At 62.9% G+C, this 40,889-nt stretch carries 41 protein-coding genes and 1 tRNA gene (1 of these 42 only partly in view); 22 read left to right on the top strand and 20 right to left on the bottom strand.

Translation table 11 applies throughout. The features are described from left to right. Positions 1-249 precede the first annotated feature (249 nt). On the bottom strand, positions 250-531 hold the full coding sequence (locus EPJ54_RS20400) for a helix-turn-helix domain-containing protein (protein WP_135211137.1): 282 nt from the start codon (positions 529-531) through the stop codon (positions 250-252). Between the two features lie 122 nt (positions 532-653). Between EPJ54_RS20400 and EPJ54_RS08120 the strand changes: the two genes are divergently transcribed. Next, positions 654-1,001 carry a helix-turn-helix transcriptional regulator gene (locus tag EPJ54_RS08120; RefSeq protein WP_135211136.1) on the top strand — a complete coding sequence of 116 codons (348 nt, stop codon included), beginning with the start codon at positions 654-656 and terminating at the stop codon, positions 999-1,001. Positions 1,002-1,281: 280 nt separating this feature from the next. After that, positions 1,282-1,482, top strand: a complete 201-nt coding sequence (locus EPJ54_RS08115) for a helix-turn-helix transcriptional regulator (RefSeq protein WP_135211135.1) — start codon at positions 1,282-1,284, stop codon at positions 1,480-1,482. Between the two features lie 116 nt (positions 1,483-1,598). Here EPJ54_RS08115 and EPJ54_RS08110 read toward each other — a convergent pair. From EPJ54_RS08110 to EPJ54_RS08100, 3 genes are all read right to left on the bottom strand, one after another. Then, a tRNA-Gly gene (locus EPJ54_RS08110) sits at positions 1,599-1,673 on the bottom strand. 74 nt (positions 1,674-1,747) lie between these two features. Next, on the bottom strand, positions 1,748-3,613 hold the full coding sequence (gene mdoH, locus EPJ54_RS08105; protein WP_135211134.1) for a glucans biosynthesis glucosyltransferase MdoH: 1,866 nt from the start codon (positions 3,611-3,613) through the stop codon (positions 1,748-1,750). 134 nt (positions 3,614-3,747) lie between these two features. Then, the gene (locus EPJ54_RS08100) at positions 3,748-5,247 is read right to left on the bottom strand and encodes an acetyl-CoA acetyltransferase (RefSeq protein ID WP_135211133.1); all 1,500 of its coding nucleotides are present in this window, start codon (positions 5,245-5,247) and stop codon (positions 3,748-3,750) included. A 140-nt stretch (positions 5,248-5,387) separates the two neighbouring features. On the opposite strand from EPJ54_RS08100, the gene EPJ54_RS08095 reads away from it, so the two are divergent. Beyond that, a complete protein-coding gene (locus EPJ54_RS08095; protein ID WP_420823036.1) occupies positions 5,388-6,800 on the top strand; it encodes a M20/M25/M40 family metallo-hydrolase in 1,413 nt (470 codons plus the stop codon). Here the strand turns inward: EPJ54_RS08095 and EPJ54_RS08090 are convergent, their stop codons facing one another. Further along, positions 6,801-9,128, bottom strand: a complete 2,328-nt coding sequence (locus EPJ54_RS08090) for an ATP-binding response regulator (RefSeq protein ID WP_135211131.1) — start codon at positions 9,126-9,128, stop codon at positions 6,801-6,803. It abuts the gene before it with no gap. Between the two features lie 159 nt (positions 9,129-9,287). On the opposite strand from EPJ54_RS08090, the gene EPJ54_RS08085 reads away from it, so the two are divergent. Beyond that, a complete protein-coding gene (locus EPJ54_RS08085) occupies positions 9,288-10,292 on the top strand; it encodes a threonine aldolase family protein (RefSeq protein WP_135211130.1) in 1,005 nt (334 codons plus the stop codon). Here the strand turns inward: EPJ54_RS08085 and EPJ54_RS08080 are convergent. After that, positions 10,289-10,456 carry a hypothetical protein gene (locus tag EPJ54_RS08080; RefSeq protein WP_167755494.1) on the bottom strand — a complete coding sequence of 56 codons (168 nt, stop codon included), beginning with the start codon at positions 10,454-10,456 and terminating at the stop codon, positions 10,289-10,291. The two genes, EPJ54_RS08085 and EPJ54_RS08080, sit on opposite strands and share 4 nt — an antisense overlap. Before the next feature lie 139 nt (positions 10,457-10,595). Next, a complete protein-coding gene (locus tag EPJ54_RS08075; RefSeq protein WP_135211128.1) occupies positions 10,596-11,819 on the bottom strand; it encodes a cation:proton antiporter domain-containing protein in 1,224 nt (407 codons plus the stop codon). A gap of 176 nt (positions 11,820-11,995) precedes the next feature. Here EPJ54_RS08075 and EPJ54_RS08070 point away from each other — a divergent pair, with 176 nt between their 5' ends. Continuing rightward, positions 11,996-13,405, top strand: a complete 1,410-nt coding sequence (locus EPJ54_RS08070) for a pyridoxal phosphate-dependent decarboxylase family protein (protein WP_239590803.1) — start codon at positions 11,996-11,998, stop codon at positions 13,403-13,405. A gap of 180 nt (positions 13,406-13,585) precedes the next feature. On the opposite strand, the gene EPJ54_RS08065 is transcribed toward EPJ54_RS08070, so the two are convergent. From EPJ54_RS08065 to EPJ54_RS08050, 4 genes are all read right to left on the bottom strand, one after another. After that, complete coding sequence (locus EPJ54_RS08065; RefSeq protein ID WP_135211126.1) at positions 13,586-14,116, bottom strand: hypothetical protein; 531 nt, start codon at positions 14,114-14,116, stop codon at positions 13,586-13,588. Positions 14,117-14,300: 184 nt separating this feature from the next. Then, complete coding sequence (locus EPJ54_RS08060) at positions 14,301-14,690, bottom strand: GreA/GreB family elongation factor (protein ID WP_135211125.1); 390 nt, start codon at positions 14,688-14,690, stop codon at positions 14,301-14,303. A gap of 216 nt (positions 14,691-14,906) precedes the next feature. Beyond that, positions 14,907-15,452 carry a hypothetical protein gene (locus EPJ54_RS08055; protein ID WP_135211124.1) on the bottom strand — a complete coding sequence of 182 codons (546 nt, stop codon included), beginning with the start codon at positions 15,450-15,452 and terminating at the stop codon, positions 14,907-14,909. An 11-nt stretch (positions 15,453-15,463) separates the two neighbouring features. Continuing rightward, entirely contained in the window at positions 15,464-15,937 is a 474-nt protein-coding gene (locus EPJ54_RS08050) for a DUF1579 domain-containing protein (protein WP_135211123.1), read from the bottom strand. A gap of 140 nt (positions 15,938-16,077) precedes the next feature. Between EPJ54_RS08050 and EPJ54_RS08045 the strand changes: the two genes are divergently transcribed. Continuing rightward, positions 16,078-17,040 (top strand): helix-turn-helix transcriptional regulator, encoded by a 963-nt coding sequence (locus EPJ54_RS08045; protein WP_135211122.1) that lies wholly within the window; start codon positions 16,078-16,080, stop codon positions 17,038-17,040. On the opposite strand, the gene EPJ54_RS08040 is transcribed toward EPJ54_RS08045, so the two are convergent. Next, positions 17,037-18,626, bottom strand: a complete 1,590-nt coding sequence (locus EPJ54_RS08040; RefSeq protein ID WP_239590802.1) for a lysine--tRNA ligase — start codon at positions 18,624-18,626, stop codon at positions 17,037-17,039. The genes EPJ54_RS08045 and EPJ54_RS08040 overlap by 4 nt on opposite strands. A gap of 63 nt (positions 18,627-18,689) precedes the next feature. Continuing rightward, complete coding sequence (locus tag EPJ54_RS08035; RefSeq protein WP_167755628.1) at positions 18,690-18,932, bottom strand: hypothetical protein; 243 nt, start codon at positions 18,930-18,932, stop codon at positions 18,690-18,692. 88 nt (positions 18,933-19,020) lie between these two features. On the opposite strand from EPJ54_RS08035, the gene EPJ54_RS08030 reads away from it, so the two are divergent. Further along, positions 19,021-19,530 carry a SixA phosphatase family protein gene (locus tag EPJ54_RS08030; protein WP_167755627.1) on the top strand — a complete coding sequence of 170 codons (510 nt, stop codon included), beginning with the start codon at positions 19,021-19,023 and terminating at the stop codon, positions 19,528-19,530. Here EPJ54_RS08030 and EPJ54_RS08025 read toward each other — a convergent pair. Beyond that, on the bottom strand, positions 19,527-20,069 hold the full coding sequence (locus tag EPJ54_RS08025; RefSeq protein WP_135211118.1) for a DcrB/PsbP domain-containing protein: 543 nt from the start codon (positions 20,067-20,069) through the stop codon (positions 19,527-19,529). The two genes, EPJ54_RS08030 and EPJ54_RS08025, sit on opposite strands and share 4 nt — an antisense overlap. 61 nt (positions 20,070-20,130) lie before the next feature. Then, a complete protein-coding gene (locus EPJ54_RS08020) occupies positions 20,131-20,754 on the bottom strand; it encodes a S24 family peptidase (protein ID WP_135211117.1) in 624 nt (207 codons plus the stop codon). Between the two features lie 104 nt (positions 20,755-20,858). Here EPJ54_RS08020 and EPJ54_RS08015 point away from each other — a divergent pair, with 104 nt between their 5' ends. After that, complete coding sequence (locus tag EPJ54_RS08015) at positions 20,859-21,896, top strand: IS1595 family transposase (protein ID WP_135211116.1); 1,038 nt, start codon at positions 20,859-20,861, stop codon at positions 21,894-21,896. Positions 21,897-22,158: 262 nt separating this feature from the next. Here EPJ54_RS08015 and EPJ54_RS19795 read toward each other — a convergent pair whose 3' ends face one another. Further along, positions 22,159-22,302 (bottom strand): hypothetical protein, encoded by a 144-nt coding sequence (locus EPJ54_RS19795; RefSeq protein WP_167755626.1) that lies wholly within the window; start codon positions 22,300-22,302, stop codon positions 22,159-22,161. A 329-nt stretch (positions 22,303-22,631) separates the two neighbouring features. Between EPJ54_RS19795 and EPJ54_RS08010 the strand changes: the two genes are divergently transcribed. Together EPJ54_RS08010 and EPJ54_RS08005 are read left to right on the top strand one after the other, a co-directional pair. After that, on the top strand, positions 22,632-23,435 hold the full coding sequence (locus EPJ54_RS08010; RefSeq protein ID WP_135211115.1) for a hypothetical protein: 804 nt from the start codon (positions 22,632-22,634) through the stop codon (positions 23,433-23,435). A gap of 413 nt (positions 23,436-23,848) precedes the next feature. Continuing rightward, a complete protein-coding gene (locus tag EPJ54_RS08005; RefSeq protein ID WP_135211114.1) occupies positions 23,849-24,913 on the top strand; it encodes a quinone-dependent dihydroorotate dehydrogenase in 1,065 nt (354 codons plus the stop codon). A gap of 4 nt (positions 24,914-24,917) precedes the next feature. Here EPJ54_RS08005 and EPJ54_RS08000 read toward each other — a convergent pair whose 3' ends face one another. Both EPJ54_RS08000 and EPJ54_RS07995 read right to left on the bottom strand, forming a co-directional pair. Next, positions 24,918-25,586: an MlaC/ttg2D family ABC transporter substrate-binding protein gene (locus EPJ54_RS08000; protein ID WP_135211113.1), complete on the bottom strand. Its 669-nt coding sequence runs from the start codon at positions 25,584-25,586 to the stop codon at positions 24,918-24,920. Continuing rightward, the gene (locus tag EPJ54_RS07995; protein ID WP_239590801.1) at positions 25,583-26,515 is read right to left on the bottom strand and encodes an MlaA family lipoprotein; all 933 of its coding nucleotides are present in this window, start codon (positions 26,513-26,515) and stop codon (positions 25,583-25,585) included. Before EPJ54_RS07995 ends, EPJ54_RS08000 begins: the two co-directional genes overlap by 4 nt. A gap of 259 nt (positions 26,516-26,774) precedes the next feature. Here EPJ54_RS07995 and EPJ54_RS07990 point away from each other — a divergent pair, with 259 nt between their 5' ends. The 10 genes from EPJ54_RS07990 (at position 26,775) to EPJ54_RS07945 (ending at position 38,625) form a co-directional block, all read left to right on the top strand. Continuing rightward, positions 26,775-27,752 (top strand): ArsR/SmtB family transcription factor, encoded by a 978-nt coding sequence (locus EPJ54_RS07990; RefSeq protein WP_135211112.1) that lies wholly within the window; start codon positions 26,775-26,777, stop codon positions 27,750-27,752. Continuing rightward, on the top strand, positions 27,749-28,657 hold the full coding sequence (gene metF / locus EPJ54_RS07985) for a methylenetetrahydrofolate reductase [NAD(P)H] (protein WP_135211111.1): 909 nt from the start codon (positions 27,749-27,751) through the stop codon (positions 28,655-28,657). Before EPJ54_RS07990 ends, metF begins: the two co-directional genes overlap by 4 nt. Next, entirely contained in the window at positions 28,654-29,715 is a 1,062-nt protein-coding gene (locus EPJ54_RS07980) for a homocysteine S-methyltransferase family protein (protein WP_135211110.1), read from the top strand. The genes metF and EPJ54_RS07980 overlap by 4 nt, the downstream gene beginning before the upstream one ends. Then, entirely contained in the window at positions 29,715-30,395 is a 681-nt protein-coding gene (locus tag EPJ54_RS07975; RefSeq protein WP_135211109.1) for a class I SAM-dependent methyltransferase, read from the top strand. Before EPJ54_RS07980 ends, EPJ54_RS07975 begins: the two co-directional genes overlap by 1 nt. Further along, positions 30,392-33,043 (top strand): methionine synthase, encoded by a 2,652-nt coding sequence (gene metH, locus EPJ54_RS07970; protein ID WP_135211108.1) that lies wholly within the window; start codon positions 30,392-30,394, stop codon positions 33,041-33,043. Before EPJ54_RS07975 ends, metH begins: the two co-directional genes overlap by 4 nt. Then, positions 33,043-33,900 (top strand): class I SAM-dependent methyltransferase, encoded by an 858-nt coding sequence (locus EPJ54_RS07965; RefSeq protein ID WP_135211107.1) that lies wholly within the window; start codon positions 33,043-33,045, stop codon positions 33,898-33,900. Before metH ends, EPJ54_RS07965 begins: the two co-directional genes overlap by 1 nt. A gap of 99 nt (positions 33,901-33,999) precedes the next feature. After that, entirely contained in the window at positions 34,000-36,828 is a 2,829-nt protein-coding gene (locus tag EPJ54_RS07960; protein WP_135211106.1) for a M16 family metallopeptidase, read from the top strand. Positions 36,829-36,880: 52 nt separating this feature from the next. Next, the gene (locus EPJ54_RS07955; RefSeq protein ID WP_135211105.1) at positions 36,881-37,333 is read left to right on the top strand and encodes a GNAT family N-acetyltransferase; all 453 of its coding nucleotides are present in this window, start codon (positions 36,881-36,883) and stop codon (positions 37,331-37,333) included. Positions 37,334-37,376: 43 nt separating this feature from the next. Further along, positions 37,377-37,760, top strand: coding sequence for a hypothetical protein (locus EPJ54_RS07950; RefSeq protein ID WP_135211104.1), 384 nt, complete (start codon positions 37,377-37,379; stop codon positions 37,758-37,760). 145 nt (positions 37,761-37,905) lie between these two features. Then, on the top strand, positions 37,906-38,625 hold the full coding sequence (locus tag EPJ54_RS07945) for a DUF4908 domain-containing protein (RefSeq protein ID WP_167755625.1): 720 nt from the start codon (positions 37,906-37,908) through the stop codon (positions 38,623-38,625). 3 nt (positions 38,626-38,628) lie between these two features. On the opposite strand, the gene EPJ54_RS07940 is transcribed toward EPJ54_RS07945, so the two are convergent. After that, positions 38,629-39,051 carry a cupin domain-containing protein gene (locus tag EPJ54_RS07940; protein WP_135211102.1) on the bottom strand — a complete coding sequence of 141 codons (423 nt, stop codon included), beginning with the start codon at positions 39,049-39,051 and terminating at the stop codon, positions 38,629-38,631. Beyond that, positions 39,048-39,812: a hydroxyacylglutathione hydrolase gene (gloB, locus tag EPJ54_RS07935; protein ID WP_135211101.1), complete on the bottom strand. Its 765-nt coding sequence runs from the start codon at positions 39,810-39,812 to the stop codon at positions 39,048-39,050. Before gloB ends, EPJ54_RS07940 begins: the two co-directional genes overlap by 4 nt. 24 nt (positions 39,813-39,836) lie before the next feature. Here gloB and EPJ54_RS07930 point away from each other — a divergent pair, with 24 nt between their 5' ends. Both EPJ54_RS07930 and EPJ54_RS07925 read left to right on the top strand, forming a co-directional pair. Next, positions 39,837-40,598: a class I SAM-dependent methyltransferase gene (locus EPJ54_RS07930; RefSeq protein ID WP_135211100.1), complete on the top strand. Its 762-nt coding sequence runs from the start codon at positions 39,837-39,839 to the stop codon at positions 40,596-40,598. Next, a protein-coding gene (locus EPJ54_RS07925) for a P-II family nitrogen regulator (RefSeq protein ID WP_135211099.1) crosses the window boundary here: on the top strand, positions 40,595-40,889 show its 5' portion. Its footprint extends 50 nt past the window's final position; 295 of the gene's 345 nt are visible here — the first part of the coding sequence; its start codon is at positions 40,595-40,597; its stop codon lies off the right edge, out of view. The genes EPJ54_RS07930 and EPJ54_RS07925 overlap by 4 nt, the downstream gene beginning before the upstream one ends.

Below are 40,889 nucleotides of genomic sequence, written 5' to 3'. Positions count from 1 at the left end.
CATGTCCGGTTCGATGAGAGGGATGTGGAAACGGAGTATGGTCAGGCTCCTCAGGCACCGCCAAACGAAAGAGGCGGCAACAGCTACGCCCGGCCTAACACCACCGCGCCACATCCCGACTCTACGATTTCGTGCCCCCTTACCGGGGCCTTACCAACGTCTTCCACCCGCGCCAGACTTGCCGGTGATTGCCAACGAAGTTGGCGATCGTGAGAGATCTTGAATCGCTATTTCTTCCTGAGCCGAACACTAGGCCCGCCGTCCTTGTTCTCGCCCGAGGCCAAGAAGATCACGCTTTTTTTCGAGCGCGCGTTGCACGCGTTCGAGTGTGTGCGGAAAAATCTCGCCACGGCTCGTTTCAAACCGGCGAATAGTTGCTTCGCCTACGCCTGAAGCCTCTGCGAGGTCGGCCGCACTCCAGCCAATGGCTACGCGCGCCATTCGAACTTGTGCTCCGGTGATCGTCACGCGGCCACCTTCTCCGCCTATCGCGACCTCTTGCGGCTCACTGGGCTCAACGCCCTGGAGCATCCCCACGACCGTGCGACGCTTGCGCGGATGAGGAAGTTTTGGATTCTATCGTGAGTTGCAATGCGTGGACGCGCGCTCGCGGGATGGTTTGATGGCGGGCCCCGTCTTGAGGAGCCGCTCGCATGGCCTCACGCAAGCGCGGGTCGCGCACCCGCAAGCGTCGCAGCGATCCGGGCCAATTGAACCTGTTCGACACGCCAGGCGAGAAGGCGCCGGTGCGGGCCAAGTCTGCAGCGCCGCTGCGCGTGAAGACAAAGCGACTTACGGCGGCCGCTAGAGAGCAGTCGGTGATTTTATCGCCACGAGAGGCGGCGGCTTATCTTCGGGTCGCCGTGAGCACCCTCAAGAGTTGGCGCGCCAAGAAGATCGGGCCGAAATGGATGCGCCGTGGCGCGCGCTTGGTGTGCTACTTTCCAGAGGACCTCGACGCGTTTTTGCGGCGCGGCGCACGCGATCCCGACAAACCCTGACAATTTGCGCGTCACGCATGACGACGAATTTAGTCGCGTAACATGCGAACTATGGCGGTGGGACATTAAGGGCGATCAAGAGCTATCGTTGATCATTGAGAGTCGCGAGAGGTAAGTCTCGGAAACGCGCGGAAACCAATTGAGACGCAGCGCCCTTTTCGACTTCGATTTGTGTTTTCATCGCATTGCAGAATGGATTTGTTCGTTGTGGATAAGCGGACCTTTCATCGAGGCGCCGCGAGGGAGTTTATCGCTCGCAGCGCGCTGAAAGGAACGAACCATGTCGACCGAAATCCTGCTGACCGTTGAAGACGCCGCCGCGCGTTTGAAGATTTCCAAACACACGCTCAATCGTTGGCGTGTGACCGGTGAGGGCCCGCCCTTCATCAAGTACGGACCACGCCTTGTGCGCTACCGGGAGGAAGTGCTGGAGGCGTGGGCAGACGCCCGTACGCGCGGGTCAACCTCGCCCACGAGATAACAGGGGAACTCACAATGCTAGGCGTTACGGTGCCGACCAGGTGCCGACCAGCAATTTCCGTGTTCACTTTTGTTCGAACGGCGCTTCGAGAAGGTGTTGATGCAACGCGTGATTTTTGGAGCGGGCGGGGGGAATCGAACCCCCGACATTCAGCTTGGGAAGCTGACGTTCTACCTCTGAACTACGCCCGCGAACGCGCTGCGACCGATAGCGGGTTTTGGGTGCGCGGTGCAAGCGAGCCGCTGAGAGCGGCTCGCTCCAAGGCTCAAGCGTAAGACGCGGCCTGCTCTGGCGTGAGCGCAGGGCCCACGCGGCCGGCGTCGGCGGCGAGCACGGCGGCTGGGGCCACTTCTTCCGGCGTCAGGAAGACGCCCGCGCGTGCGGCCATGAAGCCCGCCTGCGCGCTCGACGTGAACACAGTGAGCGGCACGCTGAAGACGAGGCCGAACAGGATCGGCGCCGTCCAGATCACGAGATCCGAATAGGGCGCGGCGAGCGCCAGCACGAACACGCCGATGGCTGTGTGCCACCAGCATGAGCGCCACGCTTCCGTCCACGGTGCGGCTTCGGCGGAGCGGCGTTGCGAATTCCAGCCGCTGTCGAAGCCGAGCAGTGTCTCGGCCACGGCGCGGCAGGTGAACAACATGCGCATCGGCGCAAGCACGGCCGACATGACGAGTTCGCCGAACAGGCCCGCGATCACCGCATACCCGCCGCCAAAGGCGCGGCGTTCTTCCGGGCGCGTGAGGATCAAGAGTGCGCCCATCACTTTCGGGCCGAAGAGCATCACCACCGTGAGCACGATGCTCCAATGCAGTTCGAGCAATTGCTCGGCGCGGCCGGAGAACCAGGGCTCACCCGGCTCAGGCGCGCCTTGTTCGAGGCGCAACGCAATGCCGGCGCTCAAGAACGCCAGCCAGAGCGGCGCCGCGAAATAGACCATCGCCGCCATCGCGATTTGCACTTTGGCGAGCCAGCCGAGGCCCTCGGCGCGCATCAGGCCGAGGTGCTGGAGGTTGCCTTGGCACCAGCGGCGGTCGCGCACGGCTTCATCGACCAAGGTCGGCGGGCATTGTTCGAACGAGCCGTCGAGCAGCGGCGCCATTTCCACGCCCCAACCGGCGCGGCGCATGAACATGCTTTCGATGACGTCGTGGCTGAGGATTTCACCGCCAAACGGCGGAGCGCCTTGCAGGCGTGGCAGGCCGGCCGTTTCGGCAAACGCGCGCGTGCGCAGGATGGCGTTGTGGCCCCAATAGAGGCCTTCCGCGCCCGTCCACCAGGCAACGCCTGCGCTGGCGACGCGGCCATAGAGGCGGATGCCGAATTGCATGTGACGCGCAAACAGCGTGTCGCCGCCAAAGCCCATTGGGATGGTTTGCAGCACGCCGAGGTCTTGGCGCGAGTCCATGTAGGTCGGCAGCGCTTGCAGCAGCTCGGCGCTCATCAGCGAGTCGGCGTCGAGCACGATCATGTACTCGTACGCGCCGCCGAAATTGCGGACCCAATCGGCGACGTTGCCCGACTTGCGCCCGATATTGGCGCTGCGGCGGCGATAATAGAAGGCGCTGTGGCTCGTGGCTGCTGCGTTGACGGCGGCGAGGCCTTCTTGGGCGGCGACCAATTCCTTGTTGGTGTCGCTCAGTACGAAGAAGTCGAACTGGCTAGAGAGGCCTTTACGGGCGAGTGCGTTGTCCATCGCGCGCAGGCGCGCATAGACGGCAGCCACATCCTCATTGCGGACGACGGCGAGCAGGGCGGTGCGTTGGTTGGAGACGCCGACGATGTCTTCAACTTTGAAGAAGTCGCCACGGCGCGTGCCGAGCAGGAAGAAGCCTGCGAGCGCGCTGCAGAACCAGCACGAGATGCCGATGAAGAGCGGGCCGAATAGAACGAGTGCGACCACTTCGATCCAGGTGAAGCCTTCACCGGCGAAGAGATCGAACGGCGCCATGAAGGCGGCGATGGTTAGAGCGAAGGTCGCCGTGAACAGCGCGGTGCGGCGCATCCACATCGGCGTGTACTCAAACCAGCGCGGCTCTTGCGCTGGCTGAGAAGCGCGCTGGGTAGGCATCGCCAAACTTGCCGTGGGCGGCAGAATTTGCGGCGTCGTCGCGTGATCGTAAGGCAATGAATCCCCCGGAGCGCGATCAAGCGCCAACCAGCTTAAACACGTAAGTACGACAACAGATGCATCGTGTGAATGCCGATGCGCCGCCCATCGCTTGGGCGGGCCCTCGCGACGACGCTAAAGAATGTGGCGCCTTAAAAGCGCCAATGCGTCTCGTTGCCGCTGGCGAAGGCGGTTCCCGAGGCGCCGACAGGTTCTGCTTTGCCGTCAGTGAGATACGAAATGGCGTTCTCGTCCGTGGCGGGAATTTTAGCGAGGAAGCGTTCGTCGGCAGGTGTTTTACCAACGACGACACCCGCGCGTGGACGCCCATCGCGTTCGTAGAACACCGTGTAGGTCTCCACTTTTGCGGGGCCTGAATAGCTTGCTATGAGTTGCGGGATGGGTTCGCGTTGCGCGTCCGCTTCGGCCTGATAGTCAAAATCCCTTGGTTTTACTGCGGCGCGCGCCGGATCGCGGCTGATAATGATCGAATGGTTCTGCGTGGCGAAGCCGCCATTGGCGAACAGCAGGCCGTGTTGGCCGCCCGCACGCAGGTTTTGCGTCATCGCGACCACGGCATGGCTCATGTAATTGCCGATCGGCCCACCTCCGAAAGTTAAACCGCCGAAGACGGTGGCTGGTTTTTCGACCGGCCAGTCGATGATCCGGCGCGCCATTTTCGGGACGCACGGGAAGCAAGAGTAGAGTTCTACGCAATCCAGCTCTGCAGATTTGATGGCATTCAAGTCCAGCGTCCGCTGCAGTGAAACCGCCATGCTGGCGGAATGATCGAAGCGATCGCGGGCGAGGATGTCGTTCGATTCGTCGGCCGCCGCGCCGTGGCCGACATAGATCAGCCGTTCTTCAGGGATGCCGCGTTGCAACGCCTGAGCGAGAGACGTGACGATAAACGCAGCGCCCTGGTTCACCGACGAGTTGGCGACCATCAGCTTGGTGTAGGGAAAAGCGATTGGGCGATTGTCAGCGGAGACGCGTGCGACGTCTTCGGCGCTGACGGGTTTGCGTATCCAAGCGCCATCGTGTGCCGCGGCCACCTGTGAAAAGCGCGACCAGATTTCGCCGCTCTCGGTTTGCGCGTCGGCCAAGCTCTGACCCCACGCGGCGCGCGTTGCGTTTTCGTAGAGCGGATAGATGTCGACGGGGGCGATCAAGCCGTAACGCTGCGCGTAGGTCGGCTCACGGCGCTGCGGAATGCTGCGGATGGCGTTGTGATCGGATTCCTTGTCGCCAGATTTCATCGCGGTGCGTTGTGCGGCGGTGCGGAGCGCCTCGCCGCCTGCAATGAGCGCGCTCGTGATCTCGCCATTAGCGATGCGATGCGCGGCTTCGTTGAGCAGCAGGATGGGGCTCGCGCCGCTTGGGTATTTGGTCTTGTAGGCAATGCGCGGCGTCGCGCCGAGTTCGGCGGCGAGCAAGGGCACGATGTCGCCGAGTTCGCGGAAGGAGAGATTGTCCACGACGCCGATGGACTCGATTTCGGCAAGCCACGCGCCGCCGCCCGCATCCGCCTCTGCGAGCCGCGCCGCCGCCGCCATCAGCCCCAGCGTGTCGAGCCCGACCATTGGATCGGCGGGCCGATCGTTCAATTGGCCGACGCCCACAATCACCGGCGTACGCGCGCTATCGCTCATGGTTTCCTCCGTGAGCCGCGATCTTACGCGCGCAGCGCACGCGGAGACAATTTTTCGCAACGTCAGCCTGCGCCTGACGCATGGTCAGCGGCCGCTTTCGGCTCTATCTACCCAGGCAAAGGAGCCCGTTCATGGCCGAGATTTCCCACCCGCAATTGCGCAGCTTCACCGACAAGCTTTGGAACGACGAGATCGTGCCGACCTTGGTCGAGTACATCGCCATTCCAAACAAGTCGCCGTCCTTCGATCCCGATTGGGAAAAGCACGGCTATATGGAGCAGGCGGTGCAGCTCTTCGTGGCTTGGGCGGAGAAGAAGCTGCCGGCGTTGAACGCGACGTTGAGCGTCGAGCGCGCAACGGGCCGCACACCGCTGATCTTCATCGACGTGCCGGGCAGCGTGAGCGGCGACACAGTGCTGCTTTACGGCCACCTCGATAAGCAGCCGGAGATGACCGGTTGGGCCGAAGGCAAAGGCCCCTGGGTTCCGGTGATCGAAGGCGACAAGCTGTACGGTCGCGGCGGCGCGGACGATGGCTACGCCATGTTTGGGGCCCTCGGTGCATTGCTGGCGCTGAAAGAGCAAAGCGTGCCGCACAAGCGCGCAGTGATCGTGATCGAAGCCAGCGAAGAAAGCGGCTCGCCGGATTTGCCTTACTACATGGATGCTCTGGCCGATCGCATCGGCACGGTCTCGCTCGTCGTCTGCCTCGATAGCGGCTGTGGCGATTATGAGCGCTTGTGGGTGACGACGTCCCTGCGCGGCTTGGTGGGTGGCACGTTGCGCGTCGATGTGTTGGAAGAGGGTGTACACTCGGGCGACGCGTCCGGCGTGGTGCCGTCGAGCTTCCGTGTGCTACGCCAAGTGCTGGCGCGCTTGGAGAATGTCGAGACCGGCGAAATCGTGGTCGATGATCTTAAGGCGCCAATCCCCGAAGAGCGCGTGCGCCAAGCGAAGGTCGCGGCGCAGGCCTTGGGTGATCAGGTCTATGCGAAGTTTCCGTTTGTCGAAGGCATGAAGCCTGCCGGCGCGGATCTCGCCGAGCTTGTACTGAACCGCACCTGGCGGCCTGCGCTCTCCGTGACGGGCTTCGCTGGCGCGCCAGCGCCACTAGACGCCGGCAACGTGCTGCGTCCGTTCACCGAAGCGAAGCTCTCCATGCGCATCCCGCCGACTTTGGATGCGGTGAAAGCCAGCAAGCGCATGAAGGAAATCGTTGAGCGCGATCCGCCCTATGGCGCCCGCGTCGTCTATGAAGGCGAGAAGGCCGGTTCGGGTTGGAACGCGCCAAAGACGGCGGCCTGGCTTGAAGCCGCGCTGGAAGACGCATCACACGCCGCGTTCGGCAATCCGGTCGCCATGATGGGTGAGGGCGGCTCGATCCCGTTCATGGGCATGCTCGGAGAGAAATTCCCCGAAGCGCAATTCGTGGTCACAGGCGTGCTCGGGCCGCACTCCAACGCGCACGGTCCGAACGAATTCTTGCACATCCCGACCGGCAAGCGCGTCACCGAAGTGGTCGCGCGTGTTGTCGCCGCACACGCGGAGACGTAATCAGCCTGCCTGCTTTTGCGCGAGCGGCGTGACGCTGGCCGCAGGCGCGTGCTGATCTGGCGCGCGCTTGCGGGCGTAGCGCATCACTGTGGCCGCCAGCATGTCGCGATCTGCCGGCTTCACGATGTGCTCGGCCGCGCCCAACGCCAGCGCGTGGCCGCGATCTTCGTTCACGGAGAGAACCACGACTGGAATGTCCTGCGTCGCGGGATCGTGCTTCAAGCTTTGCAGCACACGCCAGCCGGAGCGATCCGGCAAGAAGATGTCGAGCAGCACCAAAGCCGGTGATTTCGCGCGCGCAAGCGCCAAGCCCGCTTCGCCGCCGCCAACGCCCTGCACCGCAAAGCCCGCACGCGTGAGCGCACGCGCCGCGAGTTCGCGCGCATCCGGCTCGTCTTCGATGACGATCACAAGCGGCTGATCCGCCGTGCCCTGCAGCTCATCGACTTTCGCTGCAGCGCCCAACGCGGCCGAAGCATCGGCGAAATTCACGGGCACGTGTAGCGTAAACATCGAGCCTTGGCCGAGCGTGCTTTCCACGCTCACATCGCCGCCCAGCAATTGCGCGAAGCGGCGCGTGATGGTTAGGCCCAGGCCCGTACCGCCATATTGCTGCGTGATGCTGGGGTCCGCCTGCACGAACGGCTGGAAGAGGCGAGACATATGCTCGCTCGACATGCCGATGCCGGTGTCGCGCACCGTGACGAAGATTTGCTCGACGCCGTTATGAGTGCGGCGATCGTAGGTCACGTCGATCGCGCCGTTCTTGGTGAACTTGGCGGCGTTTGAGAGCAGATTCAGCACGCACTGGCCCAGCTTCATCGAGTCGGTGGTGGCCAGGCCATGCGGCGCCTTGTTGTGCAGCGTGACCACATTGCCGTTCTGCTCAGCGATAGGGCGAACGGTGCCGATCAGCTCGCTCAGTGTTTCGATCGGATCGAATTCAGCGGCGCTGACATCCATGCGGCCAGCTTCGATTTTCGAGAGATCGAGAATTTCGTTGATCAGGCTCAGCAGGTGTTTTGCGGCGGTCAGGATGCGCTGCAAATCCTGGACGGAAGCCTTGTCGCCATTGTCCTCAGCGTCTTCCTGCAACATTTCCGCATAGCCGATGATGGCGTTGAGCGGGGTGCGCAGTTCGTGACTCATATTGGCGAGGAATTGCGACTTGGCGAGATTGGCGCTTTCAGCCGCGTGACGGGCGTGCGCCAGATCATCGATACCGCGCTCGATATCGACGGCGCCGTGTGCGAGCGTGCTGAGAATCCTAGAGAGCCCCGCCGAGAGCGTTTCGAGCGGCGTGCTGATTTCAGCGGCAAGCGAGAGTTCGTTGCGCAGAGTCTTCAGCGCTCCGCCTTGGGCCAGGAGCGCCGTCGACGCGTCGCTGAGGACTTCGCGCGGGAGCGCCGGTGTGGCGACGACGGGTTCGCCGGTGCGCGATACGCAGGTGACGCGGATCGGGACGCCTTCCGGTGTGGTGCGGACAAAGGCATGGTGACGTACGCGAACGCGCGAGCCATCGGCGCGAACCACGTCGTGCGTCAGCGCGATGCGGCGCACAGCGCCATGCGTCGGTGCAAACGCTGATTTTACCAGGGCGCGATCCTCGGGCGGCGCGAAGCAGGCGTTGTCGACGATGTCGGTAAATGTGATCGAGCGGCCGAGCAGGGCGGCGAGACGATCGCCACCAACCAAACGCTCGCGTGTGAAGTCGATCTCCCAAGCGGCCGAATTGGCGTTGCTGAAGCTCATATTGAGCTGGCGTAGCCATTCCACATCCTGAACGCGCGCATGCGAGGCGCGATGCGCATGGTGGAGGGCCGCTGCCAGCACGTAGGCGACGCACGCGCCCATCGCCAACGTCGCGGCGAAGGTTGAAAGCGAGACGCTGCTCGCCAAGATCACGGCGCCGAGCAGAGCGTAAGGCGCGCAAATGGCGATCGCGTAGAGGCGGCCACGACGTGCGGAGAAAGCGGTGTGCGCGCAGAGCATGGCGAGCATGGTGGCGGCCAGCGGCGCGCCGACCTGCGACTGCTCAAACCAGAGAATGCCAGGCGCGGCCGCAAGGCTCGCGGATTGCGCTAAATCGAGCGTGAAATGCAGGCCTTTCGCGTTTTCGCCAACGAGCGCGCGCGCATTGGCGCTTGCCCATTTGTGCATTTCATCGATCATCAAAGCGAGGCCGAACCATACGGCGCCAAGCGGCAAGCCAGCGGCTGCGCCAACAGCGATCGCGATCAGCGCATAGAGATAGTAGCGCGTGCGCGAGCTGGAGAAGACCTCCGCTGTCGCGCGTTCAATCGCCGCATGGTTGATGAAATATTGCACGCCCCGCCCCAATGGCTAATTTCTGCTAAGCCTAATCGCGCTCTGTAAATCAAGCGTTCGCGTGAGTGCCTTTTTCGTACTGTTTTGATACGAAAAACGCGCTGTTTTAGGTGTGTTTGTGAAGTATGTGTTGATGTGCGGCGGGCAAGGTAAACGGGCATGAACTTTCGATCGGACAATACAGCGAGCGCCGCTGCGGAAATCATCGCCGCCTTAACAAGCGTGAACGAAGGCGCTGTTGTGGGCTACGGTGAAGATCCGTGGTCGCGCAAAATGGATGAAGCGTTTAGCTCGTTATTCGAGCGCGACGTGCGTGTGTTCACTGTCGCGAGCGGCACGGCGGCAAACTCGATCGCGCTCGCCAGCGTCACGCCGCCATGGGGTTCGATCATTTGTCATCACGAAGCGCATATCGAATGCGATGAGTGCGGCGCGCCCGAATTCTTCTCTGGTGGGGCCAAGCTGGTGCTCGTTGACGGCGAAGCCGCAAAGTTGACGCCGGACGCCTTACGCGAAGGCATCGGCCGCAACGCACGTGGTATTCATTCCGTGAAGCCAAGCGCGGTGTCCATATCGCAAACCACGGAGCGTGGCGCGATCTACAAAGCCGACGAGGTGGCGGCGCTGGGTGCGATCACCAAGGAAGCGGGGCTCGCGCTGCACATGGACGGCGCGCGCTTCGCCAACGCCATCGTCGCACTTGGCTGCAAACCCGCAGACGTGACCTGGCGCGCTGGCGTGGACTTGTTGTCGTTCGGGGCGACAAAGAATGGCGCCTTGTTGGCGGAATCGATCGTCTGCTTCGATTTGGACCTCGCCGAGGAGATTGCGCGCCGGCGCAAGCGTAGTGGTCATCTGATCTGCAAGGGCCGTTACCCGGCGGCGCAATTCCTCGCCTATTTGAACGACGGCCTCTGGCTGAAGCTCGCCGGCCGCGCCAATGCGCTGGCGGCGAAGCTGGGCGAGGCGGCGGCGCCGTTCCTGAGCGTGCCGGTGGAGAGCAATCAGGTCTTCATCAAGGTTGGTGCGGAGAGACTGGCGAAGCTACGCGCGGCGGGGGCGGATTTCTACGATTGGAGCGAAGGCGAGGCGCGGCTGGTCGTCTCGTGGAACCAGCCGGAAGCAGATGTCGAGGCGCTGTCAAAGCTGCTGAAGGCGCTTTAGCTGGCGAGGCGTTGGGCGTCTGCGGGTGGTGCGGCTGCGGGCGCAATCATGCGCGTACGCGGCGAGACGCCATGCGCGGTCTTGGCCCAATGATGTGGGCGGACCGCGAGTTCAAACAACGCACGCAAAGCCGCGAGCGTCGCCAGCGGCCAATAGAACGGCATCTTTAGCGCCGCGCGCATGTGGCTGAGATTGCCGGAGGGCGCGACCGCGCTCAGCGCCGCGAACAAAGCAACGCAATAGCCGAACAGCGCCAGCGCGAAGTCCGACGGCGCAAGGGAAGATCGCGACGAAATCTCGCCCCTAGGCTGTGGCCCTCGCCGGCGGATTCTTCTCCTGGCCGTCCTTCTTGTCGGCCACGCGCTCGGCTAAGGCGAACAGAAGCGGATTGAGCGCGATCGAGATGAGCGCCGCGGCGAGGATGAGATTGTAGGTCTCTTGCGACAACAGCTCCAAATGCACGCCCATGCCGGCGAGCACGAAGGAGAATTCGCCGATCTGCGCCAAAGACGCTGCGATCATGAGCCCGGTGCGCAGTGGCAATTTGTAGAGCGTCGTGATCGCAAGCGCCGCCGCGCTCTTGCCGATCATGATGATGAAGACGATCGCGAGCACGCCCAAAGGCTCGCGCACCAATGTCATCGGATCGAACAACATGCCGACCGAGACGAAGAACAGCACCGCGAACGTATCGCGCAATGGCAGCGAATCTTCGGCGATCTTATGGGTGAACTTAGTGCCATTGAGCACGACGCCGGCGAGGAAGGCGCCCAGCGCGAAAGAAGCGTCGAAGAGCTCATACGCGACCCAGGCGATGCCGAGCGCGAGGGTGAGCGTGCCGAGCGACATGAGCTCACGCGATTTCAAATGAGCGACCTGAACGATCAACCACGGAAAGAAGCGCGCGCCGACGAACAGCATCAGCGCCACGAACACGCCGATCTTGCCGATTGTAAACGCGAGCGTCGACAGCGCCGTCGTGAGCGAGATGCCGCCATTGCCGTTGGCCATCGTCGCCAGCGTCGGCAACAAGACGATGCCGAGCACGATGGCGATGTCTTCAATCACCAGCCAGCCGACGCAGATGCGGCCGTTTTCGGTTTTCACCATGTGCCGGTCTTCGAGCGCGCGCAGCAGCACGACGGTGCTCGCAACCGAAAGCGAAAAGCCCAGCATGATCGATTCAGCCGCGCCCAAGCCCATGAGCGCGCCGACGCCGTACCCGAGCAATGTTGCGGCCGTCATTTGCACCAGCGCGCCTGGCAGCGCGACGCCGCGCACGGCCCAGAGATCCGCGAGTGAGAATTTCAAACCCACGCCGAACATCAGCAGGATCACGCCGATCTCGGAGAATTGCATGGCGAGGTCGGCGTCGCCGACGAAGCCTGGCGTGAACGGCCCTACGGCGACGCCGGCGATCAGATAGCCGACCAGCGGTGAGATGCGCAGACGCTGCGCTGCGGCGCCGAAGAAGAACGCAAGCGCGATACCGGCGACGAGATTGACGATGAGGCTGTGACTTTCCATCGGATCTTTCAAATGGGGCTTCTCGGCCGTCGCGTGCGCGGCGGTCGCCGATCGGCGAATTGCGTGTGGTACGTCAATCGACCCGATCGAAGCGATCAAGTCAAACGGCGATGCGACGCAGGTCATGGTTTTTGTCGACGCGGCGGCGTAGAACGCGCAAAACATGGGAGGCTGGCGTGGGCCAAGACGAATTGCGCGCGTTGTTTGCGGACGTCAGTGCGCGTGCGGCGGCGTACCGCGATGGTGCGCCGACGCGGCAACACCAACCTGCGCGTGGCTATCGCGAGATGCGCGCGGCGTTCGATCAGCCGACGCCGGAGCGTGGCGACGAGGCGCGCGCGGTGATTGCGGAACTTGCGATGCTGGCAGAGCCGGGGCTGACAAACATCATCGGCCCGCGTTTCTATGGTTGGGTGATGGGCGCGAGCCACGAGACGGGCGTCGCCGCGGACTGGTTGATCAGCGCCTGGGGGCAGAACGTCGGCAACGCGCATGCGACGCCAGCGGCCTCGGCGTGCGAAGAAGTTGTGACGCGCTGGTTGCTCGATTTGCTCGACCTGCCGCGCGGGTCTTCGATCGGATTCGTGAGCGGCGCGACTTTGGCGAATTTCACCTGCTTGGCGGCGGCGCGCGGCGAGGTGTTGCGGCGCGTAGGATGGGACGTCGAGAGCGACGGCTTGTTCGGCGCGCCGCCGATCCATGTTGTGCTGGGCGAAGAAGCGCATTCCACCGTGTTCTCGGGACTTCGCTATCTGGGGCTCGGCGCCAAACGCATCGTGAGCGTGGCGTCGGACGAGCAGGGGCGGATGAAGCCGGACGCCTTCAAGCGCGCGATCGAAAAGCTCGACGGGCCGATCATCGCCATCGCGCAGGCGGGGCACATCAATTCGGGATCGTTCGATGCGTTCCCGGAGATCGCGACAACGGCGCGGGCGAAGGGTGCGTGGTTGCATGTCGATGGCGCATTTGGATTGTGGGCGCGGGCGTGTCCCGATCGTGCGCATCTCGGGCGCGGGTTGGAGCTTGCAGATTCGTGGGGCGTCGATGGCCACAAATGGCTGCAGACGCCGTACGACAGCGCGTACGCCATCGTGCGCAACGCCGAGGCGCATCGTCGCGCAATGCTGATCGCGGCGAGCTATCTGCCGGCGGGCGAAGATCGTCATCCCGCCGATTTCACGCCGGAGCTGTCGCGACGAGCGCGTGGGTTCGCGACCTGGGCGACGATCAAAGCGATGGGCCGCGAAGGCATCGCCGAAATGGTGAGCCGCCATTGCGCGGTGGCGCGGGGCATTGCTGAGCGCTTGAATGCAGCGCCGGATGTCTCGGTGTTGAATGAGGTGGTGCTGAATCAGGTCGCGGTGTGTCTCGGGCCCGATATGGACGTGGCGAAGGCCGATGAGCTGACAGCGCGGACGATCGCGCGGATTCAGAACGAGGGCGTGATCTTCGTCGGCGGCGCGGTTTGGCGCGGGCGCCAGATCATTCGGATTTCGGTGTGCAGTATGAACACGACGGAGGCGGATGTGGCCGTGAGCGCGGACGCGATCTTGAGTGCGTGGCGCGCTGAGCGGGACGCTGGATGATATCTTGGATCGTCGGCGTCCTCGCCGGCGATGGTGTTTCAATCGTCACGATGCCCGGCAATCACCGCGCCGGCGAGGACGCCGGCGGTCCAAGAAAGGCGCAGCACTTTGGCCGCGTGAAGCGCGGCTTCACACGGTTGAGTTTGGTGCAGGCATGCCGGCTGGAAGCCGGCGGCCCGGTTAGGAGGAATCCGCGCAAATCACTTCGGGCAGCGCAAGCGTGCGCGCGGAATCGCGCGGCGGGCGCATGAGGCGAATGCCGAAGAGGCGCGTCAGACCGCGTGCAAAGCGACGCGCGGCGCGGTCGACGAGGGCGTCGACATTTTTGAGGGCGTTCACAATGAGCAGGAAGCGCGTGAGTAGATCGCGATGCTGCAAGCGCTTGCGTAGCCATGCGCCGCGACCGGCGCGGGTGATGGAGCGTACGCGTGTGCGGCGGCAGAAGCCTGTGCTGGCGTAATTGCGCAGCTTCGGCGGATGCCCTGTGCCCATGCCAAGCTTGGCGGCCGCGTGAAGGATGATGATGTTGTTGATGGTGCGGGCGACGGCGTCGAGATTGGCGTAGAAGCCGCGTGCGAGCAGGTGGCGTTCGCTGATGCGGCCGAGGCCGTCGCGAAACATGAGCGCGCCCACCCAGAACAGAAGCAAGCGAGCCCAGGCGATGAGCCTGGTCTTTCTGTGCTCTGTGATGGTGGGCGCGGTATGTTTCATGCGCGGCAGTGTGCGGCTGTGCGCTAGTCGGTCGGATAGATTCTTCCTTCGGACCGCTGGCTTCCAGCCGGCCTTGGTTGAAAGGCCAAGACCTTCAACGGCTTTGCACCATCAAACAAAGAAGCCGGCTGGAAGCCGGCGGTCCGAGTTGCGGATAGAGCGCTACTCTATCCCCCCATTCCGCTCACGCTGCGCGCTGCGACGTGACTTTCGTGATCGTCAGACGGTGCGTGTCGCCCACGTCGTCGGGCCACCAGATTGTGTCGCCTTCGGCCAGGCCAATGAGGGCGGCGCCGACAGGCGTTAGCACCGAGATGCGGCCGTCGGCGAAGTTCGCGCAGTTTGGGTAGACGAGTTGGAAGTCGCGATAATCGCGGCCGTCATATTCGAACGTAACGCGATCGTTTATGGCGAGCACGTGGGGCGGCAGATCGTCGAGCACCTTGGCGCGCTGCATTTCTTGCAGCAGTAAAGCGGCGCCTGGCGAACGGCCGAGGCCCTTCAAAGCGAGATCGATGAGCTCTTCGTGATCGTCGGGCGTGACGAAGATCGCGGGGCGTTGTTTGGTGTTCATGGGTTTGTCTCATGCGTTCGCACGCGCTGAAGCGCGTTGCGGTAAAGATTTGAGATGATGTGAAGAGCCCCTAACGCGCGCGTGGCGGCGAGTTAGGGGTCAAGCGAAGCCGGCCGTGCGGTCCGCACGGACGAAGATCGACAGAAGGGGCGCGCTCGTACGCATACGCCATCAGATCGGGTTTGCGCGCGCAAAGTCAAGCGTGTGCGCTGATGCTTATCCGACGCGCGTCCAATCCATGATCCAGTTTTCTTCCCAGGTTTGGCCGCCATCGCGCGAGACGGCCTGGCGCCAGCGGCAGGTGGTGGGGCTGATATTGTCCCATACGCCGCGCACTTTGATGGGTTGATCATCGTCCATGTCATCGGCGCCGAATGTGCCGACGCCATTTGTGAAGCTGCCAGTTTGACCGGGTGTGGTGAGCACGCCGCTGCGCGCGTTGACCCAGAAATCGGACCACGCGCCGCTTTCAACATCGAGCAGGCGCAGACCCATGCCGGCGAAATTGCGCGAGGGGATCCGAAGTTCTTCTACGCTGCCGACGCCGCCGAGAATGTGCCAGCAGGTCGCTTCGCCTTCGAACACATCCCAATCGTTCGGCGCGCGCAGGCGACGATGGTGGATGCGCCATTCGCCGGTGAGGAAGTTGAACTCACCGGGCTGGCCGCGTTGTGGCGCGGGCGCTGGCGTAGCGGCGTTCGCATTGGTGTTTGTGAGCAAGGCAGCGGCGACATTGAGCAATTGGCGGCGATCTTCGTTCATGTTCTCCTCCCTCAAGCGCGCGTGAATTGCATGCGCCAATTGATTTCCCAGCTCGCGCCATTGTCGGGCGAGAAGGCTTGCTCCCAGCGCGGCGCGCCCGTGTGGGTTTCGGTCCATTGGAAGCGCACGAGGATGGGGCGATCGTTCAGTGTCTGTTCGGCGATGAAGGTGCCGACACCATTCTCGAAGCCGCCCAGCACAGGGGTCTCCAGCGTGTGCGGATCGCGGGCGTCGAGCCACCAGATCGCCCATTGGCGTGTTTGCGGATTGAAAGAGCGGAGGGCGACGGCCTGATATGTGCCGCTGGGAAGCTCGAGGACATTGTCATCGACATTACCGTGGCCGCCCATCAGTTTGCGCATGGAGCATGTGCCGTCAAAGCGCTGCCAATCATCGGAGCCGACAAGGCGGCCATTGAGGCGTTCGTGCGCGACGCGCCAATTGCCGACGAGAAAGTCGAAATCTTTGGGGCTGCCGGTGTGCATGTTCTGTCCTTGAGCTGGGTTGAGGGGGAGCGCGCTCGTGGCGAGCGCGCAAAGGAGAAGGCGGCGGAGCTGATCCATGCCCCTGCTTTAGACCGCAATACCTGACATCGAACGTCAGGATTTATGTGCTATGCAAAGGAATGCGTGCGAGCCGGTTACTTTCGATCCTGATCCTCCTGCAGATGCGGGGACGCCTGAGCGCCGAGGCGCTGGCGGAGGAGTTCGAGGTCTCGGTGCGCACGATCTATCGGGACGTGGATCAGCTGAGCGCCGCGGGTGTGCCGATCTATGCGGAGCGCGGGCGGTCCGGCGGGTTTGCGTTATTGGACGGCTATCGCACGCGTCTGACGGGGTTCACGCCAGCGGAGGCCGATGCGCTGTTGCTGGCCGGCGTTGGCGGGGCGGCGGCCGATCTGGGCATTGGCGCGGAGGCGGCTGCAGCGCAATTGAAGCTGCTCGCGAGCTTGCCGCCGGATTCAGGCGCGAGCGCGCAGCGCGTGGCGCAGCGTTTTCATCTCGATCCGCTCAATTGGTACAGTCGCGCCGAGGCGATCGACATTCTGCCGGCGCTCGCGTCGGCGGTGTGGAGCGATACGCGCGTGCGGCTGCGCTATGAGAGCTGGAAGGATGTGGTGACGCGCGACGTTGATCCGCTCGGGCTCGTGCTGAAGGGCGGGGTTTGGTATTTGGTCGCGGCGGTGAAGGGCAAGCCGCGCACATATCGCGTCTCCAGTATTCAAGAGTTTGAAGTGCTGAAGGCGCGCGTGAAGCGCCCGGCGCGATTTGATCTCGGGCGCTATTGGCGCGACTGGGCGCGGGATTTCGAGACGCGGCTGTTGGAAGAGCGCGCTGTGGTGAAGCTCTCGCCGGCGGGGCGGCGCTTGCTGCGCGATGTCAGCATGGCGGCGTCGGAAGCGGCGGAGGCCGCGCATCGCAAATGCGCGCCGGAAGGCTGGGTGCGCGCTGAGATTCCGATCGAGAGCGTTGATCGCGCGACACGGCAGATGCTGCGCTTAGGCGCGGACGTCGAAGTGGTCTCGCCGCCCGCGCTACGCCAAGCGATCGCGCGCGAGGCGGCGAAGGTCGCGAAGCTCTACGCCTAAGCTGCTTTCAGCAATTCGCCGGCTAATCCCTTGCGTAAGAGCGCGCTGGTTTCGCGCACGCCGAAGATGGCTGCGAATTGGCCGAAGCGCGGCCCGCTTTCGACGCCGAACAACACTTCGTAGAGCGCCTTGAACCAATCGCGCAGCGGCTCGAAGCCGTGCTCTTTGCCGACGGCATATACCTCGTTCTGGATGACTTCGCCGTCATTCGTCTCGGCTGGCAGCGCATCCAGGCGCGCGATCAAATCCTCGAACGCCGCGCGCTCCTTGTCGGTGGCGGCGCGGAACACTTTCGTCGGCTTCACGAAATCGTTGAAATAGCGGATTGCGTAATCGGTCAGCGTATCGAGGAACGGGTGCGTTTGCGGCGTCGTACCTGGCGCGTATTTGCCGATGAAGGCCCAGAGCAAATCCTTGGTCTCCGCGTTCGAGGCGGAGACGAGATTGGTGAGCAGCGCGAACGAGATCGGCGTCAAATCCTTAGGCGGATGGCCGGCGTGGATGTGCCAAGCCGGGTTCTCGAGCTGCTCGGCGATATTCTGGCTGTGATAGCTTTCGACATAGCTCAGATATTCATCGACCGCCTTCGGGATGACATCGAAATAGAGCTTCTTGGCCGTGCGCGGCTTTTGGAAATTGTAGAGCGAGAGCGATTCTGGCGCGGCATAGCGCAGCCATTGCTCGACGCTGATGCCGTTGCCCTTGGTCTTGGAAATCTTCTCGCCGTTTTGGTCGAGGAAGAGTTCATAGACGTAATTGACCGGCGGCTCGGCGCCGAGCGCTTTGCAGATGCGCGCATAGACGCCTTGGTTCGGCTGGTGGTCCTTGCCGAACATTTCGAAATCGACGCCGAGGGCGGCCCAACGCATGCCGAAATCCGGCTTCCATTGCATCTTGGCGCGGCCGCCTGTGACGGTTTGCGTGATCTCTTCGCCGTCCTCGTCGTCGAACGTGATCGTGCCGTTGGCGGCGTCGATCTTCTTCATCGGCACGTAGAGCACGCGGCCGCTCTTGGGCGAGATCGGAAGGAAGGGGCTGTAGGTCTTGCGGCGATCTTCGCCGAGCGTCGGCAGCATGATGGCCATGATCTCGTCATAGGCCTTCAACGCGTTGAGTAATGCGGCGTCGAACGCGCCGGACTTGTAGAGGTCAGTCGCAGACTTGAATTCGTACTCGAAGCCGAAGCTATCCAAGAACGCGCGCAGGCGTGCGTTGTTGTGGTGCGCGAAGCTTTCGTGCGTGCCGAATGGATCGGGCACGTCCGTGAGTGGGCGCTGCAGATAGGGGACGAGCGCTTCCGGGTTCGGGATGTTGTCCGGAATCTTGCGCATGCCGTCCATGTCGTCGGACACGCAGATAATCTTCGTCTTGATCTTGTCGCCGGTGAGCACGCGAAAGGCGTGGCGCACCATCGAGGTGCGCACGACTTCGCCGAACGTGCCGATGTGCGGCAGACCTGACGGACCATAGCCGGTCTCGAAGATCACCGTCTCTTTCGGTGATTTCTGCAGCCGTTCCAGGATCAGGCGGGCCTGTTCGAACGGCCAAGCCTTGGCGGCGGCGGCAAGCGTGAGAAGATCTGACATCGGCGAATCCAAAAAGGGGCGTTCTGCTTAAACCGCCCAAGCGCGCGATGCCAAATCCGAGGCTTATTCCGGCTGCGATCTGCGGCCGAACCAGCGGGCGAGCGTGGCGCGTCGTTTGGCGAGGAAACCCCAGCCGAACACGCCGGCCGCAACCCAGAGGAAGCCTTCCAGGCTGAGCGCCGCCGCCGTGACGATGGCGACCCAGGCAGGCATATCCGGGCGGTTGAAATAGGCGATGCCCAAGGTCGTCCACGCGGCGACGACAATGGCGCCCGCGACGGCAAGAATGACCCAACGTGCTTTCATGACGCTCTCCTTTGGCCCTGAGCAGCCGCGGGCGGGGCGATCGGATGCGGGGCGTTGCGCTTTTTTCGAACCACGGCAAAGTCCCCCCATGCGAACTCTGATCCTGATGCGGCACGCCAAGGCCGTCCGCGCCCACGAAGCTGACAGCGACGAGACGCGTGGGCTGACGGGCAGAGGCCGTCGCGAAGCCGCCGCTGCAGGGGCGGCGATGGAGGATGCAGGGCTGAAGCCGGAACTTGCGCTCGTCTCAACCGCCAAGCGCACGCGCGAAACGGCCGAGCACGGCTTGCAGAATTTCGCGCTGAAGACCCGCTTTGAGGATGCGCTCTATCACGCGCATCTCGAAGGCATTTGGGATGCGTTCAGCGCCAGCGACGCGGAGAGCGTCGTGATCGTCGGGCACAATCCCGGTATTGGCGAGCTTGTGTCGAAGCTCGTGCATCAAGCGCACGACGGCTCAAAACTCGCGCGCGAGTTCAGTGGGCATTTTCCGACCTCAGCGTTCGCCGCGTTTCAGATCAAAGGCGATTTGCTGCGCGCCGCAGGGCCGACGCTGATCGCCGCGTGGAAACCGCCGCGCGATCGGGACGATGATTAAGGCAAGAACGTCGCGCCGCTTAATTCGCCGTCGCTGACGCTGCGGTTGGCATAGGCGTAATTCGTGCCGTTCCATTGCCAGAGTGGGAAGGAGAAGCCGGGGCCGCCGTCGGCGAGATCGTGCACGCCATTGGTGCTGGTCGCCATGATGACGAGCACGCCGCCGCGATCGGAATAGACTTCGCGGAAGCGAGCGCCGTCACGCACGAACAGGTGCAAGAGCGAGCCATCGCCGTAGCACGATGCAGTGGTGGGGCCGCCGCCCATAGCGAAGAGAATGCCCGTGCCGGCCCCGCCGCCGAGATCGGCGCTCAAGAATTGCGGCGTGGAATTTTCGCCGCACTCGTTCATCACTTCGCCGCGTGGGTTGGGGCTCATGCCGAGGAGGGCGAAGATCGCGGCTTTGTCGGCATCACTGATCGCGCCGTTGGCGGCTGCAGATTGCGCGGGTTGCGCGTCAGCATTCGTTGCTGTGCCAGCGTCGCCGCATGCGGCGAGCGCAAGAACAAGACTGGCGATGAGAGTTGTACGAATGCGCACGGATGGTTCTCCCCGCGCGAAATCTACACGAATACCGCAATTGTCGCCAAAGTAATCGCGATTACTGGCTCGCCCACAAGATGCGCGCGATCCAATCGATCTCGGCGACGGCGATCTCGCGCGGCTTATGCGCGGGATTGAGGGAGGTGAGTTCGATGGTCTGATCGTTGCGGCGGCCGAGCACTTTGGCCATCACTTCGCCCGCGCGCGTACGCACGACAACGCGATCGCCACGCCGCACGGCCGCACCCGGCTGCACGATGACGACGTCGCCGGCGCGATAGATGGGCTCCATCGCTTCACCCGCGATTTCGAGCGCATAGACGCGGTCTTCGCCTAAATCTGGAAAGCGCACGGTTTCGTCGGCGCCGACGGGAAAACCGTTCTCGTCGAAGAAGCCGTCGGCGCCCGCGCGCGCCATGCCGACGATCGGGATGGCGCGGCCGGCGCTGCCTGGTTTGCCGGCCAGCAACGCGGCGAACTCGTCCCAACTGGTCTCCGCCGCCGCGAGCGCGCGCGCGACGCTTTCGGTGGAGGGCCAGCGCGCTTTGCCGTCCGCGGCTTGGCGCTTGGATTTGTTGAACGTGGTGGGGTCGAGGCCAGCGGCGCGCGCCAGGCCCGAAGGCGACATGCCCCGCCGGGCCGCCACAGCATCAATCGCGCGCCAGATTTGGGCGTGGTTCATGGAGGCGGAGCATAGCGCAGCTGGGAGGACTTTCAACCCATAAATAGGAAAAATATCTAGACTATGCACGTGACACACGGAGGCCCATCCCTTAAATAGAGGGAATGGAACACGCTGACCTCCAAAACCCGCTCTTCACCGATGAAGACGCTGCTTGGGCTCATTACGAGACCCTGCGCTGGCCGGACGGTCCGATCTGCCCAAAGTGCGGGTCGGTCGATAATTCCGTGCGCGTCGAGGCCAAGGAAACCAAGCGCACTCGTAAGCTGAAAGACGGCACCACGAAGACGGTGACGTGGAAGCGTCGGGGCGTGATGCGCTGCAAGGATTGCTCAGAGCAATTCACCGCGACTGTCGGGACTATCTTCGAAGACAGTCATATCCCCATGCACAAGTGGCTGATGGGCGCGCACCTGATCTGCGCCAGCAAGAAGGGCATGAGCGCCGCTCAATTCCATCGCATGCTTGGTTTCGGCTCATACCGAACCGCTTGGTTCATGCTGCACCGTCTGCGTGAGGCTATGGCGGAGCGAGGCTCCGTTCAGAAGCTCGGTGGTGAAGGCAGCGGCGGTATCGTCGAGGCGGACGAAACTTATCACGGCAAGGTTGAAGAGCCGTCTGAGTTCACGACCAAGGGCCACAAATTTCGCCGCTCGAAGGCGGGGCGCGGTCCGTCGAATAAGCGTGCGATCGTTGCTCTAATCGAGCGCGGCGGCAAAGCGCGCGTGTTTCACGTAGCGACGGCCAACCGCGAAAGCGTTGAGCGCATCGTGCGTGATAACGTCGATAAGGCGGCGCGTCTGCATACGGACGAAAGCCGTCTCTATCCGCGCGTTGGCAAAGAGTTTGCGGGCCATGACAGCGTGAAGCACAGCGCGAAAGAGTACGCGCGTCGCGAAGGCGATATGGTCATTCACACGAACAGCGCCGAAGGCTTCTTTGGTCTGTTCAAGAAGGGCTTTGCTGGTTCGTACCAACACTGCGACGAGAAGTATTTGGCGCGTTATCTGAGCGAGTACGAGTTCAGATATAACCACCGCATCAAGCTCGGCTTTGACGACAAGGCGCGTGCGACGGCACTGCTCACCCGCACCGTGGGCCGCCGTCTCACGTTGCGACAGCCTAAAGAAGCCAACGCCTGAGTATCTGAGAGAGCGGAAGAAGAAGCTGCACCGGATGCGGCGCTATCGGATGCGCGCGCTTCGAGACAAGGTGCGGCGCATGAAGCATGCGGCCGACCGGGGAGCAAACCTGGATTTATTCGAGGATTAGCCGCCTACGCCTCGCGAGAAAATCTCACTGTACGCTTGCAGTGACTCGGCACTTCTGATTCAGTGCTGGGACTGAAGGCACTGGCGCCCCCGCCGCAAAACGAAGGCGCCAGCCCACTACGGAGCGTAGGGGTTACTTCTTCTTAGAAGAGCCCTTACGCGAACCCGGATACGTGATGTGTTCGACCACTGCGGTCTCATCACGCTCGCGGGCTTCTTTGACCGGAATAAACTGACCGTTGTCAGCGTCCCGGCCCGCTTTGCGAGTGTACGACATTTGCTACCACCTCCTTTCCCGGGCCGTTGCCCGCGCCTATCAGGCTGGACTCGGGTGGAGAGCGGAGGCGCAAAGCACACTGCGCGACTCAATATAAGCAGAGATTCGGGATTTTTTGGAGTCCCAACAAACTCTTAGCGGGACACATTGCGGCGGCCTAGGTTGGCTTCGATTTTTGGTTGGTGCGCTTCTTCGGAAGCTGCTTCACGCCCTCAGATCTGACCGGACGGCGCTTAGGCTCGTCCTTCAAGGGCTTTGGTGGCGTCGCTATCAGGCGCTTGATAACATCGTCGCGACGCTGAGCCGTTTCATCTTTCGGACTATCAGCCATGGACCGCCCTTCCTACGAGGTGAACGTCGCCGAATTTCGATACGAACCTGTCGGCCATTGCATCTACTGCGGCGATTCTAGCTCGTTCCTTACGCTTGAGCATATCATTCCGCTGAACTTGGTGGGGCATTTGAAGCTGCCAAAGGCAAGCTGCAGTGTCTGCCAAAAAGTCACGCACGCCTTTGAAACCGAGTTCGCCAAGGCGACGCGAGGTTTTCGTTATCGTCTTGGCATCAAGGCGAGAAAACCGAAAAAGCGGGTTCATGTTCACACGGTGACCATCAACGATGGTCACCGAAAACGTGAGATACAGATACCAACGGAAGACTTTCCAAAGCTCTTGAGCATCCCTGAGCTTGTGCTCCCGCGAATCCTTACTGGCGCTTCGGATAACGATCTTGGGCGCATTTGGAACGGCGTTGACCTTCGCGACATGCGCGCATTTGCTGACAGGTATGGCGGGCAAGAAGCGACTTTCGCCAAGTACGATGTTGCAACGTTTCTTCGGCTTGTCGCGAAAGTTGCGCATGCTTACGCGTATGCGGCAATCCCGCGCTCGGAGCTGAGTTCCTACAATTTGTTGCTGGGTGATTTTATCCGCACCGGTGAAGGCGATCCGCTTTACTTGATTGGCGGAGGACGACAGCAGCTTGATAAGGTGAAAGACCTGCATCAAATCGAGCTGCTTACGCTTGAGCGCTCTACCGATGAATTGCTTGTGTGCCGCTTGCGGCTGTTCGCAGCGTTGGGCGCGCCAGAGCATCATGTCGTGGTTGGCATCAGGGAGAAACGGGAAGCCTAAGCCGCGCGCATTCCTCTAAGACCGCCTCGACGCACGACGCATAAGTAGCGCGCTCGTGCTCAGGCACTTCAGACCATGGAAGGGCGTCCGGGTCGGGGTCGGCGGCCTCCATCGCTTCATACAAACGGCGGGCCAATAAACTCAATACTGGGTCCGGCATGGGAAAATAGTCCTACATTCCGCAGGGGATCGCAGGACGATTCGCCGTTTTGGGACTTTTGACAAGCGAGCAACCGCCGATTGTTGCTGATTTTGCTGCACTATTGACAGCGTGTGTGCCAAGTGCATAATTAGGAAAAATATCCGATATGCCTACCATTGATTGTGGTTCTCGCCTTTGGCGGATTGTGCGGGCAGCGGCCGCGCCAGCGTGGTAGGCGACAGCGCGATCAGAATCGGCGAAGCGCGACCACGTGAGCACCATCCATGACATCGCCACCGGCGCCATGCGTTGGCTTGAGCCTGAGCGGGCGCACGAGGCTGCACTTGCCGGTTTGCGCGCAGGCTTCGGCCCACGTGTGCGCGCCGATAAATTTCCGCGCTTAAAGACGAGCCTTGCTGGGCTCGATCTGCCGAACCCGATCGGCATGGCGGCGGGCTTCGACAAAAATTGTGAAGCGCCGGATGCGTTGTTGAAGTGCGGCTTTGGTTTTGTCGAATGCGGCACCGTCACGCCGCGCGCGCAAGAGGGCAATCCGAGACCGCGCATCTTCCGCTTGAGCGAAGATCGCTCCGTGATCAATCGGCTCGGGTTTAACAACAAAGGTCTCGATTACTACGCCGATCGCTTTGCCGCGCGCGCGGGCAAGCCTGGCGTTGTCGGCGCAAATGTCGGTGCGAACAAAGATAGCGCCGATCGCGCAGCCGATTACGTCGCGGGCATGGGTCGAGTGTGGAAGTGCGCGTCCTATGTGACGGCGAATATTTCATCGCCGAACACGCCGGGTCTGCGCGGGCTGCAAGAGCGCGGCGCGCTGGAAGATTTGCTGGGCCGGTTACGCGAAGCGCGCGCGCCGCTGGAAGCTGCGCATGGCAGACGGCCTTTGTTTTTGAAAGTCGCGCCGGATCTCGATGAAACGGCTGTGCGCGATATTGCGGAATTGGCGCTGACGTATGAGCTTGATGCGCTCATTGTGTCGAACACGACGCTGCAGCGGCCGGACCATTTGAGCTCGGATAATCGCGACGAAGCGGGCGGGCTTTCGGGACAGGCGCTGTTCCACATTTCGACGCAAGTGCTGCGCCAGTTCGCGCAAGCGTTGAACGGGCGTTTGCCGCTGATTGGCGTGGGCGGTGTGGAAAGCGGGCTGACAGCGTTGGCGAAGATCAAAGCCGGCGCAAGCGCGGTGCAGCTCTATTCGTCGATGATTTATACGGGGCCGAGCCTCGTGGCGCGCATCATAGACGAACTCGACGGCCTGTTGGCCGCCGAGGGTGTCGATTCAATTGCAGAAATGGTCGGCGCGGACGCGCGCTAGCGCGTTACGAATTGCGCGCGAGCACGCGTTGGCGCAGCGACGCGGTGAGCTGACGGATGTCCGTCATCAAAGCACGGATGTCGCCATTGTTGCGGTCGAGCTGGGCGAGGAAGTCGCGCTGCTGTTGTTGCGCCAACCAGATTTGGTTGCCTTCGATCAGCAGCGACACGTCGACGACTTTCCACACATTGCCCGAACGCAGCAGGCGCCATTGCACCGTTTGTGGGCGTCCGCCCCGCGGTTGCATTTCCGTGGTCACAATCACGTCGCGGCCAGCGACGCGCTCGGTTGAATCCGTCACGCGAATGGTCGCGCCGTTGAAGCGGCCGAGGCGATCTTCGTAAACAGCGATCGAGTATTCTTGGAATGTGCGGTTCCACTCGGTGCGCAGCGCTGCGTCGCTGCGCAATTGCGCGCCGTAGCGGCCGAGCACGAAGCTCGAAATGCGTGGCATGTCGGCGAAGCGCGCCATCAGCTGATCGAATTGGGTGCGGCGCTGCGGCGTGCCGACGGCAGTATCCGCTAGCGTGCGTAGAGCCGCAGTCGCGTTTTCCTGGACGTAGTTTTCAGCGTCGGCGTTGCGCGCGGCGTGTGCGTCCGGAGCTGCGACGAGCAGGCCCAGGCCCAACATTCCAGCGAAGAATGCAGAGCGGGTGATGGGGCGGGTCGTCACTTCTTCTCTCCTGTGTTGACGCGCGATGTGGGTTTAACTTCGCTCTCGTCCAAGTGTTGCGCCGTGACCGGCGTTTCATTCAGTTCGGAGTGTTGCGCATAATCCCCAGTCGCGGCCGGCGCTTCACTTGCAGAAATGTCATCGAATTCCGGCAAATCCTGGACGTCGCCTTGACCGTTTTGGATGGCGCTTTCGCGCAGCAATTCATACGACGAACGTATCGTCGAATAAGGGTCGAGTGAATCGCGGCGAATATCATCGACGGATTCAAGCAATTGCTCGCGCACGGAAACGCCTGTCAGCACGCCGCGCGTGGCGCGGAACGTCGTGGCGTCGTCGCCGTCGAGATAGGAGAGCGGATCGAGCACGCTGTCGATGACGCGGCCTGTCGTGTCGCGTACGTTACTCGGGCCCATCAACGGAATGAAAAGATATGGGCCTTCGCCGACGCCCCACACGGCGAGCGTCTGGCCGAAATCTTCGTCGTGATATTCGAGGCCCATGCTCGTCGCGGGATCGAACACGCCGACGACGCCGATCGTGGTGTTCACGGCGAAACGCGCTGCCGTCGTAAGACCGCGATTGCCTTGGCCCTGCAACACGTCGTTCGCAAAGATCACAGGGCCGCGCAGGTTGCGCAGGAAATTTCTGACGCCTTGGCGCACGGGGCCGGGCGTGACGGCGCGATAGCCGCGCGCGACGGGCTCCACCACGGCTTGGTCGACGCTTTCGTGCACAGCAAACATCGAGCGGTTGAAGCCCTGCCAGGGATCGCCTTCCGACGGCGCGGTTGCCGGCTCAACAGGCGCGGCGGCGGCGGGCTCAACCTGCGCGACAGGCGCGGGCTCGGCCGGCGCGTCTTGCGCATACGCCAGCGCGGGCGCGGCAAGTGCGGCGGCCAACGTGATGAGAGTGATACTTCCCCGCATGCGCAGACGCCTCTTCTAGGTCCACGGCCACATAATGACGGGTTTGGGTTAATCAACTTTAGCTTTACCGCATCTGAACGCAGGCTGAGAACGATCGTTCATTTTGCGCGCTTGGTACCGCATTTAATGCACGGATATTACGCAGAAAAACGGTGCAGCGGCTTTCGCGCCACAGGTCGCGTTTGTTTTGGCCGGACCAGCTGGATCGCACCTGCGAAGGGGGCTTCACAGGCGGCCTAGCGCTGTGTCATATAAAGATATGTTTATATCTCCAACTCAGCCCGTGCCGGAGCGCCGCGACGCCGATCGCGTTGTCGCCGCGTTGCGCGCGGCGGGGGAGCAGACGCGGCTTCGCGCGCTGGCGTTGCTCACGGAGGGCGAGTTGGCGGTCGGCGAACTGGCGCAAGCTTTGGGGCAGAGCCAGCCGCGCGTGAGCCGGCATTTGAAGTTGCTGACGGAAGCCGGGCTAGTGGAGCGCGCGCCGGAAGGGGCGTGGGTGTTCTATCGTTTGCCGCGCGCCCACACGACCGAGCGCCATCTCGCGGACGCGACGCTCTCGATGCTTGATCCCAGCGATCCGGTGCTGGCGCGCGATGTCGAGCGCTTGCGCGAAATTCGCGCCGCGCGTGACGAAGCCGCTGCGGAATATTTCGAACGCAACGCCGCCGATTGGGAGCGCGTGCGCGCGTTGCATTTGCCCGAGGCGGATATTGATAGTGCTGTGCTCGCGGCGGCGGGCGAAGGGCCGTTTGAGCTCATGGTCGATGTCGGCGTCGGCCAAGGACGCATGATTCAATTGTTTGCTGATCGCGTGCGCCGCGCCGAGGGCTTTGACACGTCGCGGCAGATGCTCGCGATCGCGCGCTCGTCGCTGGGCGATCTAAAATCGAAAGCGGCGGTGCGGTTTGGCGATGCGTACGCGCCGCCGGTCGAGGCGGGCGCGGCTGATCTCGTCACCATCCACCAAGTGCTGCACTTTCTGGCCGATCCTGGCCGCGCGATCGCGGAAGCGGCGCGCGTGTTGAAGCGCGGCGGGCGTTTGCTGATCGTCGATTTCGCGCCGCATGACTTGGAATTTTTGCGCGAAGAGCACGCGCATCGCCGGCTTGGCTTTTCCGATGCCGAGATCAGGGAATGGTGCGGAGCCGCTGGTATCGCACAGGTGAAAGCCACGACGCTGGCGCCGGAAATGCGCGGCGCGCTCACCGTGAAAATTTGGGCGGGGGACAAATCATGAGCGCGCACGCGCAAAATCTGATCGCCGAGGCGGCCGAACGTATGGGCCGCCCGCGCGTGTCGTTCGAGTTCTTCCCGCCGAAAACGCAGGCGCTTGAGACGCAGCTTTGGGAATCGATCCGCAAGCTTGAGCCGCTCGATCCAAGCTTCGTCTCGGTGACCTATGGCGCTGGCGGCTCCACGCGCGATCGCACGCACCGCACGGTGGCGCGCATCGTGGAAGAGACGACTCTGAAGCCGGCCGCGCACCTCACCTGCGTTGGCGCCAGCCGCGACGAGATCGACAGCGTGTTGCGCGATTATTGGAGCGCGGGCGTGCGCCACATCGTGGCGCTACGCGGTGATCCGCCCGGCGGCGTCGGCACGCCGTATGCGCCGCATCCGGAAGGCTATGCGAGCGCGGTCGATCTTGTCGAAGGCGCCAAGCGCATTGGCGGCTTTGAGATTTCGGTGGCGGTGCATCCGGAAAAGCATCCGGCGTCGCTGAGCTGGGCGCACGATGTCGAGAATTTCAAACGCAAGCTCGAAGCCGGCGCGACGCGCGGCATTTCGCAATTCTTCTTCGACGCAGACGTGTTCTTGCGCTTCCGCGATCGCTTGGCCAGCGCTGGCGTCACCGCGCCGATTCTGCCGGGCATCATGCCGGTTACGAACGTGAAGGGCCTGCGCAAGATGGCCGAGGGCTGCGGCGCATCGTTGCCTGCTTGGCTCATCCGTTTGTTCGACGGCTTGGATGACGATCCAGATACGCGCCGCCTCGTGACGGCTGCAACGACGGCGCAGCTTTGCGCCCAGCTTGCAGCCGAAGGCGTCGAGGATTTCCATTTCTACACGCTGAACCGCGCCGATCTCACGCTGGCGATCTGCCGGATTCTGGGCGTGCGTGTGCAGGAGCAAGCGGCATGAACCGCGATCAACGTATTGCCGCGTTAAACGCCGAAATGGCCAAGCGCATCCTCACGCTCGACGGCTCGATGGGCGCCTATCTGCAGGGCTTTGGTCTGACGACCAATGATTTCCACGGCACGCGCTTCATCGAGCATCCGATGTCGCTGAAGGGCAACAATGATTTGCTTGTGCTGACGCAGCCCGAGACGATTACGAAGGTGCACAGCGCTTATCTCGACGCAGGTGTGGATATCATCAGCACCAACACGTTTTCCGCGACGCGGATCAGCCAGGCTGAGTATGCGTTGGAAGATGTAGTCTATGAGATCAACGTCGAAGCCGCGAAGATCGCGCGTGACGCGTGTGACGCATACGAGGCGAAGGACGGTCGCCCGCGCGCTGTCGCTGGCGCGATTGGACCGACGACGAAGCTGCTCTCGATGTCGCCAGAGGTGGGCGATCCGGGGCGGCGGGACAGCGATTTCGATACCATGGCCAAGGGCTACGAAGAGCAAATCCTCGGCCTCATCGAGGGCGGCGCCGACATTCTGCTGATTGAAACGATCACCGATACGCTGAACGCCAAGTCCGCGCTGTGGGCGGCGTGGGAAGCGTTCGACAAAACCGGCGTTGAGCTGCCGCTCTGGATCAGCGGCACGATCACAGATCGCTCGGGTCGCACGCTCTCGGGGCAGACGGTGGAAGCGTTCTACAATTCGCTGCGCCACGCCAATCTCTGGGCGATCGGTTTGAATTGCGCGCTTGGTCCACAAGATATGCGCGCGTTCTTGGCTGATCTCGCGCGCGTCGCGGAATGCGCTGTCAGCGCCTATCCAAACGCCGGCTTGCCCAACGCGATGGGCGCCTATGACGAGACGCCGCATTCGATGGAGGCGCACTACGCCGAATGGGCGCGCGCCGGTTTGCTCAACATCGCCGGCGGCTGCTGCGGCACGACGCCAGAGCATATCCAGCACATGCGCCACGCTGTTGAAGGTGTTGCGCCGCGCAAGCCCGCCGAGCACGACGCGCGCTTGAAACTCGCAGGTCTCGAGCCTTTCACGGCGGCGGCGTGATGAGTACGATTGTGTTCAATGCTGAAGCGGCCAAAAGCTATGACGACGGCCCACGCCGCCTCGTGCCTGGTTATGCGTTCTTTCAGGATCTGATCGCGCAAGTGCTTGCGAGCGAGTTGAAAGACGATGCTTCCATCCTGGTGATGGGGGCCGGTGGCGGCGCTGAATTAATGGCGATTGCCGCGGCGCGCGAGAGTTGGCGGCTTACCGGCGTCGATCCGTCGGCCGACATGCTTGCGCTGGCCGAGGGCAAGTTGCGCGCGGCGGGCTATGCGCAGCGCGCTTCGCTTGTCACGGGCTATGTCGCGGATGCGCCAGAAGGTCCGTTCGACGCGGCGACGTCATGCCTCGTCGCGCCCTTCGTTCCCGATGACGGCGGCAAGCTCGATTATTTCCACCAATTGCGTCGGCGCATGCGCCCGGGCGCGCCCTTGCTGGTGGTGGAAGGCTTTGTCGCTGACGAACCGGGTGGCTTCGATCGCTACATGAAGTCTTACATGATGTATGCGCGTCTCAATGGCGTCGCGCAGGCGATGCTGGACCGCGCCGTGAGCGCGCAAGCGAGCCTGCATTACATTTCGCTGGAACGGCAGAAGCAGCTGTTCGACGAGGCGGGCTTTTCCAGCGCCGAAACTTTCTTCCAGGCTTTGCACATTTACGGATGGATCGCGCGCGCATGACCTCCGCCAACCCCTTCGCCAATTTCGTCATTATCGGCGAACGCACGAACGTCACCGGCTCGGCGAAGTTTCGTAAGCTGATCGAGGCGGACAATTATCCCGCTGCGCTCGATGTGGCGCGTCAACAGGTTGAGTCCGGCGCCAATGTGCTCGACGTCAACGTCGACGCGGCGTTGATCGATGGGCCGGCGGCGATGAAGCGCTTTCTCAATCTGATTGCGTCCGAGCCGGATATCGCGAAAATTCCGCTGATGATCGACAGCTCCAAATGGGAGGTGATCGAGGCCGGACTGAAGTGCGCGCAGGGCAAATCGATCGTCAACTCGATCTCGCTGAAGGAAGGTGAAGCGGCGTTTCTCTATCACGCCAAGCGCGTGCGCCGTTATGGCGCCGCCGCCGTGGTGATGGCGTTCGACCAAGCAGGGCAGGCCGATACGGCCAAGCGCAAAATCGAGATTTGCACGCGCGCTTATAATCTGCTCGTGGCCAATAATTTCCCGCCGGAAGACATTATCTTCGACCCGAACATCTTCGCGGTGGCGACCGGCATCGAAGAGCACGCTAACTACGCAAAGGATTTCTTCGAGGCGACCGCCTACATTCGCAGCGAGCTGAAAGGCGCCCACGTTTCGGGCGGCGTGTCGAACGTGTCGTTCTCGTTCCGTGGCAATGAGCCGGTGCGTGAGGCGATGCACGCCGTGTTCCTCTACCACGCCATCCGCGCCGGCATGGACATGGGCATCGTCAACGCCGGTTCGCTGACGCTTTACGACAATGTCGAGCCGGAATTGCGTGAACGCGTGGAAGACGTGCTGCTCAATCGCCGCGATGACGCGACGGAGCGTTTGCTGGATATCGCCGAGGCGGCGAAGGCGGGCGGCAAAAAGAAAGAGACGGAGCGCGATCTTTCGTGGCGTGAGAAGCCCGTGAAGGATCGGCTGGCGCATGCCTTGGTGCATGGCATCACTGAGTTTATCGTCGAGGACACGGAAGAGGCGCGTCAACAGGCCGAACGGCCGTTGCATGTGATCGAAGGGCCGCTGATGGATGGCATGTCCATCGTCGGCGATCTTTTTGGCGCTGGCAAAATGTTCCTGCCGCAAGTGGTGAAATCCGCGCGCGTCATGAAGCAGGCGGTCGCTTACCTCTTGCCCTACATGGAGGAGGAGAAAGAGCGCACCGGCATGGCCGGCAAATCCAACGGCAAGATCGTAATGGCGACCGTGAAGGGCGACGTGCACGATATCGGCAAGAATATCGTGGGCGTTGTGCTGCAATGTAACGGCTACGAGATCGATGATCTGGGCGTCATGGTGCCGTGCGACAAGATTTTGGAGCGCGCGAAGGAAATTGGCGCCGATGCGATTGGCTTGTCTGGGCTGATCACGCCGTCGCTGGATGAGATGGTGTTTGTCGCCAGCGAAATGCAGCGCCTCGGCATGAATTTGCCGCTGCTGATTGGCGGCGCCACGACCTCGCGGACGCATACGGCCGTGAAGATCGCGCCGGCTTATGCAGGGCCGACGATTTATGTGACGGATGCGTCGCGCGCAGTGCCGGTGGTGCAGAAGCTTTTGGGTAAGGAGCGCGACACGCTCGTGTCCGCCACCAAGGCCGAATACGACGCGGCGCGCGAGAGCTATTATTCCGGGCAGGATAAGCGCCCGCGTCTGCCGATCGCGAAAGCGCGCGAGCGAAGCGCGAAGCTTGAGTTCGCGCCGGTGAAGCCGAGCTTCCTCGGTGTACGCGATTTCAAGAATTTCCCGCTCGAAGAGCTTGCGCCCTACATCGATTGGACGCCGTTCTTTGCGTCATGGGATCTGGTCGGTCGCTATCCGGCGATCCTGGAGGACGACATTGTCGGCGAAGCTGCGCGCAATCTCTACAAGGACGCGCGTGCTATGCTGGATCAACTCGTCGCCGAGAAATGGGTGACGGCGTCCGGCGTGATCGGCTTCTGGCCCGCAAACGCGCAGGGCGATGACATCGTGCTTTGGCAAGATGAGACGCGCAGCGCCGAGCTCGCGCGCTTCCACACGCTGCGTCAGCAGATGGATAAGGGCGAGGGCAAGCCGAATTACGCGCTGTCGGATTTTGTCGCCGCGACGGGTGCGGATTATGTCGGTGCGTTTGCGGTGACGGCGGGGATTGGCGAAGCAGAGGTCGCGATCCGCTTCAAGCGTGCAAACGACGATTATTCCGCGATCATGGCGCAGGCTCTGTGCGATCGCTTGGCCGAAGCGTTTGCCGAGGCCATGCACGCGAAAGTGCGTAAGGAGCTTTGGGGTTACGCGTCGAACGAAGCGCTGGGCTATGACGATCTGATCGCGGAAAAATACAAAGGCATCCGCCCCGCGCCCGGCTATCCGGCGCAACCCGATCATACCGAGAAGCGCACGATCTTTGATCTGCTCGAAGTGCCGCAACGCGCCGGCATTGATCTGACCGAAAGCATGGCGATGACGCCGCCATCGTCCGTGAGCGGCCTCTATTTTGCGCACCCACAGGCCGAGTATTTCGGAGTCGGCAAAATCGATCGCGATCAGGTCGCCGATTACGCCCAACGCAAGGGCTGGGATTTGGCCCTGGCCGAGCGTTGGCTCTCGCCGATCCTGAGCTATGATCCGTTGCTGAAAGCTGCGGGCTGATGCCCGCGACGGTCGCGATGTCCGGCACGCCGATGCAGAAGGAGTATTGGAGCGGGCCCGCTGCGGAGCAGTGGGCGACGCATGCCGATCGCATCGATGCAATGATGCGGCCGATGACGGACGATGCGTTGCGGGTGGCGAATGTGAAGCCCGGCGAGCGCGTGCTCGATATTGGCTGCGGTTCGGGCGCGACGAGTTTGCGGCTGGCTGGCGCTGCGCAGCCGCGCGGCGCGGTGACGGGCGTCGATATTTCTCCGCAGCTCTTGCAGGTCGCGCGTACACGCGCGGCGCAGGTGGATCTGCCGGTGAGCTTCATTGAAGCCGATGCGGGCGCTGCGCAGTTCGATCAAAAATTCGACGCAGCGTTCTCGCGCTTTGGTGTGATGTTCTTCGAACAGCCCAGCGCGGCCTTCACGAATATTCGCAAGCATCTGCGCGACGGCGGGCGTATCACGTTCATCTGCTGGCGGCCGATCGCGGAGAATGGCTGGGCGATGGTTCCGATCGAAGCGATTACGCCAATGTTCGACACGCCATGGATGCCCCCGAACACCGATGCGCCTGGGCCGTTCGCGTTTTCCGATCCCGCGAAGGTCGAGCGCATTCTGAGCGAAGCTGGCTGGCGCGACATTGCGATCGCGCGTTGGGACGGCGACAATGTCATCGCTGGTGGCGTCGGCTTGGAAGAGAGCACGGATTTCCTGGTCCGCATCGGCCCGTGTGCGCGGGCGATCGCCGAAAGAGGCCTCGACGTTGCCGACGTGCGCCGGCGCCTCATCGAGAGGCTCGCCCCGTTGCACAATGGAACCGGGGTGGCGCTTTCGGCGGCGTGCTGGTTCGTTTCCGCGACGGCCTGACGCGCCATTCGTCCGCCGAGACGCCGCACCCGTCGCAATTTCCTGGCCGGGTCGCGTGGGCCGCTGCTAGAAGCGCCCCGATATTCTCCGGGGAAATCCATGAAACGTTTCGTCACCCTGATCGCTGCGGCGTTTGCGCTCGTCGCGTGCGCCACCTCGTCTGCGCCGCAACAGCCCGCTGCCGGCGCCCTTGAGGTTGCGCCGCTCCAGTACACGATGCGGACGCTGCCGAATGGTCTGCGCGTCTATGCGATGCCGGATGCGAACACGGCGAACGTGTCGGTGCAGGTGTGGTATGATGTGGGCTCGATCGACGACCCGGAAGGTCGCTCGGGCTTCGCGCATTTGTTTGAGCACATCATGTTCAAATCGACGCGCAACATGCCGGAGCAATTCTTCGATCGCCTGACGGAGGATGTCGGCGGCTTCAACAACGCGTCGACGTACGACGATTTCACCAATTACTATGAAGTCGTGCCGGCCAATCATTTGCAGCGCGTGCTTTGGGCCGAAGCCGATCGCATGGGCTCGCTTGTCGTCAACGAGGAGAGCTTCGATTCCGAGCGCGATGTCGTGAAAGAAGAGCTGCGCCAGCGCGTGCTTGCGTCGCCCTACGGGCCGCTCTTTTACATGTATCTGAACCAAGCCAATTATACGGTGCACCCTTATGGCCGACCCGGCATTGGCTCGATCGAGGATTTAGACGCCGCGACCGTTGAAGACGTGCGCGCGTTCCATGCCACCTATTATCGCCCGGACAACGCCGTGCTCGTCGTCGCCGGCAATTTTGATCAGGCGCAGCTTGATGCATGGGTTGACGAATATTTTGGCGACATCGCGCGTCCGAACCGTCCGATCCCGCGCGATTATCCGACTGAGCCGGTGCGCACGCAGCCGCGTGAATACACGGTCTATCAGCCGAACGTGCCATTGCCGGCCGTGATGATCTCGTATCCGCAGCCGGCCTCCACGAGCCCGGATTTGCCAGCGCTCTACGTGCTGGATGCGATCCTATCCAATGGCGACAGCTCGCGGCTCTATCAGTCTTTGGTCTATCAACAGCAGATCGCGGCGCAGGTGTTCACCAATCTCGAAGCGACGCAGGACCCGGGCGCCTACAGCGTCTTCGCCATCCTGTCGGAAGGCCAAACGGCGGAAGCCGGCCAAGCCGCACTCTCGGCGGAAATCGCGCGTCTGCGGGATGCGCCGGTGACGCAAGCCGAATTGGATGAGGCCAAGAACGAAATCGTGACATCGACCATCCAAGGTCGCGAAACGGCCTACGGCCGCGCGTTTGAATTGGCCGACAGCGTGATCCGCTTCGGCGATGCCGCGTATGCCGATCGCCTGCTGGCGGCGATCCAAGCGACGACAGCGGCCGACGTGCAACGCGTGGCGCGTTCGATCCTGAACGAGCAACGCCGCGTCGTGGTGCGTTATCTGCCGGCGCAAGAGGGCGCGACAGGCGACACGATCACGACGTCGCCCACGATCCAGGCGCGCTCGCTGACCATCCCGCAATCGGAAATTCCGACCTTCACCTTGGCTGCTGAAGCGGAACGCGAACAGCCGCCGGCCGCTGGAACGCCGGTGAATGCGCGTATCCCGCAGACCTCGCAGCGCACTTTAGCCAATGGTCTGCGTGTGATCGTGGCGCCGAACCGTTCGCTGCCGTTGGTGAGCGCGGATTTCCGCGTTGCCTCGGGCGCGAGCGCCGATCCGGCCAACCGCGCCGGCCTCGCCAGCGTCACCGCCGATCTCTTGAACAAGGGCACCGCCACGCGCAACGCGACCGAAATCGCACGCGCGGTTGAATCGCTTGGCGCCCAAATCGGCGCGACGGCGGGGCCGGATTCATCTGCGGTTTCGCTGCAAACCCGCGCCGACCGTGCAGGCGATGCGTTTGCGATTTACGCCGATGTCATCCGCAACCCGACGTTCGCGGGCGAAGAGCTCGAGCGTTCGCGCCAACAATTCCTCGATGGCTTGCAGGTTGCGTTGAGCGAGCCAGGCTCGATCGCCGGCATGGCGATGTCGCGCGCGATTTACGGCACTGCGCCGTACGGCGCAGTGACTTCGCCGACCAGCTTGGCGGCGATCACGCGTGACGACGCCGCGCGCTATCACGCGACCTATTGGCGCCCGGATAACGCGGTGCTCGTCATCTCCGGCGATGTGTCGGCCGATGAGGGCTTTGCATTGGCGGAGCGTTATTTCGGCAATTGGCCGCGCCCGAGTGCGGCGTTGCCTGCGCGTCCGGATGCGAGTGCTTACGCTGCGCCCGCGCGCACGATCGTGGTCGACCTGCCGGATACCGGCCAAGCGGCGGTGGCGATGGGCTTGCGTGGCGTGGCGCGCACCGATGCGGATTATTTCCCGCTGCTGGTCGCGAACAATGTGTTGGGCGGCGGTTATTCCGCGCGTCTCAACACGGAAATCCGCATCCGTCGCGGTTTGTCGTATGGCGCCAATTCGAGCCTCTCGGCGCGTCTCGCGCCGGGCCCGATCGTGGCGTCCGCACAAACGCGCAACGACGCGGCGGTGCAAGTGTACGAATTGATGCGCGCGGAAATCGATCGCATCGGCGATACGCTGACGCCGGATGCTGAACTCACAGCGCGCAAAGCGGTGCTGATCGGCTCGTTCGGCCGTAGTGTCGAAACCACGTCGGGTGTCGCGGGCCAAATCTCGGCGCTGGCGCTCTACGGTCTGCCGCCGGAGAGCCTCGGAACTTATGTGTCGGACATCACGAACGTGACGGCCGAGCAAGCGCGCACGGCCGCGTCGCGCTATTTCGATCCGGATCGTGCGGACGTGGTCGTGGTGGGGGATGCGCAGCACTTCTATGACGGCTTGCGTCGCGTGCGCCGCAACGCCGAGCGCATCCCGGTCGATCAGCTCAATCTGGACAGCGAAAGTCTGCGTTGACACATAAGGCCGTCCTTTAAGGGCGGCCTTATTGTTTGCGCGGAGAAAGTGCGTGCCCGAGATCGTGCTGGCGGATGAGCCCAAGGCGGAACACCGCGAGGCCATCCTTGATGGCTTGCGCGTCTATAACGAGGCGCAGGTTGGACCGAGCGGTTCGCGCCTGCTCGCGCTACTTCTCCGGGACGATGCTGGAAAGATCATCGGCGGTTTGTGGGGGCGGAGCGGCTACGACTGGCTGTTCATCGAATTGCTGCACGTACCGGAGAGTCTTCGCGGCGGCGGGTATGGCGCAGCACTCATGGCGCGTGCGGAAGAGGAAGCGCGTGCGCGGGGCTGCCACGGCGTGTGGCTCGACACCTACGATTTCCAGGCGAAGCCGTTTTATGAGCGCCTGGGCTATGTGGAATTTGGCGCGATCGACGACTACCCGCGCGGCCACAAACGGCATTTCATGCGCAAATCGCTCTCCGCGTGCAATTCGCCGCCGTCGCGCGAGTCGGCGTGACGCTGGGCGCCGACTCGGTTAACTCTGGTCGGCCGTGACACTCATGAACTCTCTCCGCGTGCTCGCTGTCGCCCTGGTGTTGACGACGCTGTCGTTCGCCGCCGGGATCGCGGGTGATCTGTCGATGGATCGCGCGACCACTGGGCAGAGCGTGGTGATGCGGATTCCCCCGGAACTGCCGGCGGATACGCCGCGCGCTGGTCCGATGCGCCCGGTTGTGCAGACGGCCGCTGCGGAAGCTCGGCCACGTTTGGCCGCGGCGCCGGTCGCGGCGCCTGTGGATAACTCGGTCGAGCCGATGGAAAAGCCGCACGCTGCGCACGCTTTGGCGCAGGTAAAGGTGGACCCGAAGGTCGATCCTGATCGCGCGCCCAAGGAAGAGGCGATTGCGACACCGAAAAAGGGCGATGCGCCGCAAGCTGGTTAATCCAGTGCGGCTTTGCCGCAACAGGGGCGCCAAGCGTCTGCAACACCGTCAAAAAAGCGCCTTGGTCCGAGCGCTCTCCTTGCCCCCGATGAGCCAATCAAGCGCAGCGAGTCTGTCCGGACGCGGAGCAGCGGCACTAGCCGCCATGCTTACGCTTGCCGTACCGGGCGTCGTGCTGGCCCAGCCGCGCCAACAAGCCAATCCGCCGCCAGCCGCGCCGCCGGTGCAGGGGCTTTACCAGACCTCGTCTGGCGCCACGCGGTATTCGACGCCGGACGGCGCTGTGCGTTTCGTGCTCGATCGCTCTGGCGGCCGCGCGGCGCTCGTGCGCTTTGAAGGTGATCCGGAAGTGCATGTGCTGCGTCCGGCGATGGCTGCGGGCGGCGGCGAAATTTATCGCACCGACGATGGCGACGTGATGCTGCGCGTCACGCCGCACGGCGGCATCACGGTTTACACGCGCAACATGCGCACCGGCGCGCCAGCGTCCGAAGAAGCGGACGTTGCGCCGCTGACGCCTGAAGCGATCGCGTTCGCGGAAATGCAGGAGCGCTTCCGTTTGCTGCAGGCGCGTGCGCGGCGCAGCGTTGGCCAACAAGTGACGTTCGCTGTGCCAGCGCAAATGTCGGCGCCTGCGGCTGGCGTTGTCGTCGATGCGGCGGAACGCGCGGCGGAAGGCTTGGCGTCGGCGCCGATGACGAACGTGCGCCGCGTCGTGATTACGCTGGGGCCATCGCCGGCCGTGGCGATGCGCGGCGATCAGTTGCTGATCCAAGTCGCGCCGCAATATGGTTACGCGGGGCGTCCGTCCTCGAACACGATCCGCAATGTCGTGACCGGCGCCGTGCAAGGGCCGGAGCAGTAAGTCTTAGCCCTGCGGCGCCCAGTCGGGCGGTGCGAGTTCAAATCCCGAAAATTCAAATCCCGGCGCGACGACACATGAGACGAGAGTCCACTCGCCGACACTTTGCGCAGCTTGCCAATGATGCGCGGGCACGATCGCCTGCGGACGTTCGCCAAACTCGAGGTTCGGACCGAGCGTGATGCTGGCCTGCGCTTCGCCATCTGCCGAAAGCGAAAGTGTCAGCGGCGCGCCCGCGTGCCAGAGCCAGATCTCCGTCGCGTCGACGCGATGCCAATGCGAGCGCTCGCCTGCCCGCAGCAGAAAATAGATCGCAGTGCTGCGTGCGCGGTCGTTGACAGTCCCGGTGTCGCGGAAAGTTTCGACATAGTGTCCACCTTCAGGATGCTCCTGCATGCCGAGTGCGGCGATGATCTCGTCGGCGCTCATCCTTTGAAATTGTCTTTGCGTTTGCGGATGTCCGCGAACGCTTCCCAATCTTCGGCATTCGGCAGCATCACTGCGCCTTTCAGCGCGGGCGCGCGGAGGAAGGGGTTGGTTTCTTTCTCGACCCGCAGCGTCATCGGCACCGTCGGTTTGCCTTCGGCGCGGAGCTTGTCGATCTCGGCGATGCGGGCTTGAAGCGCGCGGTTCATCGGATCGATGGTGATGGCGAAGCGGGCGTTGGATTGGGTGTATTCGTGCGCGCAATAGAGCGTGGTGTCGTCCGGCAATGCCGCGAGTTTTTGCAGGCTCGCCCACATTTGCTGCGGCGTGCCTTCGAACAAGCGCCCGCAGCCCAGCGCAAACAGAGCGTCGCCCACGAAGGCCGTCTTCGCATCGTCCAGCACGTAAGCGATGTGGCCCAACGTATGGCCTCCGACATCTAGAATGCGCGCCTCGTGCGCGCCGAGTTTGACGACGTCGCCTTCAACGACGATGCGATCCGGCGGTTGACCGATGCGTTCGACCTCAGCGGGGCCGGTGACGATGGCGCCTGTCTTCGCCTTGATCGCGGCATTGCCGCCAGCGTGGTCGGGGTGCCAGTGCGTGTTCCAGATGTCGGTAATGCGCCAGCCTTTGGCCTCGGCCTGGCGCAGATATTCGTCAGCGTCCGGCGTATCGATCGCCGCAGTCGCGCCGCTGGCGGGATCGTGCGCGAGGAAACCGTAATTGTCGGACAGGCACGGGAATTGATGAATTTGAAGCATGTCTTAGCTTAGCGCTTGGATCACATGCGCGTCGATGTTCTTGCCCTTCAGCGTTTTTACGCGTCGCCGCTTGGCGAGGCGGCGCATCGGGCTGCCTCGCGCCGGCTGGCGGCGTTGTGGCCGCACGCAGAGGGGCTGGACGTTTTGGCCGTCGGCTATGGGACGCCCTACCTCGATCGCTATCGCGCCGACGCGCGCCGGACGGTGGCGATGATGCCGGCGGCGCAGGGCGCGGAACCTTGGGGCCCGGGCCTGAGCGCCTTGGCGGACGACGCGCGGCTGCCGTTCATGGATGCTGTGTTCGACCGCGTGCTGATCGTGCACGCGATAGAGGAGACGCCAGCGCCGAATGCGCTGCTGCGCGAAATTTGGCGGGTGATGGCCCCGGAGGGTCGGCTCGTTGTGATCGCCGCCAATCGTTGGAGCCTTTGGGCGCAATCGGATGCCACGCCGTTCGGCTATGGGCGGCCATATTCCCGCACGCAGCTGGCGACGCTTCTGAGCGATTCCATGTTTCAGCCGGTGGTGTCGGCGCGCGCGCTCTATGCGCCGCCTTCGACCTGGACGCCGTTCGTGCGCGCGGCCGACGCCTTCGAGCGCGTCGGCGAGATCATGTGGCCGGCGCAGGGCGGCTTGGTGCTGATGGAAGCGGTCAAACGGCTCTATGCGAGCACCGCGCGTTCGGCAGACCGTGTCCTTTTGGCCAAAGCACCCACGCGATCGCGGCAAACCGCCCCGGACCCCTTGCCGAAGCGCGACGCATCACGCTTTTATTTCCGGACATGAAACTCGTCACCGCCATCATTAAACCGAGCCGTCTCGACCCGGTTCTCGAAGCGCTGAAAGACGTGGGCGTGGCCGGCCTCACTGTGTCCGAAGTCCGTGGCTTTGGCCGGCAGAAGGGCAAGACCGAGGTCTATCGGGGCGCCGAGTACGAAGTGAAGCTGCTGCCGAAGGTCAAAATCGAGGTCGCAGCGTCCGCGGAGATCGCGGAGAAGGCGGTCGACGCGATCACCGCCGCGGCCAAGACCGGCAAAATCGGCGACGGCAAAATCTGGGTCACGGATCTGGATACGG

This window comes from Vitreimonas flagellata, from assembly GCF_004634425.1.
In the GTDB taxonomy this organism is placed as follows: domain Bacteria; phylum Pseudomonadota; class Alphaproteobacteria; order Caulobacterales; family Aquidulcibacteraceae; genus Vitreimonas; species Vitreimonas flagellata.
Note: the sequence above shows the minus strand (reverse complement) of the source record. Positions and strands in the feature narration are given on the sequence as shown.

What these genes read in the sequence shown, in the direction of transcription:
- EPJ54_RS08065 (WP_135211126.1), bottom strand. Translation starts at nt 14,116, where the DNA reads ATGAAACATACCGCGCCCACCATCACAGAGCACAGAAAGACCAGGCTC.
- EPJ54_RS08120 (WP_135211136.1), top strand. Translation starts at nt 654, where the DNA reads ATGGCCTCACGCAAGCGCGGGTCGCGCACCCGCAAGCGTCGCAGCGAT.
- EPJ54_RS08085 (WP_135211130.1), top strand. Translation starts at nt 9,288, where the DNA reads ATGAACTTTCGATCGGACAATACAGCGAGCGCCGCTGCGGAAATCATC.
- EPJ54_RS08080 (WP_167755494.1), bottom strand. Translation starts at nt 10,456, where the DNA reads ATGCCGTTCTATTGGCCGCTGGCGACGCTCGCGGCTTTGCGTGCGTTG.
- gloB (WP_135211101.1), bottom strand. Translation starts at nt 39,812, where the DNA reads ATGCTTCAAATTCATCAATTCCCGTGCCTGTCCGACAATTACGGTTTC.
- metH (WP_135211108.1), top strand. Translation starts at nt 30,392, where the DNA reads ATGACCTCCGCCAACCCCTTCGCCAATTTCGTCATTATCGGCGAACGC.
- EPJ54_RS07960 (WP_135211106.1), top strand. Translation starts at nt 34,000, where the DNA reads ATGAAACGTTTCGTCACCCTGATCGCTGCGGCGTTTGCGCTCGTCGCG.
- EPJ54_RS07975 (WP_135211109.1), top strand. Translation starts at nt 29,715, where the DNA reads ATGAGTACGATTGTGTTCAATGCTGAAGCGGCCAAAAGCTATGACGAC.
- EPJ54_RS19795 (WP_167755626.1), bottom strand. Translation starts at nt 22,302, where the DNA reads ATGTCGTACACTCGCAAAGCGGGCCGGGACGCTGACAACGGTCAGTTT.
- EPJ54_RS08015 (WP_135211116.1), top strand. Translation starts at nt 20,859, where the DNA reads ATGGAACACGCTGACCTCCAAAACCCGCTCTTCACCGATGAAGACGCT.
- EPJ54_RS08030 (WP_167755627.1), top strand. Translation starts at nt 19,021, where the DNA reads ATGCGAACTCTGATCCTGATGCGGCACGCCAAGGCCGTCCGCGCCCAC.
- EPJ54_RS08035 (WP_167755628.1), bottom strand. Translation starts at nt 18,932, where the DNA reads ATGAAAGCACGTTGGGTCATTCTTGCCGTCGCGGGCGCCATTGTCGTC.
- EPJ54_RS08045 (WP_135211122.1), top strand. Translation starts at nt 16,078, where the DNA reads ATGCGTGCGAGCCGGTTACTTTCGATCCTGATCCTCCTGCAGATGCGG.
- metF (WP_135211111.1), top strand. Translation starts at nt 27,749, where the DNA reads ATGAGCGCGCACGCGCAAAATCTGATCGCCGAGGCGGCCGAACGTATG.
- EPJ54_RS08050 (WP_135211123.1), bottom strand. Translation starts at nt 15,937, where the DNA reads ATGCACACCGGCAGCCCCAAAGATTTCGACTTTCTCGTCGGCAATTGG.
- EPJ54_RS07965 (WP_135211107.1), top strand. Translation starts at nt 33,043, where the DNA reads ATGCCCGCGACGGTCGCGATGTCCGGCACGCCGATGCAGAAGGAGTAT.
- EPJ54_RS07950 (WP_135211104.1), top strand. Translation starts at nt 37,377, where the DNA reads ATGAACTCTCTCCGCGTGCTCGCTGTCGCCCTGGTGTTGACGACGCTG.
- EPJ54_RS08115 (WP_135211135.1), top strand. Translation starts at nt 1,282, where the DNA reads ATGTCGACCGAAATCCTGCTGACCGTTGAAGACGCCGCCGCGCGTTTG.
- EPJ54_RS08055 (WP_135211124.1), bottom strand. Translation starts at nt 15,452, where the DNA reads ATGAACGAAGATCGCCGCCAATTGCTCAATGTCGCCGCTGCCTTGCTC.
- EPJ54_RS08020 (WP_135211117.1), bottom strand. Translation starts at nt 20,754, where the DNA reads ATGAACCACGCCCAAATCTGGCGCGCGATTGATGCTGTGGCGGCCCGG.
- EPJ54_RS07930 (WP_135211100.1), top strand. Translation starts at nt 39,837, where the DNA reads ATGCGCGTCGATGTTCTTGCCCTTCAGCGTTTTTACGCGTCGCCGCTT.
- EPJ54_RS08075 (WP_135211128.1), bottom strand. Translation starts at nt 11,819, where the DNA reads ATGGAAAGTCACAGCCTCATCGTCAATCTCGTCGCCGGTATCGCGCTT.
- EPJ54_RS07980 (WP_135211110.1), top strand. Translation starts at nt 28,654, where the DNA reads ATGAACCGCGATCAACGTATTGCCGCGTTAAACGCCGAAATGGCCAAG.
- EPJ54_RS08010 (WP_135211115.1), top strand. Translation starts at nt 22,632, where the DNA reads ATGGACCGCCCTTCCTACGAGGTGAACGTCGCCGAATTTCGATACGAA.
- EPJ54_RS07945 (WP_167755625.1), top strand. Translation starts at nt 37,906, where the DNA reads ATGCTTACGCTTGCCGTACCGGGCGTCGTGCTGGCCCAGCCGCGCCAA.
- EPJ54_RS07990 (WP_135211112.1), top strand. Translation starts at nt 26,775, where the DNA reads ATGTTTATATCTCCAACTCAGCCCGTGCCGGAGCGCCGCGACGCCGAT.
- EPJ54_RS07995 (WP_239590801.1), bottom strand. Translation starts at nt 26,515, where the DNA reads ATGCGGGGAAGTATCACTCTCATCACGTTGGCCGCCGCACTTGCCGCG.
- EPJ54_RS07940 (WP_135211102.1), bottom strand. Translation starts at nt 39,051, where the DNA reads ATGAGCGCCGACGAGATCATCGCCGCACTCGGCATGCAGGAGCATCCT.
- EPJ54_RS20400 (WP_135211137.1), bottom strand. Translation starts at nt 531, where the DNA reads ATGCTCCAGGGCGTTGAGCCCAGTGAGCCGCAAGAGGTCGCGATAGGC.
- EPJ54_RS08040 (WP_239590802.1), bottom strand. Translation starts at nt 18,626, where the DNA reads ATGTCAGATCTTCTCACGCTTGCCGCCGCCGCCAAGGCTTGGCCGTTC.
- EPJ54_RS08060 (WP_135211125.1), bottom strand. Translation starts at nt 14,690, where the DNA reads ATGAACACCAAACAACGCCCCGCGATCTTCGTCACGCCCGACGATCAC.
- EPJ54_RS08100 (WP_135211133.1), bottom strand. Translation starts at nt 5,247, where the DNA reads ATGAGCGATAGCGCGCGTACGCCGGTGATTGTGGGCGTCGGCCAATTG.